Genomic DNA, 56,586 nt, shown 5'->3' with positions numbered 1-56,586 from the left:
TTTTGAATGTCCCGAGCGGTCGTGCACGCCCGGCGCGGTCTGCCCGTCCAGCCTAATCCCCTCGGGCCTGGCTGCGGGCATCCCCGCGGGGCGCTAGCGTTATTTCCATGCAGTTCTATGGAGCGGTACCCAGCCACGACCTCACGTATTCCGACGTCTTCCTTGTGCCGAGTCAATCGGATGTGAGCAGCCGCCTCGATGTCTCCCTCGCCCCGGGCGACGGCAGCGGCGCCACCATCCCCATCGTCTCGGCGAACATGAACTCGGTCACCGGGCCGCGCCTGGCGGCCGCGCTCGCTCGCCGCGGCGGGCTCGGCGTGCTGCCGCAGGACATGCACCTGCAGGAACTCGACGCCGCGATCCGCTGGGTCAAGGCCCAATCCACCCGCTTCGACACCCCCTTCAACTTCGCCCCGGGGGACACCGTGGCGCTCGCCCTGCGGCAAGTGCCGGCTGTGGCCGGCCAGGGATTGGTCATCAACGACCAGAACGGCGACTACCTGGGTGCCATCGACGCGTCCCGGCTGGCGACGGCGCTGCCCGACGCGCTCCTCGGAGACCTCCTGCACGGCACGATGACCTCCCTCGACGCCGACGATATCGAAGGCCCGCGTCGCGCTTTCGACGTGATGACCGCGGCCGAGCTCGACTTCGCCACCGTGCAGCACCACGGCCGGGTGATCGGCACCCTCAGCCGCAAGAGCGCGCTTCGCTCCACCCTGTATCAGCCCGCGCTGGACGCGCAGGGCCGACTGCGCGTGGCCGCGGCGGTCGGCATCAACGGCGACATCGCGGCCAAGGCCCGGGCGCTCGTCGCCGCGGGGGTCGACGTTCTCGTGATCGACACCGCGCACGGCCACCAGGGCGGCATGACGCGGGCGATCGAGATCGTCGCCGACCTGGGCCTCGGCATCCCCATCGTGGCCGGCAACGTCGTGACCGCGGATGCCGTGGGTGACCTCGTCGGCGCCGGCGCCACCATCGTAAAGGTCGGCGTCGGCCCCGGCGCCATGTGCACCACGCGCATGATGACGGCGGTCGGCCGCCCCCAGTTCTCGGCCGTGCTCGAGACCGCGGCCGCCGCCCGGGAACTCGGAGCGCACGTATGGGCCGACGGCGGGGTGCGCTACCCGCGCGACGTGGCGCTCGCGCTCGCCGCCGGCGCGGCATCCGTCATGATCGGATCCTGGTTCGCCGGCACGATCGAGGCACCCGGCCTGCTCGATCGGGACGCCGCCGGCGGCATTTACAAGGAGAGCTGGGGGATGGCCTCCACCAGGGCTGTGCGCCAGCGGTTCGACCGCCTCGACGCCTACGGACTGGCCCGCAAGACGCTCTTTGCCGAGGGGATCTCCAGCTCGAAGATCTACCTGGACCCGCTGCGGCCGTCCGTCGAGGACCTGCTGGACATGATCACCTCCGGCGTGCGCAGCTCGTTCACTTATGCGGGCGCGACCTCGGTCGCGGAGTTCCACACCCGTTCGCTGGTCGGGATCCAGTCGGCGGCCGGCTACGAGGAGGGCAAGGCCCTGCCCGTCTCCTGGTAGAGGTGGGGGGCCTGACACCCGAGAACGACTCGTGGCCTCGGTGCCGGGCGGTAGACTGAGCGGAATAATGGACGACCCCCCTCCTGCGCATGCGCCCGGTTTCTCGCCCGGAAATTCTTCCCGTCACCCGAACGGCGTCTCGGTCATGAACTTCGGCGCCGCCGTCGTCGAGGTCCGCCATGTATGAGTGGATCACGCTCGCCGCGGGGCTCCTCCTCACCATCGGCACCGGCCTGTTCGTCGCCAGCGAGTTCGCCCTGGTCAACCTGGACCGGTCGGAGCTCGAGGCCCGCCGCGATCGAGGAGAGACCCGACTCGGCCTGACCATCGCCGCACTCAGGATCACCTCGACGCACCTCTCCAGCGCCCAACTGGGCATCACCCTCACCACCCTGCTCACCGGTTACACCATGGAGCCGGCTCTGACCATGCTGCTGTCGCCGTCGCTGATCGGCCTGGGGCTGTCCACGGCGGTGGTGCCGGTCGTCGCGGTCACGACCGCGGTCATCGTCGCCACACTCGCCTCGATGATCATCGGCGAGCTGGTGCCGAAGAATTTCGCCCTCGCCCTGCCCGTGCAGACCGCGAAGCTGGTCATCCCGTTCCAGACACTGTTCACGACCGTGTTCAAACCAGCCGTCGTCGTGCTCAACGGCAGCGCCAACGGTGTGCTGCGGTCGATCGGGATCGAGCCGAAGGAAGAGCTGTCCGGGGCGCGCACCGCGGAGGAGCTGTCCTCCCTCGTGCGGCGCTCGGCCAGTGCCGGGCTGCTGGAGAAAGACACCGCCACACTCCTGCACCGCACGCTGCTCTTCTCCGGGCATACCGCCTCGGACGTGATGACGCCCCGCCCGCGGGTGGCCAGCATCGAGCGCACCGCCTCCGCCCAGGCCGTCATCGACCTCACCCGCCAAACCGGGTATTCCCGCTTCCCCGTCGTCGACGAGGGCGTCGACGACATCGTCGGGATCGTGCACGTGAAGCAGGCCGTGGCCGTTCCCCGACGTCGCCGGGCGGATGTCCCGGTATCGGCCCTGCAGTCCGAGGCCATCCGGGTGCCCGAGACCATGAAACTCGACGGACTGCTGGTCGAGCTGCGCGGCCGCGGTTACCAGATGGCCATCGTCGTCGACGAATACGGCGGCACGGCCGGAGTGGCCACGCTCGAGGACCTGGTCGAGGAACTCGTCGGAGAGGTTGCCGACGAGCACGACCGCACCCGCGCCGGTGTGGTGTTGTCTACCGACTCTCTGACATTCCCTGGCATGCTCCGCCCGGACGAGCTGCTCGACCGCACGGGCATCGTGATCTCGGAGGACGGCCCCTACGAAACCGTGGGTGGGTTCGTGATGAGCGAATTAGGTCGCCTGCCCGTGGTCGGCGACGTCGTGCAGCTGGCCGGCGGCGTGCTGTCCGTGGAACGCCTCGACGGCCGACGGATCGACCGGCTCCGCTTCACACCCTGCGGCGAGCCCGTCGAGCCCGAGGAGGGCGGCGAGCCTGCCCGGGGCGACCGCGGTGCCAGGACCGACAAGAAATCCGAAAAAAAGTTGGACAAAAAGGGTGACCGCAAGAAGAACGGCACGGAGCGCACGGTGAGTGACCATGAGTGACCATGAGTGACTGGGCGGGGCTGGTCTGGCTGGTCGTGCTGCTCGCGGCCAACGCCTTTTTCGTCGCCGCGGAATTCGCGGTTATCTCCGCGCGCCGGTCCCAGATCGAACCTCTCGCCGAGGCCGGCAAGAAGCGCGCAATCACAGCGCTGTGGGCGATGGAACACGCCACCCTCATGTTGGCGACCACCCAGCTGGGCATCACGGTCTGCTCGCTGCTCATCCTGAACGTCTCGGAGCCGGCGATCCACCACCTGCTCGAGATCCCGCTGGGCCTGACCCCGCTACCGGAGGAGGCCATCGGCGTGATCGCCTTCGTGATCACGCTGCTGCTGGTCTCCTACCTGCACGTCGTGTTCGGTGAGATGGTGCCGAAGAACCTGTCGTTCTCCATCCCCGACCGGGCCGTGCTCGTGCTCGCCCCGCCGCTCGTCTTCTTCGGCCGCCTGGTCAAGCCCGTGATCGTGACGCTCAACGCCACCGCCAACCTGGTGGTGCGAATGTTCGGGGTCCAGCCCAAGGAGGAGGCCACCAGCACCTACACGTTGGACGAGGTGGCGACCATCGTCTCCCAGTCGACCCGGGAGGGCGTGCTGCGGGACGGCACCGGGGCACTCAGCGCCACGTTCGAGTTCACCACCCGCAAGGTGCGGGACGTCGCGGTGAACCTCGACGGCCTGATCAGCCTGCCCGAGGCGGCCACCCCCGCAGACGTGGAGAAGGCCGTCACCAGACACGGTTTCTCCCGTTATGTTCTGGTGAACGAGTCCGGTGAACCAACCGGGTACGTTCACCTGAAGGACGTCATCGACCTCGACGGCGACACGGCCACCTCGGTCGGGCAGGGCAGCTACGCGGAGCCGATCCCGGGCAAGCGCATCCGTTTGCTGGCGTCGATCTTCGAGGACACCGACCTCGAAGATGCCCTGGCCACCATGCGGCGTTCCGGCGCGCACCTGGCGCGCTCGTTCACCGCGACCGGTGAGACCGTGGGGGTGCTGTTCCTCGAGGACATCATCGAAGAGCTGGTCGGCGAAGTGCAGGACGCGACCCGCCGCCTGTAGCCGTTCTCAGGCGGCCGGCCACCGGGCGCGCAGGTACTGCGGCGGCCAGTAGTCCACGCCGGCGCCGAGCTCGTGGGCGGCCCGCAGCGGGAAGTGCGGGTCGCGCAGGAGTTCGCGGCCCAGAAGGACCGCGTCGGCCCGGCCGGATGCCACGATCTGCTCGGCCTGGTGCGCGGTGGTGATCAGCCCCACGGCGCTGACCCGCACGTCCGCCGCCGTTTTCACGTGCTCGGCGAGCGGCACCTGGTAGCCGGGACCCAGCGGGATGCGCACCCCGGTCACGTTGCCGCCGGAGGAGATGTCGAAGAAGTCGGCGCCGGCGGCCGCGGCCCAGCCGGCGACCTCGGCCGTCTCGTCTTCGGTCCAGCCGCCCGGGGTGTAATCGGTGGCGGAGAACCGCACGAACAGGGCGCGCTCCTCGCCGATGGCCGCGCGCACGGCGGCCACGACCTGAAGCAGCAGGCGGGCCCGGTTCGGCAGCCCGCCGCCGAACCCGTCGGTGCGCCGGTTGCTCAGCGGGGACAGGAACTGGTGCAGCAGGTAGCCGTGCGCCGCGTGCAGCTCCACGACGTCGAACCCGGCCTCCACCGCCCGGAGCGCGGCGGACGCGAACCCGTCAACGATTCCCTGGATGCCCGCGGCATCCAGGGCCACGGGCGGTGCGTAGCCGGGGAACGGCACGGCCGAGGCCGACACGGTCGGCCAGCCGCCGTCATCCGTCGCCATAGTGCCGTGCCGGTCTCCGCCCCAGGCCGGCCAGACGGAAGCCTTGCGCCCCGCGTGGGAAAGCTGGATGCCGGCCTTCGCGCCCTGCGCATGAAGGAAGGCCACGATCGGTGCCCAGGCGGCGGTCTGTTCCGCGTTCCAGAGGCCGGTGTCGGCGTGGGAGATGCGGCCCTCCGGGCTGATCGCGGTTGCCTCGACCAGGATCAGGCCGGCGCCGCCCGCGGCCAGCGCGCCCAGGTGAACGAGGTGCCAGTCCCGCGGGACGCCGTCTTTCTCCCGCACCGCGTATTGGCACATCGGCGCCGCCCAGATGCGGTTGCGCAGGGTGACGTCGCGCACGGTGAACGGTTCGAACAGGGCGGCAACAGCCACGGATTTCCCCCAAGGGTCGAGTGGGCGGGCGAAGCGGCCGGCCCGACGCACTCAAAACAACCTATCGTGAGTGCATGAGCGAACCACGGGGATGGCTGGAATGGGACGACGCACGGGCGCGCGAGCGGATCGCGGTTCCCCGGGCGGACGACGACAAGTACCGCCGCGGCGTGCTGGGCGTGCGCACGGGCTCCGACGAGTACCCCGGGGCCGCGGTGCTCGGAGTCGAGGCGGCCCTCCGCACCGGGGTCGGGATGGTGCGCTACCTCGGCCCGAGACGGGCGTGCGACCTGGTGCTGCAGCGACGCCCGGAGGCCGTCACCGCCCCCGGGCAGGTGCAGGCCTGGCTGCTCGGCTCAGGCCAGGACGCCGCCGCGCGCGACCGGGTGACCGAGGCCGCGCTGCTCGGCGCCCTGGCCGAGGGGCTGCCCACGGTGTGCGATGCCGGGGCCCTCGACCTGGTCGGCCGGGCGACCGGGCCCGTCGTGATCACCCCGCACTACCGCGAACTCGCCCGGCTGCTTACCCGCCTGCTCTCCCCGCAGGGCGAGTCGGTGGCCGGCTCCGAGGTGGCCGCTGCGCCGGGAGAGTGGGCCGTGCGCGCCGCGTCCGGCCTCGGCGTCACGGTGCTGCTCAAGGGAAGCGTCACCTGGATCGCGGCGCCCGACGGCACCCGGCTGACGGTGTCGAAGGCGCCCTCCTGGCTGGCGACGGCCGGATCCGGGGACGTGCTCGGCGGCATCCTCGGCGCCCTCCTGGCCACGCATTCACGGGCGATCCAGACGGATGCCGCCGCGCCGGCCCATCTCGCGGCGACGGCCGCCCTGGTGCACGCCCGGGCAGCGGCCCGGGCGTCCAACGGAGGTCCGATCACCGCGCTCGACATCGCCGGCGCGGTGCCGGCCACGATCGCGGACCTGCTCGGCTCGCGTTGACCGCCGCGCTGGGCCCCGCGCTGACTGTCCCGGTGCGGCGGCGGAGCCGTGGGGGTGTGCGAAGGTGGAGCGTGCCCCAATCCGTCGCAGAACACCTGGCCGCCGGAGCCGGCGTGCCGACATCGCGAACGCTGCTCTGGGCCGGCTTCGCACTGGTGCACGGCGTGCTCTGGTGGCTCTGTTTCGCGTCCCCCGGCTGGCCGCTGGGCGATGTGGAGGTCGTCTACCTCGGCTGGGCGACCGACGCGGCATCCGGTGCCGACGTCGTGGGCATCACCACCGGCTTCGTCTACCCGCTGCTGGCCCTCCTGCCCATCCTGGCGCCGCTCGCGTTCGGCCCCGACCTCTACGCCGCCGGCTGGCTCGGGCTCGTGACCCTGCTGAACGCCGGGACCTTCGCGCTGCTGCTCGGGCGGGGCCGTAACCGGCGTGCCCTGGCCGCGGCGGCCTGGTGGCTGGGTTTCCTGCTGCTGCTCGGGCCCGTCGCCCTCGCCCGGATCGATGCGGTCACCGTGCCGTTGGCGATCGCCGCGCTGCTGTTCGTCGGCGCCCGGCCGGTCTGGGGCACCGTGCTGCTGACTCTGGTCACCTGGGTGAAGATCTGGCCGGTGGCCCTGGTGATCGCGCTATTCGTCGTCTCGAAGGAACGCTGGCGGGTGCTCGTCGCCGCGGCCGGCACGAGCCTGGGCATCGTGCTGGTGGCGCTCGGGCTCGGCAGCGGGCCGAACGTGCTCAGCTTCGTCGGCGAGCAGACGAACCGCGGCATCCAGATCGAGTCCCCGGTCGCCGGCCTCTGGATGTGGCCGGCCGCGCTGGGTCTGCCGGGCAGTTACCTCTACTACGACCGGCAGATCCTCACCTTCCAGATCATCGGCACCGGCACGAACGTCGCCATCGTGGCGATGACCCCCCTGCTCGCCCTCTGCGGGCTGGCCGTGGTGCTCCTGGCCTGCCAGCGGATGCGTGCAGGCGCCGAACCGGCCGGCCTGTTCCCGCCGCTGGCGCTGGCCCTGGTGCTGACCCTGATCGTCGTCAACAAGGTCGGCTCGCCGCAGTTCACGACCTGGCTGGCCGCGCCCATCATTTTCGGGCTGCTGGTGCGGGGGCGTGCCTGGCGGCTCCCGGCCGTGCTCGGGCTTGTCATCGCGGCCCTGACCCAACTCGTCTACCCGCACTTCTACGACCTCTTGCTCGTGGCAGACCCGGCTCTGGTGCTGGTGCTGACCGTGCGCAACGTGCTGGAGGTCGTGCTGCTCGGCTGGGCCGTGTGGCAGATCCTGTTCCCACCCACCCCCTATCAGAAGGAGTAACCCCATGCTGGTTGCATTTTCCGTCGCCCCGTCCGGCTCCCACGATGACGAAGGGTCGGTGCACGACGCGGTCGCCGCGGCCGTGCGCATCGTGCGCGCATCCGGGCTGCCCAACCACACCGATTCGATGTTCACCACCATCGAGGGCGACTGGGACGAGGTCTTCGCGGTGGTCAAGGCCGCCACTGAAGCCGTCGGAGCCTGGGGGCCGCGGGTGTCCCTGGTGCTCAAGGCCGACATCCGGGGCCGCCGCACCGGGGAGCTGACCGGGAAGGTCGAGCGCCTCGAGGCGGCGCTGGCCGAGGCCGCAGCATCGACGGCCGCCACACCGGCCGCGTAGCCAGGTGAATCCCATCTGGTTGCGTCGCTCTCCGGGAGTCAGAGCCGACCATACCGCGGGGCGCTGTTTGACCCCGGCGGAACGCCGTACCGGGCGTCTAATCAATTCAATGGAGATTCTGGGTCAAACCCTCGCTTTTGAGCCCAAACGCACTGTTTAGAGCAATATCTCCGTCGAATTCGTTCGGGCCACCGGCCCCGTACTCTGGAGGCAGACCTGCTCACGGCCTCGCCATCGCGGGCAACTTCGGCTACGTCGCCCCGGTCTGGATCGGTCTGGGCCAAAGCTTCTTCGCCCTGTTGCTCACCGTGGGGACGTTCCTCCTGGACCGCACCCGGCGCGGGAACGGTGTGGAGCTCCCGGACGGCACCCAGGCGATCCGCGTGGCCGGCGTGGTCGGCGCGAGGCAGCCGGGCCGTTCGGCAGCCGGGCCGTTCGGCAGCGCCGAAGTCAGTCGCCCTGGAGCAGGATGCCGTCGTGGATGGCGCGCTTGCGCAGGGCGACCTTGGTTCCCACGTCGAAGCCCGCGAGGCGGTACTTCTCCCGGATGCGCTTGAGGTAACTCTTGGCGGTCTCCTCGGAGATGCCGAGCTGGTGCGCGACGGCCTTGACCGGCTCGCCCGCGCCGTAGAGGGCCATCACCCGGCGCTCCTGCGCGCTGAGGCGGGGAGAACCGCCGTTCGCGCCGTTGTTGAGGGCCTCGTCCAGTTCGGCCGAGATGAAGGAGTCGCCGTCATAGGCGGAGCGGATCGCCTCGACGATCATCGTTGCCTCTTCGCTCTTCACCAGGTAGCCGAGCGCACCGGCAGCCAGCGCCTCGCGCACGAGCCCGGCCTCGGAATAGGTGCTCATCAACACCGTCTTCACGCCGGCCGTCTTGAGCGTCGAGATCTTCAGTGAGACCGGGATGTTGTCTTTGAGGTCGAGGTCGAGGAGCACGACGTCGACGGGAAATTCGGGGTGGGTGAGCAGCTCGGGCCAGGTGGTGACGGCGGCGACCATGTTGATGTCGTCCGCGGCCCCCCGGATCCACTCGGTGAGGGCCCCCAACAGCATGCGGTGGTCGTCGACGAGGGCCAACCGGATGGGGTTGTCCTTGCTCGGCGCCTCAGTGCTCAACGTGGTCGTGTTCGTCACTTCTGTCTCCTTGTGCTTCTGGCCCCGAATGAGAAGCTCAACAGCGTAGTTCCACGGACCCTAAGCATCCGCGGGATTGTCGATACTGCATTCGATTTCCAGATGCAGACTTCCGTCCCGGCTGGAATCGACGTGAGGGCCGACTATTCGGATAGCTTGCCACGTCTCGGGGTCCACTCGACGTCGTGGCACACCCGTCGTGGTCAATTCGATCGGAAATCGTAACTTCTGGCGAGCGGAGACGCCGTGCGTGGGTCGGATCGGACCGAGAGAGAGCGAAACGGATGCCTCGTCGCGGGTTGTGTCGCTGATCAGCAGCCAGATCGTGCGCAGAAGAGCATCGCGCTGGTCGGGGTTGAGCATGCCGGCCAGCCCCGCCGGGTCGTGCAGGCCGACGGACGGTCCCAGGAACTCGGACTCGGTGATCGCGTGGTGCAGCCAGGTCTCCCGGCGGCCCCGGATCAGGTGCAGCCGCAGTTGCGTGGCGAGGTCTGCCGCCGTCGTCGACTTCTCGGAACTCAGCGGCAGCGCCGTGCGACCCTTCGCGACGTCGTCGAGCAGAGTCTCCGCGTCGAGGTCGATTCGGGCGAGTTCCTCGGAGGCGAACATCCCCACCGCGAACTGCGGCTGGGAGATGGTGCTCTGCACCAGCACCAGGTCGAGCTCACGCTGGGCCATCCGGCGGAATCCCCGCACCGTGGCGACGCCGAGCAGCGGAGGCAGGATGGCGAGGCTGATCGCAAGGAGGTCGGGGGCGAAGGTGAGCGGATCGGCGCGCTCCTCGGTGAGCGCCCCGAGGAAGAGAAGCAGGCCGAGCGCCATCGCGGCCGAGACGAGGTCGTGCCCGCGGCGTACGGTGGCCAGGGAGATGAGCAGGGTGCCGACGGCGGCGGCGGCGGTCGGGTAGACGCCGGAGTCGGTTTCGCCCCACGACCCGATCAGGTCGAGCGCCACCACGGCGGCGCCGGCGGCGATGGCCGCGGCGAACAGCCAGTCCGGCATCCGAGCCGAATGGCGCTGCACCGTGATCAGTGCCAGGACCGTGGTCGCCATCAGGAGACCCCACGCGATGAGGCTGGGCGTCGGGTCGGGATATTCGGACCACTGCACGGCGAACTGCCCGAACAGGAACAGGGTGATGAAGCCGCCGCTGAACGTCAGGCCGATGCCGAGGTGGCGGCCACCCAGGCCGCTCTGGTTGGCGCGCGTGGTCTGCTCGGTGCGTTCGGGGCGTCGGAAACTGCGCCGGTAAGCCCGGCGTTCCTGGCGGTCCTGATTGCTCGGCTGGTCGGACCCGCCCGCCGCCGCAGCGCGGCGCGCGTCACGGCGGCGGGCGTCGACGATGCCGGGGACGGTCACTTGGGCACCTCGAGCACGACCGTGGTGCCGGAGCCGGGGGAGGAGAAGAGGCGGGCGTTGCCGCCCACGTCGCGCAGGCGGGCCACGACCGATTCGGCGAAACCGAGGCGTTCGGCGCTAACGCCGCTGAGGTCGAAGCCGACCCCTGCGTCGGTGACCATGGCGCGCACGGTTGTGTCGTCATCAGTGATCGTCACGTCGGCGCGGGCGACGCCGGCGTGACGTCGCACGTTCTCGAGGCACTCGCCGAGGGCGAGGAGGAAGGAGTCGAGCACGTCGCTGGGCAGAAGAACCTGTCCGCTGCCGTGCCAGTCCACATCGAGTCCCATCCGCCCGAACCGCTGCTTGACCGATTCGAGGGTGCTTCCGAGCATTGACTCGGTGGCAGGCTCGAGCGTGTAGACCCCGGAGCGGCGCGGGGTGGGGAGGCCGCCGAGCCGTAGCTGCCGCAGCAACCGGGCGTCGTCGCCGGCCTGTTGGCGCAGTGCGGCCGGGCTGACGCCGACGCCGGAGTGCGCGAGGAGGGTGAGGGTGGCTAGCACGGTGTCGTGCAGCAGCCGGGCATCCTGCCGGCGTTGGGCTTCGAGCTCGCTGGCATGGCGCTCGGCGAGGTGGGCGCGGCCGATGAAGGCGATGCGCGCCATGACGCGCGGCACGCTCTGGGCCAGCCACCAGGCCACCAGGGCGATGGCAAGCCAGACGCTGAAGGTGAGCAGGAGAGGCACGGTGGCGTCGGACGAGGCGCGGGTGGCGGCGAGCACGCTGGCAACGGTCGCACCGAATGCCAGGGACAGCACCAGCAGGCGGGCGGCGCTGACAACGAGCACGAGGGCGACGCAGCTCAGGGCTCCGGCGGCGATGCCGCCGATGATGGCCTGCTCGACGAGGTTCAGGCCGGTGGCACGCTGGCCCGACCAGCCCACGAGCAGGATCACGGCGATGCCGGAGACCAGGATCAAGGCGACCCAGCGCATCCGGCCGGACCGGCCGAGCAGGTACTGGCCGGCCACCAGCAGCAGCAGCAGTGGCAGGCTCCGGGCCAGGGTGCTCACGGTCAAGCCGCCCGGGACAAGCATCGCGAGGAGCGCGGCGGCCGAGCCGGCCAATCCGCACAGGCGAGCCGCTCTGCGGAGCAGACGGTCACGTTCCTTGTAGATTCGTTGCATAGCGGCGCTCTCACCCCATTTGCCCTCTATACAGAACCCTACCGGCCCGGTGTCCGTTCCCCCGCGCGCTCCGTGGCATCCGTCGGCGTCCGCGCGACCGACGGCGTTACCGACGGGCGTGACCGGCGACTCAGGGCGTGCTCGACGCCGCTCCGCCGGCAGGTGCGGCGGGTGTGATCGGTGCTCGTGTGACCGCGGCCTCCGGGGTGTCGGCGCCGCCCTGGTCGAGGCGGAACGGCGGGTACTCGTCGCGGAACAGGGCGGTGTAGACGGCTACCCGGAAGATCCAGCGGTCGATGCCGAGGATCAGATCGAACAGGCTGCGCCGGTACCGGCCGGTGAAGAGGAGGATGACCGCGGCGATCAGCACCAGGACCCCGATCAGGGACGGGACGGTGTTCGAGACCGAGTCGCCCTCGTCGTTCCGCCAGATCGTCGCACTTCCGGTCAAGGCCGCCACGATCAGCAGGTGCGGAATCGCCAATAGCCACCATTTGACCAGAACGAGCCCGTGCGAGAGGCGCTCCGGGTAATCGACCTGCAGATCGGCGGGATAGTCGGCCGACGACGCCAGGCTGAAGGGGGGGTACCGGTCGGTGCCGAGCGCCGAGTAGGCGTAGAAGGACACCCGCCAGCTCCAGCGCAGCACCCCGACGTTGAACTGGAAGAGGGCCGTCGGGTATCGACCGGTGAACAGGATGGCGAACCCGGCGACGATGGTGGTGACGACAAACCCGAACCAGAGGAACAGCAGCACCACCACGTGCGGGAAGATCAGGATCCACTTCACCAACCACAACCAGCGGGACAGCCCCTCGTCGAGGGTTCCGGTCAACCGGGCGGGAAACGTCCGCCCACCGGGATGGGCAGGGACCGCGGTCGCCCCGGGTGGGCCTGCTCCGACGAAAGTTGCTGCTCCGAGCGGTGTGTCGGGCGTGGCGCCGGGCCTGGTTGCGGGCAGTGTGCCGCGGCCCAGGCCGATTGCCCCGAACACGGTCAGCACCAGGCCGATGAGAAGGATGAACAGGCCGACCAGAAGCAGCCCCACCGCCAGCGGGGCGAGGAACCCGAGGCGAATGCCGGCCTGCAGGGCGACTGAGACGCCGGAACTGGCATCCTCGTTCATGACGACGACCGCCCAGCTGCCGCTCGTCAGATCCCAGTCGATCTCCTGAGTGCCGGGACCCTCGGCGGAGGACACCCAGAAGTCCTGGGCGCCGGGGGCTTCGGGAGCGCGGCTGCCCGGAATGTCGCGGTACACCGCACGGAAGGGATTGATGTTCAGGTCACGCAGCTCGGTGCTATTCACTCCGGCCAGGTAGCGGTCGACGTCGGCCTGAGACGCGACGCCGATGAAGACGTCCGCTGTGGAGGTGGAGAGCGCGCGGAGTCGGAGAGTGCCGATGTCCGCCGGGACGTCCTTGAGCTCGATCGAGCCGATCCGGGGCGAGGTGAGCGCGAACGACTGTATTGAGAACGAGCGGGCGGGGCTGGTGATGTAGCCGTCCTCGCCCTGCGCGTTGACCACGGCGGTCATCGCCCCGGCCAGGGCCAGCGAGAAGCCGAGCAGGGAGAGGATCGCGCCAAAGATCAACATGATAACGGAACCGGGTTTCATGGCGCGTGTCCTCTCATCGGGTACGTCTCGAGTCAGGGTACGTCTCATTCACGGGCACGACTCGGTTCACGAGGGTGTCGCGTTCCGTGGCCTGCCGGTCGACGTCGTCTTGATCCGGGACCGTGTCAAGCTCGATGCGAGGGAGCGGGACGGCTCAGAACGCGCAGAAGTTGCGCGCCGACGGCCTCGTTCTCGATCAAAAAACCGTCGTGGCCGAAGCCGGAGTGGAGCGTGACGGCATCCGTGTCGTCGATGTTGCCCTGCAGATGGGCGGCGATGACCTGTTGGCCCTCGAGGGGGAAGAGGCGGTCACTGTCGATGCCGACGACGACGCTGAGCGCATCGATGCGGGAGAGGGCGGATGCGACACCGCCGCGGCCGCGGCCGATGTCGTGCGAGTTCATGGCCTCGACCAGCACGATGTAGCTGTTCGCGTCGAACCGCCGGGTGAACTTGTTGCCGTGGAAATCGAGGTAGGACTCGACGGCGAACCGGCCGCCCGCGCCGAGCGGACTGATCTCGCTTTGCCAGCCGCGCTCGAAGCGCAGGTTGAGCTCCTCGGAGCTGCGGTAGTTCAGCAGCGCCATCCGCCGGGCCAGGGCGAGGCCGCGGGTCGGGCCGTCGCCGTCCGCGGCGTCGTAGTAGTCGCCGGAGCGGAAGAGCGGGTCGCTGCGGATGGCTTCGATCTGCACCGAATTCAGCGCGATCTGGTCGGCGGTCGTCACCGGCGGTGCCGCGAGGATTGCCAGGCGGGCGACCCGGGACGGATGCTCGATGGCCCACTCGAGCGCGTGCATCCCGCCCATCGAGCCGCCGACGACGGCGGCCCAACGGTCGATGCCGAGATGGTCTGAGAAGGCGACCTGCGCGGCGACCTGATCGCGAATGGTGAGGTAGGGAAAGCGGGTGCCCCATTCGGAGCCGTCCGGGGCGAGGGAGGCCGGACCGGTGCTGCCCTGGCAGCCACCGATCATGTTCGGGGCAACCACGAACCAGCGGTCGGTGTCGATGGCCAGGCCGGGGCCGACGATCCTGCTCCACCAGCCCGCGGTCGGGTGGCCGTGGCCGGCCGGGCCGACCAGGTGGCTGTCGCCGGTGAGGGCGTGCAGCACGAGCACGGCGTTGTCGCCGCTCGGGGACAGTTCGCCCCACGTCTCGTAGGCGATCCGCACGGCGCCGAGGCTGCTGCCCCCCTCAAAGTGCAGCGCACCGACGTCGAGGAAACGACGGTTCCCCACGGGGTCGCCGTCGCGCCACGCACCCGTCGCCGGGGGTTTGCCGAGCAGCGACCGCGCCTGGGCTTCGGTCACGAAGCTCGACGGGACGGTGTCTGCCGAATATTGCCAGTCCATAGGCTCCCTATTCTGCCGGGTGAACAGCCCTTCCGGCTTATTGTCACCGCACCGTCTGGTGAGCGCACCGCGCGCCCGGCCGCCGCCGCGGAGTACCCGGCCGGCACTCGGGCCGCACCCGGTTTTCACTCGGGTTGCACTGGGTTTCCACTCGGTTCGCACTCGGCGGAGCCGAATCAGCTCGCCACCCGAACGAATTCGACGGAGATTTTGCCGATTTTGGCCTGAAACGGGCCGAAACCGGGTGTAGAGGGCAAAATCTCCGTCGAATTGGTTACCCACCCGCCTGGGGGGATACCCATCCGGATTGGCAGCGGCTGGGGGCGTGTCAGGCGTTGGCGCGGGATGCCTGCACAACCGCGCGGGCGGCCGCCAGGCCGGTCTCGAGGTCGGCCTTCAGATCGGCGATGTTCTCGATGCCGACGGAGAGGCGTACCAGGCCCGGCGTCACACCGGCCGTGAGCTGCTGCTCCGGGGTGAGCTGCGCGTGCGTGGTCGAGGCCGGGTGGATGACGAGCGACCGCACGTCGCCGATGTTGGCCAGGTGGCTGAACAGGGAAAGGTTGTCGACGAGGGCGCGACCGGCATCCACTCCGCCCTTCAACTCGAAGGACAGCACGGCGCCGACACCGCGGGGCGCGTAGGTGTTGGCGGCGGCGTACCAGGGGCTCGACGGCAGGCCGGCGTAGTTGACCGAGGCGATGTCGGGGTGGTTCTCGAGCCATTCCGCGATGTCCTGGGCGTTCTGCACGTGGCGTTCGATGCGCAGGCTGAGAGTCTCGATGCCCTGGATGAGCTGCCAGGCGCTCGCCGGGGCGATCGCGGATCCGAGGTCGCGCAGCAGCTGCACGCGCGCCTTGATGATGTAGGCGATGCCGTCGCCGACCGCGCCCGTGTAACTGACGCCGTGGTAGGACGGGTCCGGCTCGGTGAGGCCGGGGAACTTCTCCACGTTCTTGGACCATTCGAACGTGCCGCCGTCGACGATGACGCCGCCGATGACGGCACCGTGGCCACCGAGGAACTTGGTCGCCGAGTGGACGACGATGTCCGCGCCGTGCTCGAACGGGCGGATCAGGTAGGGGGTGGCGATGGTGCTGTCGACGATGAGCGGCACCCCGCCGGCGTGCGCCACATCGGCCACGAGACGGATGTCGAGCACATTGATTTTGGGGTTGCCGATGGTCTCGGCGAAGAAGAGCTTGGTGTTGGGGCGCAGCGCCCGGCGCCACTCCTCGGGGTCGTCCTGGTTCTCGACGAAGGTCGTCTCGATGCCCAGCTTGGCCAGCGTGTACTTGAACAGGTTGTAGGTTCCGCCGTAGATTGAACTCGACGAGACGATGTGGTCGCCGGCCTGGGCGATGTTCAGCACCGCGAACGTGGAGGCGGCCTGGCCCGAGGCCAGGAGCAGGGCTGCGGTGCCCCCTTCGAGGGCGGCGACGCGCTCTTCGACGACGGCCTGGGTCGGGTTCATGATACGGGTGTAGATGTTGCCGAATTCGGCCAGTGCGAACAGGTTCTGCGCGTGCTGGGCGCTGTCGAACACGTAGGACGTGGTCTGGTAGATCGGGGTGGCCCTGGCATTGGTGGTCGGGTCGGGCTGGGCACCGGAGTGCACCTGCTTGGTTTCAAACTTCCAGTCTGCAGCGTTGTCGCTCATGAGGTGATCTCCCGGGTGATCCTCGACGAGCGTGGACCTTCCAGCGCTCTGCCAGCGATTCTAGGCAGGGGGTTGTCGAGCTGGCAACGGACACCGCAACACAGCGTCACGAAGCGGTCAGCGCGGCGTGTCGCGCGGTGTGCCGACGGCAGGGTCTGCGGGCGGTGCGTCTGCGGGAGGCTCTGCGGGAGGCTCGGCGGCGAGCGTGCCGGCAGGCGCGTCGAGGTGCGGAAGCACGATAGTGCCGGTGTCGGTGCGCGCCTTCTTGCGGAACAGCCAGCGGGCGCGCGGCTCGATCAGCGGGTGGAACACCCTGCGCACGATCCGCTGCGAGAGGGCGATGGAGATCAGCACGCTGAACCCGATCATCGCGGGCAGCACCCAGCCCGGCTGGGGTCCGCCGAGCACCCCGCTCTCGCGCAGGAGGAACAGCACGAAACTGTGCAGCAGGTAGATGTACATCGTGGCCGCGCCGTAGGGCGTGAACCAGAGCCGTCGCCGGGGCATGAGCACCAGGAATGCCACGATGAGGGCGAACGCGAGCAGCAGCAGACCCAGACGGATGACGCCGGCCCAGAGCTGGTCGTAGCCGAACGCCGGGTAGGCCTCGTCGTAGAGCAGGAACTGGCGCACCTGCGCCTCACGAAGGGCGTCGATGTTCGCCACGATCACGCCCAGCAGTGCCGTGAACAGGGTGAACGCGCCGATCCGCCAGCGCCATACCGCGGTGGCGTGCAGCCCCAGCCAGCGGTCGGTGAGCTTCCACTGGCGTAGCTGCCAGCCGAAGACGAAGAACGGCAGCAGCCCGAGCGTGCGCGACAGCGCGAAGGTGCTGTCGATCGACGCGAAGTACCCGGCGCCGACGGAGATGATCACACTGATCAGCAGCGGATGGCGCAGCAGCACGAGGAAGGGCAGGGCGAGGCGCCAGGCCAGGAGCGCGATCAGGAACCACAGGGTCCAGGAGGGGGACGAGTAGTCCAGGCGGAATTCGCCGCCGAGTAGCCAGTGCACGACTGTCCAGATCGTCTCGAAGATCACGTAGGGGAGCACGATGTCGGTGACCAGACGATGCAGCTGGCGGGTGCCGAGCGGGCCCGACCGGGCGAAGTACCCGCTGACGGCGACGAACAGCGGAACGTGGAAGGCGTAGACGAACAGATAGAACTCGTAGGCGACATCCGACTCGGCGATGAGTTTCAGGATGGCGTGCCCGAGCACAACCAGGGCGATCGCGATCCAGCGCGCATTGTCCCAGAGCGGCACGCGTCGTTTCTGCACGTGCGGTATTCCGGCGGCGCGTGGGCTCATCATGCTGCTTCTCCGACCAGAATGGAACCATGGGTACAAAAAGAGTCGTTGTGACCGGTGCGAGTTCGGGGATCGGTGCCGCCACCGTGCGCCTGTTCCGCCAGCGGGGCTGGGATGTGGTGGGGGTGGCTCGCCGCACCGACCGCCTCGCGACGCTGCAGGCGGAGACCGGGGCGCAGGTCTTCACGGCCGACCTCACCCGGCAGGCCGACGTGGACGCGCTGCGCGACTATCTCGCGGCGTCCGGGCCGGTGCACGCGCTGGTCAACAACGCGGGCGGCGCAGTGGGGCTGGACACCGTCGAGGAATCGAAGATCGAGGACTGGGCCTGGATGTTCGAGATCAACGTGCTCGCGGTCAAGCGGGTCACGAGCGCCGTGCTGCCCTTGCTGCGGGCCGGGATCCGGGCGGAGGGCGGCGCCGCCGACATCGTCACGGTCACGTCCATTGCGGGTCATGTCGCCTACCTCGGAGGTGGAGGGTATAACGCGGCGAAGTTCGCCGCGCACGCCCTGATGGAAGTCTTGCGCCTGGAATTGAATGGCGAGCCGATCCGGGTGATCGAGGTTGCCCCCGGGATGGTGCAGACCGAGGAATTCGGGCTGGTGCGCTTCAACGGTGATGCGGAGAAGGCTGCCGCGGCCTACGCCGGGGTGCCGAATCCGCTCACCGCCGAAGATATTGCCGAGACGATCGTGTCGAGCGTCGAACGCCCGGCCCACGTCAATCTGGACCTGATCGTGATCAAGCCGGTTGCGCAGGCGGCCCCCACGCGAGTCGCGCGGGGGCCGCTGGCACCCAAAGACTGACGCACTCAAGCGTTCTGCCTAGGGGTGGACCAGGATCTTCACAGCAGTGTCGTTGTGGTTGATCAGGGTGTCGAAGCCCTCGCTGGTGAGGTCGAACTCGTGGCCCATGGTGACCGGGAGGGATTCATGCGAAAGCGGATGCGGGTGGCCGGGCGCCGAGATGAAGATCGGGCCGTCGAGATACTCGTGAAGGTCGGTGCCGCTGATGGCGCACCAGGCGACTGCGATCTTCACTGTGCCGCTGCGGGTCTCCGGCTCTTCGATGCCTTCAATGTGGACGTTTTTCTGGCCGTGGAAACGTGCAGCTTTCATTGAGAATCTTCTCCAGTCATGCGTCAAAGGCTCGGCGTAGGCGGATGGTCTGGCCCTCCGGCCCGCGAAACGACACTACTCCCCCCGGCTGGGGTGCAGCCGAGGGGAGTAGTGGTCATGCGGGTCGTACGGTTTCGATCAGTGCTCGGAGGCCTTCTCGGCGCCGAAGCCGGTCATGGACCGCACGGACATTTCCGCGGCCAGCAGCGGGTCTTCCTTGCGAGTGCTGGTGACCGAGCCGAGCCAGCCCAGGAAGAACCCGATTGGGATGGAGATGATGCCGGGGTTGCTCAGAGGGAACCAGGCGAAGTCGACGTCTGCACCGAACATCGACGTCTCCGTGCCGGAGAAGACCGGCGAGAAGATGATCAGACCGACGGTGACCGCAAGGCCGCCGTACATGCTCCACACGGCGCCGCGGGTGGTGAAGCCGCGCCAGAAGAGCGAGTACAGGATGGTCGGCAGGTTGGCGCTCGCCGCGACGGCGAAGGCCAGGGCCACCAGGAAGGCGATGTTCTGCCCCTGCACGCCGATGCCGCCGGCGATCGAGAGGATGCCGATGATGACGACGGTACGACGTGCGACCTTGACCTCGGCGTCGGGGTCACCCTTGCCCTTCTTGATCACGCTCATGTAGATGTCGTGAGCGAAGGAGGTCGCGGCGGTGATCGTGATCCCGGCCACCACGGCCAGGATCGTGGCGAACGCAATGGCCGAGATGAAGCCGAGCAGCAGCGGTCCGCCGAGCGCGAGGGAGAGCAGCGGCGCGGCCGAGTTCACTCCGCCGGGAGCGGCGAGGATGACATCTGCTCCGACGAGCGCGGCGGCACCGAAGCCGAGCACCAGCGTGAACAGATAGAACGCACCGATCAGCCAGATCGCCCAGACGACCGAGCGACGGGCTTCCTTGGCGCTGGGCACCGTGTAGAAGCGCATCAACACGTGCGGCAGGCCCGCGGTGCCGAGCACCAGGGCGATGGCGAGCGAGACGAAGTCGAGCGGGTTCTCGCCGTATTTCAGGCCGGGCACCAGGATGGCGTCGGCCGGCACACTCGTCGAGGCGGCGATGGCCGAGTCGAGAAGCGCCGAGAAGTTGAAGCCGTTGATGGCCAGCACCCAGACGGTCATCGCGAATGCGCCGATGATGAGCAGGAACGCCTTGATGATCTGCACCCAGGTGGTGCCCTTCATACCACCGATGAGCACGTACATGATCATCAGGCCGCCGACCACGGTGACCACGACGGACTGTCCGACCTTGTCGTTGATGCCGAGGAGCAGCGACACGAGGCCGCCGGCTCCGGCCATCTGGGCGAGGAGGTAGAAGAAGCAGACGGCAAGGGTGGTCGTCGCCGCGGCCACGCGCACGGGACCCTGACGCAGGCGGAAGGAGAGCACATCCGCCATGGTGTACTTGCCGGTGTTGCGCATGAGCTCGGCCACCAGCAGCAGGGCGACGAGCCAGGCCACGAGGAAGCCGATCGAGTACAGGAAGCCGTCGTAACCGCTGACCGCGATCGCCCCGACGATGCCGAGGAACGACGCCGCGGAGAGGTAGTCGCCGGCGATGGCGAACCCGTTCTGCGGGCCGGTGAAGGACCGGCCGCCGGTGTAGTAGTCGGCCGCGGTCTTGTTGTTGCGCCCGGCGCGAATGACGACGATCAGGGTGACCGCCACGAAAGCGAGGAAGATCGAGATGTTCAGCACGGGGTTGTTTTCCGCGGGTTCGACGGCTTGGGCCAGGCGGCCCGGCAGGAACTGCAGAATGCTGGTTGCGATCATTTCTTGTCCATCTCCTCAAGCTCGGCACGCAGCTCGGCCCCGAGGGGGTCGAGACGGCGGTTCGAGTACGACACGTACCACATGGTGATGGCGAAGGTGGTGACGAACTGGCCGAGGCCGAGCACCAGTCCGAGGTTGAACTTGCCGAAGACCGGGATTGCCATCACGTCGGGCAGGTAGGCCGCGACGAGCACGAAGGCGAAGTACCAGATGAAGAAGAAGGCGGCCAGCGGCAGCACGAACCCGCGGCGCTGCTTCTTCAGCTGGATGAACTTCGGCGTCTTCTCATACGCGATGTAGTCGATGGTGGACGGTTTTACTCCGTCCGGGAGTTTGTCTTTCAGTGATTCCGCCATGCGGGCTCCTTTGCTCCGGTGAAGGGATGTGACTGTGTGGGATGGTGCTGGGGTGATCTGTGGGGGTCGACTGGTGCTTCAGGCGTTCGGGCCGACTCCATGCACGGCCTGCTTGAGGGCGTCGAGAACCGTGGGATCCTCGATCGTCGGCGGTACGGTGTAGGCCTCGCCATCGACGATCTGCCGGATGGTCTTGCGGAGGATCTTCCCCGACCGGGTCTTCGGCAGCCTGTCCAGAATGGTCACGTCTCGGAACGCGGCCACCGGCCCGACATGCTCCCGCACCAGCGCGATGAGCTCTGCGCCGAGAGTGTCGTGGTCGATCGTGGCCCCGGACTTGAGCGTGACGAAGCCGGCCGCGCGCTGCCCCTTGAGAGGGTCGCGCACGCCGAGCACCGCGCACTCGGCGACCGCGGGGTGCAGGGTGAGCACCTCCTCGAGCGAGCCGGTGGACAGTCGGTGCCCGGCAACGTTGATCACGTCGTCGGTGCGGCCCATCACATAGAGGTAGCCGTCCTCGTCGAAGTGGCCGGAATCTCCGGTGGCGTAGAAGCCGGGGAAAGCCGACAGGTAGGAGCTTTCGAAGCGGTCTTCGCTGCCCCAGATCCCGAGCAGGGCGCCGGGCGGCAGCGGGAGGCGGATGGCGATGTTGCCGTCCTTGCCGGCCTTCGTGACCGGCTTGCCCTGGGAATCGAGGATGGCGATGTCGTAGCCGGGCACCGGGAACGTGGCCGAGCCCGGTTTCGTCGGGATGTCGGCGATGCCCCGCGGGTTCGCGCAGATCGCCCAGCCGGTCTCGGTCTGCCACCAGTGATCGACCACCGGGCAGTGCAGCCCGTCATTGGCCCAGTGGTATGTCTCCGGGTCGAGGCGTTCGCCGGCCAGGAACAGCCCGTGCAGGCTCTGGATGTCGTGCCCCGCCAGTTCGACCAGGTCAGGGTCGACGCGGCGGATGGCACGGATGGCCGTGGGCGCCGTGAACAGGACTGACACCTGGTAGTCCTCCACCACGCGCCAGAACGCCCCGGCATCCGGGGTGCCGACCGGTTTGCCCTCGTAGATGACCGTGGTGGCGCCGACCAGCAGCGGGGCATAGACGATGTAGGAGTGGCCGACCACCCAGCCGACGTCAGAGGCCGCCCAGAAGACGTCGCCGGGCTTGACGTTGTAGATGTTGGCCATCGACCAGGCCAGCGCCACGGCGTGGCCGCCGTTGTCGCGGACGATCCCCTTCGGATTGCCGGTCGTTCCGGAGGTGTACAGGATGTAGAGCGGGTCGTCGGAGCGAAGGCTGATCGGCGCGGCCGGAGAGGCCTCGTTCTCCTCGTGGGCCCAGTCCAGCCAGGCCACGTCGCTGGTGCCGGCGTAGTCGGCGGCGCAGCCGGGGACCATCTCCCGGTCGCGCACGATGACGGTGTGCACCGAGCCCTTGCTGCGAGCGAGGGCGCGTTCGACCAGAGGCAGGTATTCGACCGCCCGGCCCGGTTCGAGGCCGCCGGAGGCGGTCACGATCACGGTCGGTCGCGCATCGTCGATCCGCACGGCGAGCTCGCTGGCTGCGAAGCCGCCGAAGACGACGGAGTGGATGGCGCCGATGCGGGCACACGCCAGCATGGCGACGATGGCTTCCGGGATCATCGGCAGGTAGACGATCACCCGGTCGCCCTGGCCGACGCCGCTGGCGCGGAGCACCCCGGCGAAGCGCTCGACGCGTCCCAGAAGTTCACGGTAGCTCAGGCGCACCCGGGTGCCGGACATCGCCGAGTCGTAGATGACGGCCGTCTGTTCGCCGCGGCCGGCAAGCACGTGGCGGTCGAGCGCGTTGTAGCTGGTGTTGAGTTCGCCGTCCGGGAACCAGCGCCAGGCGCCGGGGAAGCGTTCCTCCAGCGCCACCGTCGGCGGAACGGTCCAGTCGATTGCCCGGGCTGCCTGCAGCCAGAACGCCGAACGCGTGCCGTCATCGATGCTTCTCTGCCACAGGTCGTGATACCCCGCCGAAGCTTTCCCTGACATTCGAACCTCTCCGTTGAAGTTCCTATGTATACATAGAATTCGTGAAGTCTGGCACATAACCCGCAATAAGGGAATAACATGTGATTTGTGTATACAGAAACCCCAACGACGGGGACCACGGCTCCGGTTCGCGCAAGTGAACGCGCCTACCGGCAGCTGCGCGGCGAGATTCTCGACGGCCTCCTGGCGCCCGGCACGGGGCTGCTCGAGGTGGAGCAAGCCGCCCGGATCGGGGTGTCGCGCACCCCTCTGCGCGCGGCGATCGCCCGGCTGATCGCCGACGGTCTGGTGGCCGGCCGCACCGGCCGTGGGTTCATGGTCACCGAGATGAGCGTGGACAGAATCGGGGAACTCTACGAGGTGCGACGGGCGTTGGAGGAACACGCCGCCCGGATCGCCGCCGAGCGCCGCGACCCGGCGGTCTTCGAGGATCTCCGCACGCAGTTCCTTGCGGCCCCGGAGCTGCTCCGGCACGGCAAGGCGGGACTACGGCGCTACTACGAGCTGATCGACGAGTTCGACCTGGCCCTCGACGTGGCCGTGGCGAACCCCTTCCTCGTGGGTGCGCTCGCCGGGGTGCGCACGCACCTCGCCCGCATCCGTCGCCTGGCCCGGGACAACCCGGACCGGCTCCGAAGCGCCGCCGCCGAGCACCTGCTCATCGTGGACGCCGTTCTGGCGGGCGATTCGTCGCTGGCCGCCCACGCCACGCACGTGCACCTCCACCAGAGCCTCACCAGCGTTCTCGCGACCCTCCGGGGATCGTCGGCCGTTCCGGCCGACCCATCGCCTCCACCGCGCTGACCGCACTATTCGAACCAATCGAACCAATCGAACCAATCGAAGGGATCCACCGTGCAGCTCCACCACGTTCGTGTTCACCGCAGCGACGAGAACCTTGCCCGAACCGACCAGCTGGCCTGGAAGATCGCCGAGGTCGCTTCCGACCCGGTCGGAGTGAGCGACGAGGTGACCGAGATGATCGTCAACCGGGTGATCGACAACGCCGCCGTCGCCGCGGCGTCGCTGACCCGGCGCCCGGTGGTGTCGGCCCGCTCGCAGGCGCTGGCGCACCCGCGTTCGTTCAACGGCGTCGGGGCGACCGTGTTCGGTGAGCAGCGCTCCCGCCGGGTGTCACCTGAGTGGGCGGCCTGGGCCAACGGGGTCGCTGTGCGTGAGCTCGACTACCACGACACGTTCCTCGCCGCCGAGTACTCACACCCCGGCGACAACATCCCGCCGGTCGTCGCGGTCGCCCAGCACCTCGCCACCGCCCGCGGATTGACCGGTCGCGACCTCGTGCGCGGCATCGCCACGGGCTACGAGATCCAGATCGACCTGGTCAAGGGCATCAGCCTGCACGCGCACAAGATCGACCACGTGGCCCACCTCGGCCCGTCGGCGGCCGCCGGCATCGGCACCCTGCTCGGGCTCGACCCCGAGACCATCTTCCAGGCGGTGGGGCAGGCGCTGCACACCACGACGGCCACCCGGCAGTCCAGGAAGGGCGAGATCTCCAGCTGGAAGGCACACGCCCCGGCCTTCGCCGGCAAGATGGCGGTGGAGGCGGTCGACCGCGCGATGCGCGGCGAAACCAGCCCCACCCCGATCTACGAGGGTGAAGACGGCGTGATCGCCTGGCTGCTCGACGGGCCGGATGCCGCCTACGAGGTGTCGCTGCCGTCGAATGGTGAAGCCAAGCGCGCCATCCTGGACAGCTACACGAAGGAACACTCGGCGGAGTATCAGGCGCAGGCGTGGATCGACCTGGCCCGGAAGCTGCACCGGGAGCACCCGGCCCTGTCCGATCCGGCCAACGTCGTATCCGTCGTCATCCACACCAGCCACCACACCCACTACGTGATCGGCTCGGGCGCGAACGACCCGCAGAAGTACGACCCCACGGCCAGCCGGGAGACCCTCGACCACTCCATCCCGTACATCTTCACGGTCGCCCTGCAAGACGGCAGCTGGCACCACGTGGATTCCTACCGGCCCGAACGCGCCGGCCGGGCCGACACGATCGCCCTCTGGAACAAGGTGACCACCACGGAAGACAGCGAGTGGACCCGCCGGTACCATTCGCTCGACCCGGCCGAGAAGGCCTTCGGCGGTCGAGTCGAGATCGAGCTCACCGACGGCAGCCGGGTCGTTGACGAGATCGCCGTCGCCGACGCCCATCCGCTCGGCGCGAAGCCGTTCGGGCGGGCCGAATACGTGCACAAGTTCCGCACCCTCGCGGCCGACGTGGTCGAGGAGGGCGAGATCGTGCGCTTCCTCGCCGCGGCCGAACGCCTGCCGCGGCTTGGCGCCGGGGAGCTCGGCCAGCTCACCATCGTGGCCCGTAACGGGTTGCTCGCCTCACTTCCCACCCCGAACGGAATCTTCTGATGTTGTACTCGAAAGTCAGCCCGGCCGCCAAGCGGGCCGCGTTCCGCGAGGACCTGGCGAGCGGCCGGCTGCTGCGCTTCCCCGGTGCGTTCAACCCGCTCTCGGCCCGACTGATCGCGGCCAAGGGCTTCGAAGGGGTGTACATCTCCGGCGCGGTGCTCTCGGCCGACCTGGGTCTGCCCGACATCGGCCTGACCACTCTCACCGAGGTGGCCGGACGGAGCCAGCAGATCGCCCGGATGAGCGACCTGCCCACGATCGTGGACGCCGACACCGGCTTCGGCGAGCCGATGAACGTGGCACGCACGATCCAGACGCTCGAGGATGCCGGCCTGGCCGGCATGCACATCGAGGACCAGGTCAATCCGAAACGCTGCGGTCACCTCGACGGCAAGCAGGTCGTCGACGACGACACGGCGGCCAAGCGCATCCGGGCGGCCGTCGACGCCCGGCGCGACCCGAACTTCCTGATCATGGCGCGCACGGACATCCGTGCCGTCGACGGCCTGGCTGCCGCGGTCGACCGGGCGAAGAAGCTCGTCGACGCCGGGGCCGACGCGATCTTTCCGGAGGCGATGGCATCCCTGGCCGAGTTCGCGGCCATCCGCGCCACCGTGGACGTGCCGGTGCTGGCGAACATGACCGAGTTCGGCAAGGGCGAGCTCTACACGACCCAGCAGCTGGCGGATGTCGGCATGAACATCGTCATCTTCCCGGTGTCCCTGCTGCGCCTCGCGATGGGGGCGGCCGAACGCGGCCTCGACACCATCGAGGCGCAGGGCTCACTGACCGGCTTGCTGCCGGAGATGCAGCACCGGGCGAGGCTCTACGAGCTGCTCGACTACGAGTCGTACAGCCACTTCGATTCCGGCGTCTTCAACTTCACCCTCAACCCGGATGTTGCCTCGTAGCAGCCCGGCCCCGCACGCAGATCCAGTCACAACGCAAGGGAGCGACATGAGTCAGAACGAACCGACCATTTACAAGGGCCTCGCCGGCGTCGTGGTCGACCATACGCAGGTGTCCAAGGTCAACCCCGAATCGAACTCGCTGCTGTACCGGGGCTACCCGGTGCAGGAACTCGCGGCACAGAAGAGCTTCGAGGAGGTGGCCTACCTGCTCTGGCACGGCGAGTTGCCGACCGACGTCGAGCTGGGCGAATTCGAGGAGCAGGAACGCTCCCTCCGGCACCTGACTCCTGCCGTGAAGCGCGTCATCGACGAGCTGCCGATGACGGCGCACCCGATGGACGTCGTGCGCACGGCGGTCAGCCTGATCGGCGCGAACGACCCCGATGCGGCCGACGCGTCGCCGGCGGCCAACCGTGCCAAGGGCCTGCGGCTCTGGGCCCAGATGCCGGCGATCGTGGCCTACGACCAGCGCCGCCGCCACGGCCTCGAGCTGATCGAACCGCGCAGCGACCTCGGCTACTCGGCCAACTTCCTGTTCATGACGTTCGGCGAGGTGCCCGAACTCGTGGTCGTGAACGCGTTCGATGTGTCCATGATCATGTATGCGGAGCACTCCTTCAACGCGTCGACGTTCACCGCCCGCGTGATCACCTCGACCCTGTCCGACCTGCACTCCGCGGTCACCGGAGCGATCGGGGCTCTCAAGGGCGCGCTGCACGGCGGGGCGAACGAGGCCGTGATGCACATTTTCGACGAAATCGGGCTCGGCCTGGGCGCCGGGAAGCGCGCCGAGGCGTGGCTGAATGAGACCCTCGCCGCAAAGCGGAAGGTGATGGGCTTCGGCCACCGGGTGTACAAGCACGGGGACTCGCGGGTGCCGACCATGCGCACCGCGCTGGTCACCCTGGTCGAGCATTATGACCGGCCGGACCTGCTGGAGCTCTACGAATCCCTCGAGGCGGGGATGACGACGCGCACCGGCATCCTGCCCAACCTGGACTACCCGTCGGGACCGGCGTACAACCTGATGGGATTCGACACCCTCACTTTCACGCCGATCTTCGTCGCGGCGCGACTGACCGGGTGGACCGCGCACATCATCGAGCAGACCGCATCGAATGCCCTGATCCGGCCGCTCTCGCTCTATAACGGCCACGAGGAGCGGCACCTGGCCTGAGCTCATCGTGACCGCGCCGTGACCTACCATTGGGAAATGGGATTCGACGCGGACGACGCTGCACGTGATGTGACCGGAATTGAGCGGGAAGTGCTGGGCTGGGACGTGTTCGCGGACGCGTCCCGCCAGCTGTCGAAGGCGGTGCTGTCGAGCGGCTTCCAGCCGGATGTCGTGATCGCCATCGCCCGCGGCGGGCTGCTGCTCGCCGGCGCCATGTCGTATGCGCTGGGCACCAAGAACTGCGGCAGCATCAACGTGCAGTTCTACACCGGCGTCGACGAGCGCCTCCCCGTGCCGGTCCTGTCGGGACCGATGCTCGACGCGCCGTCGCTGACCGGCCTGCGGGTGCTGCTCGTCGACGACGTCTCCGACTCCGGGCACACCCTCGCGATGGTCGTCGCGCTGCTGCGGGAAACCGCCTGCGAGGTGCGCACCGCCACCCTGTACACGAAGCCTCGCACCGTGCTGGTGCCCGATTTCACCTGGTGTGAAACGGACCGCTGGATTGTGTTCCCCTGGTCCTCGCTGCCTCCCGTAGCGGAGAGCCTCACCGGTGCGAGCCTGCCGGGCGGCGCACAGCTCGATGACGACCTGCCTGTCGCGAGCCTGCTCGCCGCCAGCCTGCCCCTCGTGGCCCGGGGCGCCCTGCTGTGAGCGTGCACCTGGTCGGCGGCGGTTGGAACCCCCGGACAGACGCGGCCGTCTTCGGACCCTTCCTGGCCGAGGCCACGGCGCGCGGAGTCGTGGCAGGCCGCGCGGAGCCTGGCATCGCGATCCTCGTCGTGCGTGCCGAAGACGCCGCCGACCACGCCGCGAACCTGGTCGCCGCCGTTTCCGCGGCCGGCGAGTTCGAGCCGAAGGTCACCGTCGTCGCCCCGGGCGACGTCTTCGCCCTGACCGCTGTGTCCGAGGCCGACGGAATCCTGGTCGGCGGCGGAGTCACCCCCGCCTACCTGGTCGCCGTGGCCCCGATATTCGGTGAGATCCGTCGTCAGGTGGCCGCCGGCATCCCCTATCTCGGATTCTCTGCCGGCGCGATGATCGCGGCCGAGCGTGCCCTGATCGGCGGCTGGCGCATGGGCGGCGTCGAGGTCAGCGGCGAACACGCCGCCGAGGGGCTCGACGAGATCACCGTTGAACCCGGCATCGGGTTGCTCGACGTCACCGTGGAGGTGCACGCCGCCCAGTGGGGCACGCTGTCCCGGTTGGTCGCGGCCACCGAGGCCGGCCTGATCGACGGCGGCCTGGCCGTCGACGAGAACACCGCGCTGGTCGTCGGCGAGGGCGCGCTCAGCGTCGTCGGAGCCGGCAGTGTCTGGCGGGTCAGCGAGGCCGACGGCGGGGTGCTCGTGAGCACCTTCGGGGCCTGAGCCGAGCATCATGCCCGTCACCCTCGCGGCGCTGACCGAGAGCCGGGCCATCGATCTTGGCTGGGCCCAGGCGCTGGCGCCGGTGGGGCCGGAGATCGACCGGATGGCGGAGCTCCTGCGCGCCGAGACTCTGGCCGGCCGTATCTGGCTACCGGCCCCGGAGAACGTCTTCCGCGCCTTCGCCGAGCCATTCGATGCCGTGCGGGTGCTCATCGTCGGCCAGGACCCGTACCCGACCCGGGGACATCCGATCGGGCTCGCCTTCGCGACCGAGGCACACGTGCGGCCGCTGCCGCGCAGCCTGGCGAACATCTGCCGGGAGCTGCACGACGACGTGGGCGTCACCGCCGCCACCGGAGACCTCTCGCCGTGGTCGCGGCGGGGGGTGCTGCTGCTCAACCGCGTACTCACCGTGCAGGCCGGCCTGGCCGGGTCGCACCGGCGCCGCGGCTGGGAAAGCGTGACCGAGCAGGCCATCCGCGCCCTTGTCGCCCGGGACCGGCCGCTCGTGGCGATCCTGTGGGGGAAGGATGCCGGCACGCTGCGGCCGCTCCTCGGGGACACGCCGGTGATCGAGTCCGCGCACCCGAGCCCGCTGTCGGCCAGGCGCGGATTTTTCGGTTCAAAGCCGTTCAGCCGGGCCAACGAGTACCTCGGCCGCACCGGGGCGGCCCCGGTGGACTGGTCCCTCGGGTAATCTGGAGCTCTCTGGAGGAGTTAGCTGTGCTTGAAGAGGAATACCAGCCGCGTCGGCAATTGCCCCGGCACCTTCGACCGACGCCCGCGGAAGAGGCGCCGTTCGGATTCACCATGCGTGAGGCCCAAATCACCGATCTGCCGTATATCCGGGAGGTCTACAACTACTACGTCGCCAACAGCACGGTCACCTTCGACGTCGACCCGATGACCCTCGCCGAGTGGCGCAGCAAGTTCTACTATCTGGGCAAGCTCGGGATGCCGTTCATCGTGGCCGTCTCCCCGGCCGGCCAGCTGCTCGGCTACGCCCTGGTCAGCCCGTGGAAGCAGAAACGCGCCTACCGGTTCACGGTCGAGAACTCGATCTACCTCGGAGCGGCCTCCACCGGCAAGGGACTGGGCCGGATGCTGCTCGGCGAACTCATCGAGCGCTCCCAGGCGGCCGGGCTCAAGGAGATCATCTCGGTCGTCGCCGACCAGGGCGCCGACGCGTCGATCAAGCTGCACCTCGACTTCGGATTCGCGGAGATCGGCCGGATGGGCAAGGTCGGCTTCAAGTTCGACCGCTGGCTCGGCACCGTGCTCCTGCAGAAGAGCCTCAAATAGGCTCAGCGGAGAGGTTGCGGCCGGCGGACGCCTAAAATCGAGGGATGACCGATGCCCTGCCCACCCTGCCCGAGCGTCACACTGTGTTGCGCTCGTTCGCAGGACACCTCGAGGCCGGCCCCGACGCCGTGTTCAACCGGCTCGTGACGGCGATGGCCTCGGGGGCGGCCGGCGGGGGCAACGTGCACACCGACCGGGACCGACGCCGACTCGTGCTGCGGCGCGGCTGGTGGTACCGCGGCGAGTACCAGGTGCTGCCCGAGGAGGAGGCCGGGTCGCTCGTGCAGTACGAGATCATCAACGTCGCGCAGCTGCTGCCGTGGGCCGGGTCGTGGGCGGCGGCATCCGTTCTCCGGGCCGCGCCGCGGGCGTTCCAGGCGTTGCTGACCGGGCTGTCCCACTCTTGAGCGTCGCGCCGCTGAGCGTCTTGCCGCTCCGTCGCGCCGATGCCCGGCATCCCGGCTGGCTAGGCTCGGGGGATGGCCGCTCCGCATGAACTGACCGCTCTCGAACAATGGCAGGCGCTGCAGCGCGGTGAGATCAGCCCCACCGAGCTGACCGAGCACTACCTGGGCCGGATCGAGGCTCAGGACTCCGGCCTCGGCGCGTTCGTGAGCGTGACAGCGGATGCCGCGCGGAAGCGGGCCCGCTTCGTCGAGCAGCTGATGCCGCGCAGCATGCCGCTCTGGGGTCTGCCCTTCGCCGACAAGGACCTGCAGAGCCGCGCCGGCGTGCCGGCCCGGTTCGGATCGCGTCTGATGCAGGATTACGTGCCGGCCGAGTCCGACGATCTCGTGCTCGCCCTGGACGCGGCCGGCGGTGTGAGCCTCGGCAAGACCAGCACGCCCGAGTTCGGGCTGCCGTCGTACACCGAGACGCTGGCCGGGCCGCCCGCGCGCAACCCGTGGGACCGCTCCCGGGGCGCGGGCGGCTCCAGCGGCGGGGCGGCGGTGGCCGTCGCCGCCCGGCTGCTTCCCTTCGCTCCGGGCTCCGACGGCGGCGGCTCGGTGCGGATCCCCGCGGCAGCCTGCGGTCTCGTCGGCCTGAAACCGTCGCGTGGCCGGGTGCCCTCGTCTTCCGGGATCAACGCGCTCGGCGGTCTCAGCGTGGCCGGACCGCTGGCACGGACGGTGGCGGATGCCGCCCTGCTGCTGGACGCCATGATCGCGCCGCGAGGCGGGCATCCGCAGCACCTGTACTCGCTCCGGCCCCCCGGCGACGATGCACCTCTGCTGGCCGCCGCCGTGCGCGGCGAGGGCCGGTTCCAGCTCGGCGTGATGACAACCTCCGCCTGGGATGACGCCTACCCGATCGAGATCGCTCCCGAGGCGCTGGCCGCCCTGATGGTGGCCGTCGACGGGTTCGCGGGTATGGGCCATGGCCTGGAGGAGACGGCGCTCGAGCCCGACGACAGCTATGTGCCGGCGTTCCGCGCGATCTGGCAGGCCGGCGCTGCGAGCATCCCCGCCGACACCCCGGAGCAGGAGAAGCTGCTCGAGCCGCTCACCCGCTGGCTGATGAACCGCGGCCGGGAGCTGTCCGCTCGGGATCTGGCTCAGGCGCTCACGGCCCTGTCGGCTTACGAGCGGTCGCTCATCCGCCAGTTGTCCCGGTTCGACGCGGTGCTGACCCCGGCGCTCGCGCTCACGCCGCGCCCGCTGGGCTGGTACGACGCGGTCGACGGGGAGCGCAACTTCGCCCAGCAGGTGCAGTACACCCCGTTCACGTCCATGGTCAACGTGAGCGGACTGCCCGCGATCGTGCTGCCCGTTGCCGAAACCGGGGCTGGACTGCCGATGGGAGTGCAGCTGATCGGCCGGCCGGGCGGGGAGGCCACGCTACTGGCGCTCGGTGCGCAGCTCGAACGGAGGCTGCAGTGGCAGCACCGCACGCCGCCCGAGGCCGGCGGCCTCGGACTCCCGTGCGCCCGCTGAGCGATTCCGAGCGCGCGGTCAAACCAATTCGACGGAGATTTTGGGTCAAGCACCGGTTTTTGAGCCTGAACACGCGGTCTAGAGCAAAATCTCCGTCGAATTCGTTCGGGGTTCGACACGGATCCTCGCCCGCGGTGCGCTAGACCAGCGGGGCCTTTGCGGCCGGACGGGAGGGCCACCAGAACCTGTCGCCGGTGAGGAACACCAGCGCCGGCACCACGAGGGTGCGCACCACGAGCGTGTCGAGCAGCACGCCGATGCAGACGATGACGCCGATCTGGGTGAGAGCCACGACTGGCAGCACGCCCAGCACGGCGAAGACCGCCGCGATCAGGATGCCGGCGCTCGTGATGACCGCGCCCGTCGACGACAGGGCGCGCACCATGCCCTCCTTCGTGCCGAACCGGATGCTCTCTTCCCGGGCTCGGGTGGTGAGGAAGATGTTGTAGTCCACCCCGAGGGCCACCAGGAAGAGGAACGCGAACAGCACCACGTTGGTGTTGAAGGCGGGGAAGCCCATCAGGTTCTGGAAGATCCAGTTGGAGGCACCGAGGCTGGCGAAGTACGTCGCCAGCACGCTGAGGATCAGCAGAACGGGTGCCACCAGGGAGCGCAGGAGCAGGGCGAGGATGGAGAACACGATCGCCAGGATCATCGGGATGATCAGGGCCTGGTCGGCCTGGGCGCTCGTCTTGTTGTCGAACGCCGTGGCGTCACTGCCGCCGACCAGCGCCTCGGACACGTCGCCCGAGGTGTCGGCATAGGTGCCGCGCAGTGTGTCGATGACGGAGAAGGTTTCGTCGCTGCCCGGCTCGCTGGACAGGGAGAGGTTCAGCCGGGTCAGGCCGTTCGCGCTCTCGCCGGGCAGCACGGACTCGACGCCGGGCGTGTCGGTGGCAAGCGTCGTGGCCTCGGCGGCCGCGGCATCCGGTACCAGCACGATGGTCTGGCTGGTCAAGCCGGCCGAGAAGGATTCCTTCACGATGGCCTGCGCCTGCACCGATTCGGGCTTGCCGAGGAGTTGGTCGGCCTGCGACAGCCCCACGGAGGCGCCGATCAGGCCCAGGCTGAGGGCGCCGATCGCGGCGACGGATGCCGCGGTGACCACGATCGGACGGCGCTGCACGCCCCGACCGAGGCGGGTCCAGAAGCCGGGACGCAGCTCGGCACCGGCGCCCGGCACGAAGCGGGGGATGAACGGCCAGAACAGGCCGCGGCCGCAGACCACAAGGGCAGCCGGCAGCACGACCAGCGCGAAGATGATGGCGATGACGACACCGATAGCGCAGGCGAAACCGAGCGCGCGGTTGCCGGACAGCTCGGCGAACAGCAGGGTGAGCAGGCTGAGCGCGACCGTGCCGCCACTGGCGGCGATGGCCGGGCCGGCACCGCGCACCGCGGCCAGCATGGCGCCGTTGCGGTTCTCGGTGCGGAGTAACTCCTCGCGATAGCGGGCCACGAGCAGCAGGGCGTAATTGGTGCCAGCGCCGAAGACCAGCACGGACTGGATGCCGGCGACGGAGGGGTCGAGGGTGATGCCGAACGGCTCGGCCAGGGCGCCGACGACGACCCCGGACAGGCCGTCCGCGATGCCGACGACGACGAGCGGAACGATCCAGAGCACGGGACTGCGGTAGGTGACGATCAGAAGCACGGCGACGACGATCACGGTGACGAGCAGCAGCCGGAAGTCGGCACCGGCGAAGGCGTTGGTGATGTCGGACTGAAAGCCGACGGCGCCGGTGACAAAGGCGTTCAGACCGCTCGGCAGTGCGTCGGACGCGGCGTCACGGATGCCGGTGGCCGCCCCGCCGATGTCGGCATCGGCCTCGTCCGCGTCCAGCGGAACGATGCTGATCGCGGCCTGCCCGTCATCGCTGAACCGCGGCATGGTCGCCTGCGGCACGATCGACTGCTCGGCGAGGGCGGTGCCGCGTTCGGCGATGGCTGCGATGTCGGCCCGGGTCAGGTCGGCACCCTCCCGGGTCCAGACCACGATCGCGGAGGTCTGCTCGGCGGAGGGGAACTCGGCGAGGAGAGCGCCGACCTGTGCGGCCTGGCTGGATGTGGGCAGCCCGGAGGTGGGGAACTCCTCGGAATGGTCGGAGGGGAGGAGGGAGAAGAGCAGACCGACGGCGACAATCGTCGCGATCAGTACGATCCAGGCCGTGCGTCGACCGGTGATGATCCGCTGAATCGCGAGCAAAATTCCTCCAAGAAGCCTGATTGCTAGGCGTCCTAGCAATCTTCGTAATAGTATGGCTCCTATGGAAGAGCGCCGCAAGTTTGCTCCCGGCTCCGCGGCCGGGGTAGTCGGCGCGCCGGGGGGCGGCGAAAGTCGGGATCCCAGTCTTCCGGTTTCGGACCGGATCGGCTTCCAGCTGCACGACATCGTGCACCTGTCCCGCGCCTTCGAGCGCCAGGTCGGGCAGGCGCTCGAGGTGAACGCCACCGACCTGTCCGCGATGGAGCACCTGATCCGGGAGGGGTCGCTGACCCCGGGCGAGCTGGCCCGCTGCCTGGACATCTCCACGGCGGCAACCACTCTCGTGGTCGACCGGCTCGTGGCCCTCGGTCACGCCCAGCGCCATCCGCACTCGTCGGATCGGCGCAAGGTGGTCGTGGTGCCGGCTCAGGAGTCGGTTTCGCGGGCGTTCCAGCAACTGCTTCCGGTGATCGGGGGAGTGGCGGCGCTCACTCAGGATCTCTCTGATGAGGAACGAGAGGTCATCGAGGCCTTCCTGGCCCGGGTCGTCGACGTTTACCAATCGGCACTCGGCTCGCCGTCCTGAGCCGGTGATCCGCGCCCAGCAGCCCGCGTGCGCCACGCCCGGTGGTCGCCAATTGTTTTGAGTAATTCAAAACAACTGTTAGCGTGGGGCGCATGACGGAAACAGGGCGGGTGCGGGCGGTTGAGGCTTCCGGTCTGCTCGCCGACAGCATCCGTGCGTCTGGGCTCAAGGTCACCGGGCCCCGCTTGGCGGTGCTGCGTGTTCTCGACCAGGCCCCGCACTCGACCGCGGAGCGGCTCTACGCCACGGTTCGAGCCGAGCTGCCGGGCACCTCACTGCAGGCGGTATATGGTGTGCTCGCGGCCTTCACCGGCGCGGGGATCGCCCGCAAGATCGAGCCGGCCGGCTCCCCGGCTCTCTTCGAACGCCGGGTCGGCGACAACCACCACCACATCGTCTGCACCCGGTGCAGCGCGGTGCACGACGTCGACTGCGCCGTGGGTGAGTCCCCCTGCCTAACGCCCTCGAACACCTCCGGATTTACCGTGCAAACCGCCGAGGTCACCTATTGGGGCCTCTGCCCCGATTGCCAGACCTCCACACTCACCGCACTTTCCACACCTGCACCGCTGTCGAACGAAGGAGCACAATGACAATCAAGTCCACCACCACGCAGACGGGAACGCCCGTCGCCAGCGACGAGCACTCCCTGACCGTTGGAACCGAGGGAGCCACTGCCCTGCACGACGTCTACCTGGTCGAGAAGCTCGCCCAGTTCAACCGCGAGCGCATCCCGGAGCGCATCGTGCACGCCAAGGGCGGCGGAGCGCACGGCGTCTTCGAGGTGACCGGAGACGTCTCCGCGTACACCCGCGCCGCCGTCTTCGCGCCCGGAACGACCACCGAGACGCTGCAGCGCTTCTCCAGCGTTGCCGGTGAGCAGGGCAGCCCCGACACCTGGCGCGACGTGCGCGGCTTCTCGGTGAAGTTCTACACCTCCGAGGGCAACTACGACATCGTCGGCAACAACACACCGGTGTTCTTCATCCGCGACGGCATCAAGTTCCCCGACTTCATCCACTCGCAGAAGCGTCTGCCGGGCTCCGGCCTGCGCGACGCGACCATGCAGTGGGACTTCTGGACCCTCTCCCCGGAGTCCGCGCACCAGGTGACCTACCTGATGGGCGACCGCGGCCTGCCGCGCTCCTGGCGCGAGATGCCCGGCTTCGGCTCGCACACCTACCAGTGGATCAACGCCGCCGGTGAGCGCTTCTGGGTCAAGTACCACTTCACCTCCAACCAGGGCAACATCGAGATGGAGGGCTCGGAGGCTGAGCTCATCGCGGGGGCCGACGCCGACTACTACCGTCGCGACCTCTTCGACGCCATCGATGCCGGAAACTTTCCGTCTTGGGACGTCTCGGTGCAGATCATGCCGTACGACGACGCCAAGGCCTACCGGTTCAACCCGTTCGACATCACCAAGGTGTGGCCGCACGCAGACTACCCGCTGGTCAAGGTCGGCACGCACACCCTGAACCGCAACCCGGAGAACTTCTTCGCTGAGATCGAGCAGGCCGCGTTCTCCCCGGCGAACTTCGTGCCCGGCATCGCGGCGAGCCCTGACAAGATGCTGATGGCGCGCATCTTCTCCTACCCGGACGCCCAGCGATACCGAGTCGGCACGAACTTCAACCAGCTGCCGGTGAACGCCGCGAAGGCTCCCGTGAACAACTACTCGCAGGATGGCGCCGCTCGCTATCACTTCAACGCGACGGATGTCCCGAACTACGCTCCGAACTCGCTGGGCGGCCCGGTGGCCGACCCGCAGGCGGCAACCGACGGAAGCTGGGAGAACGACGGCGAACTCGTGCGCGCCGCCGCGCAGCTGCGCAGCGAGGACAGCGACTTCGGCCAGGCCGGGACGCTGTACCGCGAGGTCTACGACGATGCCGCCAAGGCGCGCTTCCTCGACACCATCACCGGTGCCATCAGCGGGGTGGAACGTCCCGAAGTGACCGAGCGAGCTATCGCGTACTGGACCAGCGTCGACGCCGACCTCGGCGTGAAGCTGCGCGCGAACCTCGCGACCTGGGCCGAGGCCGACCTGCTGGCCGAGGCCGCAGCCGGGTACGCCGCCCCGTAGCAGCAGCGCTGCACCCGCAGAATCCGTTCACGACAACGCCCGGCCTTTTCGAGGTCGGGCGTTGTCGTGTCGATGCGCTCGCGAGCTGAGTCAGCGGCAAGCGGAGCGCGGAGCGCGGCGCCCGGTGGACCTGCGCATCCAGCGCTGCGCGTTGGCTACTGCGTTGCGCCGGCGAGCACGGCGGCGAGGGCTGCGCGCAGCCGGGCATCCGCTTCGATGGAGACCTGCTCGATCTCCGGTTTCGTGCTGAGCTGCGCCATGATGGCCGGGTCGAGGGCTTCCACGGTGGTTTCACCGGCCCCCGCGTGGCGGCGCACGACCACGTTGCAGGGGAGCAGGGCGCCGATGCCCGGGTCGGCGGTCACGGCCCGCTGGGCCAGGGCGGGATTGCAGGCACCGAGAATCAGGTAGTCGCCGACGGCGTCGGCGGCCTCCTGGCCGAGCTTGGCGGCGAAGGTGGACTGTATGTCGATTTCGGTCAGTATGCCGAATCCCTGGTCGGCCAGTGCTTCCCGGGCCATCCGGACCGCTTCGTCGAACGAGACATTGACCGTGACGGTGTGTGCGTAGCTCATGCTGTTCCTCCACTTGGGTGACATTCACTCGGTTCATTCACTCGGTGACATTCACTGGGGACCGCGACGCCCCCAGACCATCATGCGCGCCACCGGCCCGATCTGCCACCGTGAACGGGTGGATTCTCGTTAGGTCAGGCATTTCATACGTGAGACATGCTGACCTCGACGGATGCGCCCGGCGCCAGCCGCCCCCGCGCGAGCTGCCGGCCATTCGCGGTCAAGGTTGCTCACGTGCTCTGGCTATCGTCCCCATTCACCCGGTCCACTTTCACCGGCCCCGAGCTGCACCGGTTCGGCCACAAGGGAGCTCAGGGTGGGCGCCCGAATCTACAGGTGCCGCGGCACGTCCGGCTCGTCGTGTGGCCAACTCAGGAGATCCGTCCGGGCCCTCCGGACATTCGTGCTGATCCTGCACTGCTCCGCACCGGCTGGTAACTATGGGTGACGGATGTCCTGAGTTGGCCACACGCGCGCGCTTGGCCGCCCTGACCCGCGGAGGCAGGACGCAGGGCGGCAAGGCCCATCGACCGGAGCCGTGGCGAGCTCGGTGGGCAGCCGGAGTTTCTCCCGTTTGGAGTTCCGCACCGCGACCCGAACCCCGAACGAATTCGACGGAGAATTTTGGCCGAATCGGCCCAAAACCGCGCGAGAAAGCCGTTTCGAAGCAAAATCTCCGTCGAATTCGTTCGACACCGGAAGCTTCACCCAAAAAGCCTCGCCCCGGAAGCCTCGTGCAGAAGCCTCGTCCAGGAGGCTCCGTCCAGGAGGCTCCGGCCAGGAGGATCCGGCTAGGAGGCCAGAGGCGCCGAGTGCGCGGCGACCAGCGCGGAACTCTGCTCCCAGAGGGCGGCGGCCAGCTGAGAGTCGTAGGCCTGCTTGTTCGCCTTCTGGATGCGGCGTTTCTCGTAGTACTCGCCCGATGCCCAGTCGGTGCCCGGCGTCGCGGTGGCCAGCCAGACCAGGGTGTCGGCTCCCTGTTCAGCGCCGAGCAGCAGGCGTTTGAGCGGAGTCTGGTAAATGAGGCGCATGAGGGTCGTCGACCCGGTGGAGAAGCTCGTTGCCACCACGCCGGGGTGGAAGGATGCAGTGGTGAGTCCCTCGTCGCTGTAGCGGCGGTGGAGTTCCCTGGTGAAGAGGATGTTCGCGAGCTTGCCGTCGCCGTACGCCTTGTTCGCGGAATACTTCGTCTCGCCCTGCAGATCGTCGAGGTCGATCTTGCCGAAGAGCTGGTTGGCGGCGCTGGACGTGTTGATCACCCGGGCCCGACTGGCGACGAGTCGGTCCATCAACAGCGTGGTGAGCAGAAAGGGAGCCAGGTGGTTGACCTGGAAGGTCTTCTCATAGCCGTCAACGGTGGTTACGCGGTCGCCCATAATGCCGCCGGCGTTGTTGGCGAGCACGTCGATGCGCGGATAGTGCTCCTGCAGCTCGGCGGCAAGGGTGCGCACCTCGTCGAGGCAGGCGAAGTCGGCCACGAGGAAGTCGGCACCCAGCGCCTCGGCGACAGCGGCGGTCTTGGCTGGCGAGCGGCCCACGATCACGACTCGGTCGCCGGACTGGCTGAGGGCGCGGGCGGCGGCGGCGCCGATCCCGTCGCTGGCGCCGGTGATCACGATGGTGCGTGCGGTCATTCTGGGTCCTCCGGGTTATTTGACATAGCCGCCCTTTTTGAGGCCGGCCTCGATCTCGAAGCGGTTCTGCAGCGGATTGCGGCCGGCCGCCAGGTAGAGCAGCGGGAAAACCATCCCGAAGCGCTGCCACTGATGTTTGTGCACGGCCTCGTGTTCGAGGATGGCCATCGACACGTTCTGGTTGGTCAGGTAGCAGCCGCCGACACAGGCTCCGCCGCGTCCGAATGCCCAGGAGGGCATGCCGCGAAAAACGATGAGGCCGCCTCGGCGCTCGACCTTGCCCGTGCTCCAGATGGAACCCCAGATCACGCCGACCGTGGTGGCGTACAGGTAGCCGGCCCGGCTGATGGGGGAGTCGAAGAAGATGCGGCGCACTCCTCCAGCGTAGGTGGCCCCCACGATAGAAGCCTGGGTTTCCCATGATCGACTCACGGCGGAGGTGGCGCGGGGCAGGTGGTGGAAGGTGGCGCGGGTTGGAAAGTGCGCCAGCCTCCACCGGGTGCGCCGCGAGGGCGAAAGCGCGGCTACGGGCGACCGTACTCCTCGAGCAGCCGCAGCCAGACCTCGCTCAGGGTGGGGTAGCTCGGCACCGCGTGCCACAGCCTGCGGATCGGCACCTCGCCGACCACGGCGATGGTCGCCGCGTGCAGCAGCTCCGCGACATCCGGCCCCACGAAGGTGACCCCGATCAGAACCTCACGGTCGAGGTCCACGATCGCGCGCGCCGACCCGGTGTAGCCGTCGGCGTGCACGGATGCCCCGGCCACCTGGCCCAAGTTGTAGTCCAGTACCCGGGTGCGGAACCCGGCCTTCTCGGCAGCAGCCTGGGTCAGTCCCACAGATGCCACTTCGGGGTCGGTGAAGGTGACCTGCGGCACGGCGGCATGGTCGGCTGTGGCGACGTGCGATCCCCACGGGGCGTCGTCGACGGGCCTGCCGGCGGCCCGGGCCGCGATCACGTCACCGGCCGCGCGGGCCTGGTACTTGCCCTGGTGGGTGAGGAGGGCCCGGTGGTTGATGTCGCCGACGGCATACAGCCAGTCCCCGGTCAGGTCCGGCGCGGTGCCCCGCACCAGCAGGGTGTCGTCGACCTCGAGCCAGTCGCCCGGTGTGAGGCCCACGGTCTCGAGCCCGACATCCGCGCTGCGGGGAACCCGGCCGGTGGCCACGAGTACCTCGGTCGCGGTGACCCCGCTGCCGTTGGAGAGGGTGAGGGTCACATCGCCGTCGGCGGTGCGGGCCGCCTCGGTGGTCGACACCCCGGTCAGCACGGTGACGCCCGCCCCGCGGAGGGCCGCGAGCACGAGTTCACCGGCGAAGGGCTCCTGACCGCCGAGCAAATCGCTCCGAACGATCATCGTGACCTCGGCGCCGAGCCCGGCGTAGGCGGTGGCCATCTCGGCGGCGACCACGCCGCCGCCGATAATCGCCAGACTGTCCGGGATTCCGGGGGCGCTGGTGGCCTCGCGGCTGGTCCACGGCGACACGGCTGCCAAACCGGGAATATCGGGCAGCAGCGCCGCCGACCCGGTGCTGACGACCACGGCGTGCGCCGCGACCAGTACGGTCGTGGTGCCGTCGTCAGCGGTCACGGTCACCTCCCGCACGCCGGTGAGGCGGGCGTGGCCGCGCACCAGGGTGATCCCGGTCTTCTCCAGCCAGCGCACCTGGCCCTCGTCGGACCAATTGCTCGTGAAGGAGTCGCGGCGGCGCAGAACGGCCGCGATGTCCAGGTCGCCGGTCACGGCCTCGGCCGCACCGCCGACGCGCCGGGCTGCGGCGAGGGCCGCTCCGCTGCGCAGGAGCGCCTTCGACGGCATGCAGGCCCAGTAGGAGCACTCGCCGCCGACCAGCTCGGCCTCGACGATCACGGTGCGGAGGCCTGCCTGCGTCGTGCGGTCGGCGACATTCTCACCCGCCGCGCCGGCGCCGATCACGATGACGTCGTAGCTCTTGGCGGAAGGGTCAGGTGGGGTGGTGCTGGCGGCGGCAGACATCCGTCTCTCCTTTGGTCAGTGGTGCAGATGAGTGGTGCTGTAGTTCCAATGAGGTGGTGATGCCAGCCTAACGACCCACGAAAGTAGCCGGCCGGCGGCTGACGAATGCCTCCATGCCGATGCGGGAATCTTCGGTCGCGGCCAGGCGGGCCAGGGCCGGCTGCAGCCCCGCCTCGGCGGCCGCGGCACCCTCCCGCGCGGCCGTGCGGGCGTTGGCCAGCGTGGCCTGCACGGCCAGCGGGGCCTGGGCGGCGATCCGCTCGGCCAATTCCAGCGCGCGCTCGAACTGGGTGCCGTCCGGCACGACCTCCTGCACGAGCCCGATGCGGTGGGCCTCGCGGGCGTCGAACATGTCGCCGGTGAGCATCCAGCGCATGGCGTTGCCCCAGCCGGCCGCGCGCGGGAAGCGGATGGTCGCGCCGCCGAACGGCAGGATGCCGCGCGCCACCTCGATCTGGCCGAATCGGGTGGACTCTGACGCCACGGAGATGTCGCTCGCGAGCATCAGCTCGATGCCGAGAGTGAGGCAGGTGCCCTGCACGGCCATCACCACGGGCTTGGACACGCTTGGCCCGTCGACCTGCCACGGATGGATGCCGCCGGGCGGCACCATGTCGAGGCCGTCGGGGCCAAGTCGGGGGCCGATGTCGGCCAGGTCGAGGCCGGCAGTGAAGTGGTCGCCGACCGCGTAGACGAGGCCGACCCGCAGCTCAGGGTCGCGGTCGAGTTCACCGTAGGCGAGGGCCAACTGCGTCAGCAGCGCCAGATCGGCGGCGTTGCGCTTCTCCGGACGGTTGAACCCGATCAGCAGCACGTGCCCGCGCCTCTCGGTGATGATCCTCGACGGATCGGAAACGGAGTGCTGCTCGTTCACGGATGCCTCCCTTGGCCTCGTGACGCTGGCGCGTCGGTCCCATGCTATGGCTGAGCAGGTCGGGTCAGCGCGCCGATGATGCGCAGGATGCTCGGCAGGTCGTCGGTGGCGGCCTCCGGCGAGGCCGGGGCGAAGCCGGCGATGGTGGCGCCGGCCAGTTCGAATTCGGCGCGCAGGGCGGTGATCAGCCGGTTCAGGGTGTCGACGCTCAGCCCGAACGGGTAGAGGTCGGCCAGGCCGGCCAGCGCCGACGGGTCGAGCACGTCCAGGTCGAGGTGTAGGTAGAAGGTGCCCACGCCCGTGGCGCGCAGGGCCGCGACGAGCGCGTCGGGAGGGTCGAGGTCCTCGACCGGAAGACTCACTATTCCGCGGTCCTGGATCAGGGCGTCCTCGGCCGGGTCGATGGCGCGCGCGCCGCCGATCACGACGCGTTCCAGAGGAACGCGCTCACCCGGGTCGAGGGTCAGGCCGTCGGCACCCTCGCCGGTGATGGCGCGCAGCACCATCCCCGTGAAACCTCCGGACGGTGAGGTGTCGGGGGTGTGCAGGTCGGGGTGGGCGTCGAGCCAGACCACGGCCAGGTCATCAGGATGCTGCCGCGACGCATGCTCGACGGCCGCCAGGGACACCCCGTTGTCGCCGCCGATCGTGACCACCGGGCCAGCGCCGCCGTGCAGTGCAGCCGTGAGGCGTTCGCGCACCATCATCAGGGTGGAGAAGCGGTCGATGCCGGTGTCGAGAGAATCGCCGGCCTCGACCGGCACCGGCACTTCACGGGTGACGGAGTAGGGAAGATCACCTCGGATCGCCTCCGCCCCGTCACTCAGGCGCATCGCGCGCGGAGAAACCGAACCCTGCCACTGTGGCACGACAACGAAGGAGGGAGCCATACTTCAGTATGCTCCCAGAGCTTCCCCGCGCGCGGAATTTTCGTGCTGGATCGGGCCGATCTACGCGCAGCGCCTATTGGTCGCGGTAGCGCGCAGCGGCGTCCGTCGCGTCCCGCAACTCGGCCGCGTTCAAGCGCGGGCCGTAGCCGGGGGTGTCCCGCTGGATGCGCCAGCCCTCGCTGAGCGCGCCGACGTTGACGGTGTCGTAGCCGAAGCGGTCCAGCAGTGCGGTCACGGTAGCGGCGGCGGGGGCGTCGTCGCTGGCGATGACCAGGGCGCGCCGGTTGACGGACCCGGCCGGCTGACCGTGCTCGGTGAGATCGGCGGCATAGATGTGGTTGAAAGCCTTCACGATCGTGGACTCCGGCAGGCGATCACGGAGCAGCTCGGCCGTGGTGGTGCTCTCGTCGTCGAGTGCGGCGATGTCGCCGTCGCGCTGCGGGTAGTAGTTGTTCGTATCGATCACGAGCTTGCCGGCCAGCTCCGTCGTGGGCAGGGTGTGGATCTGGTTCAGCGGGATGGTCACGACCACGAGGTCGCCGGCCGCGGCGGCCTCGGCGGGGGTCGCGGCGCGGGAGTGCGGGCCGAGCTCGCCGATCAGATCAGTGAGGGTTTCGGGGCCACGCGAATTGCTCACGACCACGTCGTATCCGTTGGCCACGCCGAGTCGTGCGAGCTGACTGCCGATGTTGCCGGCGCCGATGATTCCGAGAGTTGTCATGCTAGGGACAACGCCGGGCGCCGACGGGATGTTCCCGTCGGCGCCCGGCTGCGCTGGAGGCTGAGGGCTACTGCGTGATGGAGTCGGCGCCGCCGGATTTGAGCGCGGCGAGGCGGGCGTCGACCTCGGTGAGCTCGCCGAGGTCCTCGAGGCTCTCGAACTGGGCGTCCAGGCTCGACGCGGCCAGCTCGCTGGCGCCCCGAACGCGGGCCTCCTCGCGGCGGATCTTGTCCTCGAAGCGGCTGACCTCGCTGGTGGGGTCCATCAGGTCGATGCTCTTGACGGCATCCATCACCTTGGTCTGCGCCTCGGCGGTCTTCGACCGGGCGATCAGTTCGCTGCGCTTGGCGGAGAGCTGGTTCAGCTTCTCCTTCATCTTGTTGAGGCCGTCCTTGAGCTGGGCCACGACGGCCGTCTGCGAGGCAATCTGAGGCTCGGCCAGCTTCGCCTCTTTCTCCGACTGCATCTGACGGCCGAGGGCGACCTTGGCGAGGTTGTCGAAACGGTCGGCGTCGGCCGCGTTTCCGGCGGTGCGCAGCTGGTCGGCCTTGCGGCTCGCGGCCAGGGCCTTGCCACCCCACTCGGTCGCGGCCTCGACGTCTTCCCGGTAGTCGTCCTCGAGCAGGCGCAGATTGCCGATCGTCTCGGCGATCGCGCTCTCCGCGTCGGCGATGCTGTTGGTGTAGTCGCGAACCATCTGGTCGAGCATCTTCTGCGGGTCCTCGGCGGAGTCCAGAAGCGCGTTGATGTTCGCTTTCGCCAACTGGGAGATACGGCCAAAGATGGACTGTTTCGTCATTGTGCGGTGTCCTTTCGAGTTCCGGAGCATCGGCTGACCTCCAGTGTGTCGGTTTGTGCTGGTCAAGACGTGTGGACCGCCGTGCAGGCTGCGACGGCTGCGACGGCTGAAACGGCTGAAACGGCTGCGACGGCTGCGACGGCGCCGGTTTCTAGAACCGCCCGCCCCCGCCCCGGCGTGAGCGGGAACCGGCACCGCCGAAGCCGCCGGGCATGCCGAAGCCGCCGCCGCGCCGGCCGCCGCCACCGCCACTGAACATGCCACCCCCGCCGCCGGAGAGGATTGTGTTGATCAGGATGCCGCCGAGCACGGCCCCCATGACCCCGTTCCCGCCGCTACCGCCGGCTCGGTAGCCGGGACCGTGGCCGCCCGGAACCTGGCCGGCGAACCCGTCGACGTCGTTCCGGGCGCCGGCGATGGAGGCCGCGGCCAGGGAGTTGGCCCGTTGCGAGGCGGCGAGAGCGGCACCCGGGTCGGTGGCGGCCAGCGATTCGGCCTCCACGAGAACCCTGCCGGCCTCGGCGACCCGGGTGCGCGCCTCCGCGCCCACCGCCCCGCGCCGGGTGCTGATGAAGTCTTCCGCGGCCGACACCTGCCCGCGCGCGGCGAGCAGGTTCTGGTTGAGGGTGGCCCGGGCGCGCTGGACGTGCGCCTCGGCGTCCCGCACGCCCTGCAGCGCGGCATCCATCGCGGTGTTGGCGGCGTCGAGCATCGCCATCACCTCGAGCGGGTTGATCCGGCCGGCCGCGGAGCGAGCGCGCACCTCGGCGAGGGTCTGTTCGGTCTGGCTGATCACTCCCGGCAACGCGGCGGCGGCCTCGGTCGACGTGGGCAGGCCGCGCGCGGTCACCAGATCGGTCTGCAGCTCGGCGACCGTGGCCGCCATCTGCCGGGTCGCGCCGGCGAGGTCGGTGCCCAGGCGGTCCACGGCGTCCAGGAGCAACCGCGCCTGGTTGACCGATACCTCGGCCGCACGGATGTTCACGGCCGCGGCCGCCGTATCGCCGGCACCCAGCCGGGTGGTGGCCCGGGCCAGAGCGGTCTCCGTGAAGGCGAGACGCTCGCGGGCCTCGGCCGGGTTGTCGGCAACCGTGCCGAGCGCCACGTCGGTGTACCGGGCGGCCAGGGCCGCCAGGCTCTCCTCGCTGCCGGCGAGCCGGGCCCGCACGGCCTCGGCGCCCTGGGACACGGCAGCGGCGACCTCAGGCGCGTTCTTCTCCAGCTGGCGCAGTTCGTCGAAGTCGTCGGCCTGCGCATCGAGGGTGAGGTTGGCCTGGCTGCAGAGGTCGATGATCGCGGCGTGCCAGGCGCGCGCCTGCTCTTCGGAGTCGGGTTCGGCGTCGTCGAGCTTCTGCTGCAGGGTGAACGCCTGGCTGAGCTGCTTCTGCGCCGTTTCGAGCGCGGCCCGGAAGGCGGTGGTGACCTCCGTGCCGTACTGGGCGATCGCGAAGCCGAGCTCCTGCTCACTGGAACGGATCGCGTCGTCGGTCTGCACGAGGGTACTCGAGGCGCGCCGCTTGAGCTCGGGCGTCGGCAGGGACTGTAGCCCGGTCGGCGCTCCGGCTCCGGCTGGCAGGGCACGCCCCCGCCCGCGTCGGGCGAGCAGGATGACCGCTCCGGCGACCAGAAGCACCAGCACGGCGATGATCACGAACACGACGATGAGAAACCCGCCGGCACCGCCGCCGGGGCTTTCGTCCCCGGGGGTGATCTCGCCGGCCGAGACCGGCTCGCCCCGCAGAGCCGCGGAGAAACCCTCGGCTGCGGCGATCGCGGCGCCGGCCCAGTCGTTCTGGCGCAGAGCCGGCTCGATGGCGACGGTCTCGATCTCCTGGAGCTGGGCATCCGTCAGGGCGGAGTCGGGGGCCACGGAAAGTTGGTACTGGCGGTCATCCGTCGCTACGGCCAGCAGCACGTCGTTGGTGCCGAGGCCGTTGTTGTCAGCCGTCTGGTCGGCCCACTGCTCGCGGTCCTCGACCCCTGTGAAACTGTCGACATAGGCCACGAAGAGGTCGGCTCCGGTCTCGGAATAGAGCTCGTCGAACGCGGCCGTGACCTCGTCGGCGCGGGCGGTGACGGCGTCGACCGTGTCGACGATGTGGCTGGCGCCGAAGTCGACCGGGTTTTGCGCCCAAGCCGCCGTGGGCGCCGACGCGCTGGACATCGCAAAGCTCAGAACCGCCGCAACCGCGACCGGAATCAACCACCGTGACCGCATGGACCCCATCCTCACACCACCATCGACACTCGGGCGTTCCCAGGTCGAGCATAGGACGGCGACACAGGCCCGTCCACCGCCCAGGCAGGAGTATCACTGTTGCCCACTGTCACGGCGGCTGGCTGGCTGGGCATCTGCCGCGGGCTGCAGATCATCGACGACACCCCTGATGGTCAGGTCGAGGTCGTCCAGCACCTCGCCGGCGCCCGCCGGGTCTCGAGCCTGTCGATCGGCCCTGAACGGGAATTCGCTTCACCGTGCGCCGTTTAGGTCAGGGTGGGGCGCGCAGTCTTCTCCGTGCGCCTCGTCGACAAAAGGAGCTCTACGACATGACCGCAGCACCGACGACATCCATTCCCCGCATCACCCTCAACAACGGAGAGACGATCCCGCAGCTCGGGTTCGGCGTGTACCAGATTGAGCTGGCCGACACCAGGCGGTCGACGCTCGCCGCCCTCGAGGTGGGCTACCGCCACATCGACACCGCCGAGATGTACGGCAACGAGCAGGGCGTCGGCGAGGCCGTGCGCGAATCCGGCCTGGATCGGACTGACGTCTTCGTCACGAGCAAGCTCAACAACGGCTTCCACTCCCGAACTGATGCCCTGGCCGCCTTCGAGCAGACGCTCGAGACCCTCGGCTTCGACTACCTCGACCTCTTCCTGATCCACTGGCCGCTGCCGGCCGTCGGAGACTTCGTCGAGACCTGGAAGGCGTTGGAGGAGATGCACGCCTCCGGGCGGGTGAAGACCATCGGCGTCTCCAACTTCCAGCCGCAGCACCTGCGGCGTCTCCTCGACGAGACCGGCACAGTGCCGGCCGTCAACCAGATCGAGGTGCACCCGTACCTGACCCAGGACAACGTGCGCGCGTTCAACACGCAGCACGGCATCGTGACCGAAGCGTGGTCGCCCATCGCACAGGGCAGGGTGCTCGGCGACCCCGTGATCACGGCCATCGCCGGCCGCCTGGGCCGCTCTGCCGCTCAGGTCACCCTGCGCTGGCACCTGCAGCGTGGCGACATCGTGTTCCCGAAGTCCGTCACCCGCAGCCGGGTCGAGGAGAACTTCGCGCTCTTCGACTTCGAATTGACTGCCGACGACCTGGCTGCGATCACAGCGTTGAACCGCGACGAGCGCACCGGCCCCGACCCGGACCAGTTCAACTGGATTCCCTGACCACCCGCAGGGGTCCGGGTCACTAGTCTGGACGGATGCCGCTCGAGACCCGCACCGCCCGCCTCCTGCTGCGCCGTTGGCGTGAGTCAGACCTGGCGCCGTTCGCCGCGATGGGGGAGGACCCGGAGGTGATGCGGTACTTCCCGTCTCGGCTGACCCGGACCCAGAGCGACGAGCTCGCCGGCCGGGCCGACCGGCTCTTCGAGACGCACGGCTACGGACTCTGGGCGCTCGAGAAACAGTCGACGGGCGACTTCATCGGCTTCACCGGGCTCGCTCCCGTGCCCGCGTTCATCCCCGGACCCGGCGGGCTCGAGGTCGGCTGGCGGTTGGCCCGCTCCTTCTGGGGCCAGGGCTACGCCACCGAAGCCGCCCGGGCGGCCCTCGATGTCGCTTTTGGGCGGCTCGATCTCGAACAGGTGCAGGCGATCACGGCGGTCATCAACGAACCGTCGCGGGCCGTGATGGAACGACTCGGGATGACCGCGACCGCCGAGTTCCAGCATCCGAAAATTCCCGTCGGCTCACCGCTCCGGGTTCACATCCGGTACGCGGTTTCCCGGGCGGCCGCCGCCCAGGCGTGCGCCGCGGCCGATCTCACCCGGTAGAGTTCAGGCACTTTACAATAGGACTGGCCGCCACCATGGAATCGACTGTCGCGCACCATCTCCGTCCAGCGTGCGCATGAGCGACCATGAAGCCCTGACCCGCCAGACGGTGGACCTGCTGCGCGACCTCATCCGCAACGCCTGCGTCAACGACGGCACTCCCGATTCGGGCGGCGAGATTCGCAGCGTGCGTTCGCTCGAGGGGTTCTTCGCCGGGTCGGGACTCGACCTCGAGGTGGTCGAACCGCATCCGGGCCGCGCCTCCCTGATCGCTCGAATCCGGGGCACCGATCCCACGGCGCCCACGCTCGCCCTGGTCGGCCACCTCGACGTGGTGCCGGTCGACGACGGCGGCTGGAGCCGCGACCCCTTCGGCGCCGAGATCATCGACGGCGAGATCTGGGGACGCGGCGCCCTCGACATGCTCTACCTGACCGCCAGTTACGCGGTCGTCACCCGGGCCATTGCGACCGGACCGTTCCGGCCGCGCGGCGACCTCATCTTCGCCGCGGTTGCCGACGAGGAAGACGGCAGCCACTTCGGCGTGGAATGGCTCACCGAGCACCGGCTCGATCTGATCGACGCGGACGCCGTGCTCACCGAGTCCGGCGGGGCCATGGTCGGGCCGCGGCCGCTGATCTCGACGGCCGTCGGCGAAAAAGGTATCGCCGGGCGGCGCCTTTCCGTGCGCGGCACCCCCGGCCATGGGTCGGCCCCGTGGGGCGCGCGCAACGCCGCGGTGATCGCGGCGGATGCCGTGGGGCGCTTGGCCCGCTACCGCGCCCCGGTGCAGATCACCGCCGACTGGCGCCGATATGTGCAGGCCCTCGACCTGGAACCCGACCTTGCCGCGCGCCTGCTCGACCCGCACCGGATCGACGGCGCCCTGAACGAGCTCGGCAGCCTGGCCGGGTTCGCGCACGCATCCACCCACACCACCATCTCGCCCAACATCGTGCGGGCCGGGGTGAAGGACAACGTCATCCCCGCGCTCGCCACGATCACCCTCGATATCCGGGTGCTGCCCGACCTGTCAGCCGCCGACGTCGACGCCTACCTGCGGGAGGCGCTCGGCGACCTGGCCGACGAGGTCACGATCGAGGGCGACGAATTCGCCGCGGCCACCCGGTCCGCGGTCGACACGCCGCTGTTCCACTCGCTCGGCAAGGCCGTGCGCCGGGCCTACCCCGACGCCGACCTGCTCCCGGTGCTCAGCGTCGGCGGCTCCGATGCGCGGTTCTACCGCCGCCGCGGCGTCCCTGCCTACGGTTTCGCGCTGCTCGGCCGGCACTGGGACTACGGCACCTTCCGGCAGCTGTTCCACGGCAACGACGAGCGCATCGACATCGGCTCGATCGCGTTGACGGTCGCGGCCCTCGACACCGTCGTTCGCGACTTCCTCGACTGAGCTGCTGCCGCGAGAAGACACAGATGAGACAGACCAAGCCCAGGCGGCAGTCCCCACGCACGAGGCAGACCGGCACGCGGCGACGGATGCCCGCCCGCACCGGTTCGGGAGCCGTCGCCTACCTCGCCATCGTCGCCTTCACGTCGATCTACCTCGTCGTCGACGCCTACCGACCGGTCTCGATCTGGGTGGCCGCGTTCTACCTGGCCGTCAGCCTCGCCTGCTTCGTCGCCTACGCCATGGACAAGACCGCAGCGGTCGCTGCGCGCTGGCGGGTGCCGGAGAACACCCTGCTGCTGCTCGGATTCGCCGGCGGCTGGCCGGGCGCGATCGTGGCGCAGCAGGTGCTGCGGCACAAAACCAAGAAGGCCGGTTTTCGGCAGGCGTTCTGGGGCACGGTGGCCCTGAATGTGCTGGCTTTCGTCGTGATCTTCTCGCCGCTGCTGCCGGATATGCTGGCCCGCTGAACCGAGCCGAGCCGAGCCGGGGGCGCGTGCCCGGCCGCAGGTTACTCGTTCGATGTCGAGGACGGCGACGTATTTCGTGCACAATTCCGTGGTGGGCGAACTCCATACCGTCTCCTGCCCTGACATCCTGCCGAACGGACCGCCCGACCTGAAGGCGGGCAAGGGAACGCCGACCCGGACTCCCCGGTGACGCCGGCATACCCGAGACCGGACTGGTTCACCGGCACGATCCGCGAGGTGACCGTGGACGTAGGTCGAGATCCGAGCTCATATGGCGCGGCGATAGAACGGCAGCACGCCGGGAACCCTGTTGTGTATTCATGCTTGTATTGATAAGATGATACAAAACTAAGAACACAAAAAGGGGATCTGATGCTCGGTGACGTCTGGTCCAACATGATCTTCCACGTCGCCGTGTCCACGTGGACGGTAGCCGGTCTGCTCGTGGGGTCGTGCGTGCTGCTGTGGGTCTTGACCCATGTTCCCGCCGTGCAGCGTCGGCTCGTCGCCCACGCGTCAACGGTCGCCGGGCTCGGCCTGCCGCACGCCTCGCATCCGATGGTCTTGGCGGCCCAGGTGCGGAGAGTACGGGGCTTCTCCGGCGGCGGATTCCTCGGCGTGATCGTCTCGATTTTCCTCGTGTACTTCATCGGGGCGGACCGCAGTGGTCCGGCCACCGTGTTCCTGCTTGGCGGTTTCGTGATCGTCGGGGTGCTGGGTGGCGCGATCGCAGCCGTGGCCGGCGAGGTGGCGAGGACCGGCGAGGGTGAGCGGGTTGCCCATGGGCGGCGCACCCGCTTGGCCGATTACGTTCCGCGGTGGGAACGCGTCGGCGTTCGTGGCACCGTATTCCTCAACCTGGCGGTCGTCGGTGTGCTGGTACTGCTGCCTGTTTTTTGGAAGCTGCAGCTCTCCGTCTTCCCGCAGTCCTTCAGCGTGGCGGTCGTCGTGGCCGGGCTGGCCGTGGCGGTGCTCGCGGCCTTCGAAATCGGCGGTCGCATCGTCGTCGCGCGTCCCCAGACCATGGCGTCGGAGCAGGAGCTGGCCTGGGACGATGCGATGCGCTCGGCCGCGATCCTGGATCTGGTCGCCGCCGCGTTCCTCCTCGGTGCTTTTGGTGTCTTCTTCGGCCTTCAGGAGATCGCGATGGCGGTGCGACCGGGAATCGGTGGCGGCGTAGCCTCCGTGGAGGCGTTCAACCTGTTCGGGCTGGTCGTGCTGGGCGCGGGTGCCGCCGCATCCGTTCTCACCTCGTCACGGCGTCACTTTCGGCGAACCCTCCACGCGGATGCCGGTTCGCGCCCGGTCGGCCCGCAGTGATTCTCCGCATCGACCCGCGCTCGGCGACACCGCCATTCGACCAGCTGCGCGTGCAGGTCATTGCGCACATCCGGAGCGGGGCCATGGTCGCGGGAACACGCCTGCCCACGGTGCGCAGGCTCGCCGCTGACCTAGTGCTCGCGCCGAACACCGTGGCGCGTGCCTACAAGGAACTCGAGGCGGGGGGGTTCATCGAGACCCGCGGCAGGGCCGGTTCCTTCGTCAAGGCCGCACCGGACTCGGTCGAACAGCAGGCGCTCGGCGCGGCAAAGACCTATGTCGAACGGCTGCGGGAGCTGGGGGTCAGCCCGGCCGACACGGTGGCGTACGTCACCACAATCCTGCAGAACTGAGGCCCGGCCGTTGGTGAGATCGGGTGCCGGTCGCGGCCGGTGGCCATCGGTTGCCCCGGGTCAGAACAGGTGCCGCAGGTAGCGCTCCGGGGCCTCCAGGAAGGAGCGCCAGTCGCGCACCAGGTCAAGGTCTCCCCAGGCGCACGGGCGGTAACCCCAGGGCCCGACCTCGTAGATGGCGGCGCCCGGGAGCGACGCCAGGATCGGGGAGTGCGTCAAGAGGATGACCTGGGATCCGCCCGCGTCCAGGATGTCCTGCTGGTGGCGGATCAGGGCGAGAGAACCGGTGGAGGAGAGGGCCGACTCCGGCTCGTCGATGATCCACAAGCTCGGGTAGCGGGACCGTGCCGCGACGAGGTGGAGGAAGGATTCGCCGTGCGAGCGCTCGTGGAACGAGGGCTCGCTGACAGGCATCCGTCGTCACGTAATCGCGGAGATTTTCGGGAAACGCCGGTTCGGGGGCCATGAGCGGCGTGTCGCGAAAATCTCCGAGGTTGGTGCTGCGGGCGCACCGGATGACCCGCGGCAGCCCATGCCTCCGCACCGCTCCTGCGAGATCCCGTCCGCGCTGCTCACCGAGTGGATCGCCGCCGGGTATTCGTTCGTGGCGGAGCTGGCCCGCCTGCACGACGTCGAGTACGTGGACCTGCCCACCAGGCACTGGCTCCAGTTCACCAGGCCGGCCGAGCTCGGCACCGCGATTCTGGCGGGCGTAGAGCGCACCGCTTGATCGCGCGGAGCGGGCGGCCAAGACGGAAAATCCAGGTCATCGAACCGAAGGTCCATGCATCCGAGAAATCGCGCTCCCGACCGGGCCGGTGCCGTCAGCTGCCAATCCAGGCGTCCACGCTGATGTCGAACCCGGCAGCACTGCAGGCCGCGCTGACACGGGCCAGAGCCTGCCCCCACTCTGTCGACAGCGGATCGATCTGCTCGCTGGCCGACGACGGCAGCAGGCCCTTCAGGGCCTCCACGTGGTCCGCCACCGCGGAGCCGGGCACGGTGTCCACGCGGGCGCTCAGTCGCGCAACGAACCGTGCGGCTCCCTCGAACTCCCGCTGGGTTGAGGGCTCTGCGAGCAGCGAGCCGTACGCATTGTGCATCAGCGTCACAACGTCACTCACTTGGCCGCAGGTGTCCTCCGCGTTCACGGGATCCGCAGAAGGCGATGCGGTGACGAGCGAGGCATTCGTTTGAGTGCCGACGACGAAACCGACACCCAGTGCGACAAGGATGCTGAGAACCAGGAGGGCGTTGCGGTCGCGTCCCCCGGCGGGCAGCGCAGTCTCGTCGAGTACCTCCTCGAAAAACGGTTGAAGCGAACCCTCGGACGTCCCCTCGTGCATCGTCCGGGGACCAGTATTCCTCGGTGCCGTCGACTCACCGGGGGAGCGGGGCGGCTGGGTGTTGACCTCGAATTCGGCCGCACGGATCGCGGCGGCGATCGCGGCACGGTCGGCGGCCACCGTGGCCTGCAGCTCCCGCAGCGCGGCGGTGGCCTTCGGATCGCCGACGAAGTCGCCGTTCGCCGAGAAGACGCGCTTCTGGAGGTCGCGCAGCTGGTTTGCCGGGGACGGTGAGCCATCCGGTGCCGCCTCGGCGGGGTGAGTCGCCCACCACAGGGCGTTGAGCACGTTCTTCTCTCCCGAGTAAGCGACCCGAACCGCTGCGAGGTAGGCCGGATCGCGCTGGGCCAGCGAGTACGCGTCTTCGGAGCCGTGGTCACGCACCACTGAGAGCCCCCGATCGTCGATTCGGTCAGCATGGCACAGTGCCCGGTCGTTCCCCGCACTGCTTCCCTTTCCGCGTCGCGTGCCGATTCCCCGTCCGCGTCGCCGCCAATCGGCGTCGCGCCGGAACTGCGCCGCTGCGCCCGTCGCGTGCCACGCGCGCAACGGCGCACGATGCGCGCGAGACGGTTGCCGCGGCACCGGCCCGCACGGACGCCGCAGACTGGAGTAATGGAAGAGTTCGCTTTCGACGGTGACGGCCCGGTGTGTCCGGCGTGCGGGGCCGAAATGACCCCCGACGGTGTGGACACCGCTCAGGGGCTCGAGTCCTGTCACCGATGTCCGCGCTGCAGACTGGTCGTCGTCGTTCCGGGCAACTGGCTGGAGTAGGTTTCAGCCGATGGCCATCCGGCTCGGGGCGTCACCGCATCCGAGTGCCCATGGATGCGCCGCTAGAGCGGGAGAACGCCGCCGCAGACCTACTGGCCGGGAGCCCGATACGCCGGCGTTTTCTTGGCGGCGTCGGACTGCTCCGGAACCTCGATGACCCCCAGAACGTCGGTCTCCCCGAAGGCGTAGTAGAAACTCTCGACCGACCGACCGACCGACCGACCGACCCACCCACCGATTTGAGGGCTGCGACCAGCGCCTTCCGACGGCCGGTTCCGCCTTCGCGCATGAAGCCCCTGATGCCCTCGTCCACCTAGTTCGCTCCAAATAGATACTGGCTCATGGTCAGTCCCGTCCTGTGGTGTGCTGGACGCGGACATCCGGAGCAATGCCCGAGACCTGTGTGCGGCAACCCGCCGAGGCACGGCAACGACGCTCGGTCCCCGAAGTGGGGCTGCGACACATGGTAGGCCCGGCTGTTCCCGGGGACAACGGGGCGGCCGCCCAGCCTCAGAGGGCTCCCGACCCGGTGGTCGAGCTGGGCGAGACCCGAAGCGATGCCTCCAAGGTCGATGAACAGAACTTCGAATCTCAACCTCCAAAAATCCGCAACCATCTGACGAACACTCGACTATGTGTACGCAATGAGGTATCCTCGTAACATGACCNCTCGTAACATGACCAACCTCGCGGAAGACCTCAGGCAGGCGGCCGATGCCGTGGCCCTGCTGGGCTCGTCATGCGCTGACTTCTCGGCCCTTCCTGATGCCGAGGTGTTGGCCGGTCAGAAGCGAATCGCTTCGATCCGCCGTCTCGTCGATACCTATGCTGCCTGGATGGCGGCGACCATCGCCGAGCGTTCCCGACCGGAGCTCGGGCACTCGGGTTTGGCGGCGCAGCAGGGGTATCTCTCCCCGGAGGCCCTGATTCAGAACTCGACCGGCTCGTCCAAGGGCGACGCCTACAAGCTGGTCGCAGTCGGCACCATGATGGCCGATGCCGAGGCGGCCGACAGGCTCGTCGAGGCGGCGCTGTCCTCGCCCGACGCGGATGCCGCCGAGGTCGCCGAGGTCGAGGCGAAGGTGCCCTGGCAGGCGCCGATCGCCCGGGCCGTCACCGCCGGCACGCTCTCGGTTGACGCGGCCGAGTCGATCCGCGCGGGGCTCGGCCAAATCGATGCCTCGGTCACCGCCGAGAAGCTCGCGGTGGCGCTGGAAGCGCTCCTGGCGGAGGTGTCGTCGCTGAATGCCGATCAGGTGTTCAAGCAGGCGAGACGGATGCGCGACCGGCTCGATGAGGCCGGCATTGCCGCCCGCGAGAAGCAGGCCTACGACGACCGCTACCTGCGGGTCTACCGGCTGGGCAACGGCACCGTGCGCCTGAACGGGCTGTTCGCGCCCGAAGACGGCGAGTTCGTGCTCTCCACCTTCGACTCGATCACGGGCCCGCGCCGCGGCGGGGTGCGATTCGTGGACGCAGAGCGGGCAGCCTGGGCAAAGAAGATGCAAGACGACCTCCGCACGACCGAACAGATCGCCGCGGACTCCCTCGTGCAGCTGCTCAAAATCGCCGGCGAGGCCGACCCGGGCCGGGTCTTCGGCGGCCGCCGCCCCTCGGTGCGCGTGATCGTGACCGAGAAGGCGCTGAAAGGTGGCCAGGCCGGTCAGACCGGGCAGCAGGGCCAGACCGGGCAGCAGGGCCAGACCGGGCCGGCGCCGACGACCGTCCAGACTGAAACGGGCGAATCTGGGCCCGTCGAACCCGTCGAACCCGTCGAACCCGTCGAACCCGTCGAACCCGCCGAAGGGGCCGCTCATGGGCAGCTCGAGGGCAACCCGGTCCCCATCTCGCAGGAAACCATCGACCGACTCCTCTGCGACACCGGGACCCGCGGCATCAAATTCGACGACAACGGCCAGATCATCAACGTCGGCCGCGACGAACGACTCTTCACCGAGAAACAGCGCGCCGCAATGGCAGTATGCGACGGCGGATGCCTCTGGATCGACTGTGAGAAACCGCCAGCGTGGGCAGAAGCGCATCACATCAACGAGTGGCTCAAAAACAACGGATGTACGGACCTTGCCGACGGGGTACTCCTCTGCCATCCCCACCATCTGCTGCTGCACAACCAGCACTGGACGATCAGCCGCACCGGAACGCAGTACTGGCTTAGGCCACCGATCGAGGTAGACCCCAAGCAGACGCTGGTGGCGTTGCCGAGCAAGAGGGCAGCGCTGTAGCGCTTGGTCTCGACGGGCTCGATCCGCGTCGCGGGAACCTCGAGTGGGTTCCTAACCGGGTCTCGACGGGCTCGACCCGCGTCGCGGGCAGGGGCGGGTCAAGGGGCGGGGCAGTTGCTCCCAAACCGGCACAGGCGATCGACCGCGACGCGGGATGAGCGTGGGTTCCGCGACTTCTCAGGGAGCGGTCCGTGGTTCCCGAGCGAGCGTTCCGGGACTCCCGTGTCTTCTCGTCACTGGCTGAGCAGCAACTCTCTCCCGAACGAATTCGACGGAGATTCTGCCCGAAACTGCCCCAGGAAACCCAAAAATGTGGTTTCAGACCAGAATCTCGGCTCTCCTGCTGCTTCTGTGGGTTAATCCCGGCCGGGGAGTGCGGGTTTGTGGCCGCCGAGGCTGAGCATGGCGAGGGCGATGAGGGCGTCGGGTGATTTGA

General features: G+C 68.9%; 52 protein-coding genes and 2 pseudogenes. 30 read left to right on the top strand and 24 right to left on the bottom strand.

Annotated elements, in window-relative coordinates:
* Positions 1–107: 107 nt before the first annotated feature.
* The 3 genes from E3O47_RS05595 to E3O47_RS05585 all read left to right on the top strand — a co-directional run bounded on the left by E3O47_RS05595 (position 108) and on the right by E3O47_RS05585 (position 4,224).
* Positions 108–1,547: a GuaB1 family IMP dehydrogenase-related protein gene (locus tag E3O47_RS05595; protein WP_104099860.1), complete on the top strand. Its 1,440-nt coding sequence runs from the start codon at positions 108–110 to the stop codon at positions 1,545–1,547.
* A gap of 179 nt (positions 1,548–1,726) precedes the next feature.
* Positions 1,727–3,160 carry a hemolysin family protein gene (locus E3O47_RS05590; RefSeq protein WP_134419786.1) on the top strand — a complete coding sequence of 478 codons (1,434 nt, stop codon included), beginning with the start codon at positions 1,727–1,729 and terminating at the stop codon, positions 3,158–3,160.
* A 2-nt stretch (positions 3,161–3,162) separates the two neighbouring features.
* A complete protein-coding gene (locus E3O47_RS05585; protein WP_104170217.1) occupies positions 3,163–4,224 on the top strand; it encodes a hemolysin family protein in 1,062 nt (353 codons plus the stop codon).
* 6 nt (positions 4,225–4,230) lie between these two features.
* Here E3O47_RS05585 and E3O47_RS05580 read toward each other — a convergent pair whose 3' ends face one another.
* On the bottom strand, positions 4,231–5,322 hold the full coding sequence (locus tag E3O47_RS05580; protein WP_104099890.1) for an NADH:flavin oxidoreductase/NADH oxidase: 1,092 nt from the start codon (positions 5,320–5,322) through the stop codon (positions 4,231–4,233).
* Positions 5,323–5,396: 74 nt separating this feature from the next.
* Here E3O47_RS05580 and E3O47_RS05575 point away from each other — a divergent pair, with 74 nt between their 5' ends.
* The 3 genes from E3O47_RS05575 (at position 5,397) to E3O47_RS05565 (ending at position 7,907) form a co-directional block, all read left to right on the top strand.
* The gene (locus E3O47_RS05575) at positions 5,397–6,257 is read left to right on the top strand and encodes an ADP/ATP-dependent (S)-NAD(P)H-hydrate dehydratase (RefSeq protein WP_134343272.1); all 861 of its coding nucleotides are present in this window, start codon (positions 5,397–5,399) and stop codon (positions 6,255–6,257) included.
* Positions 6,258–6,328: 71 nt separating this feature from the next.
* A complete protein-coding gene (locus E3O47_RS05570) occupies positions 6,329–7,567 on the top strand; it encodes a glycosyltransferase 87 family protein (protein WP_166785331.1) in 1,239 nt (412 codons plus the stop codon).
* A gap of 4 nt (positions 7,568–7,571) precedes the next feature.
* Positions 7,572–7,907 carry a thiamine-binding protein gene (locus E3O47_RS05565; RefSeq protein WP_104099865.1) on the top strand — a complete coding sequence of 112 codons (336 nt, stop codon included), beginning with the start codon at positions 7,572–7,574 and terminating at the stop codon, positions 7,905–7,907.
* A 450-nt stretch (positions 7,908–8,357) separates the two neighbouring features.
* On the opposite strand, the gene E3O47_RS05560 is transcribed toward E3O47_RS05565, so the two are convergent.
* The 7 genes from E3O47_RS05560 to E3O47_RS05530 all read right to left on the bottom strand — a co-directional run bounded on the left by E3O47_RS05560 (position 8,358) and on the right by E3O47_RS05530 (position 17,513).
* Positions 8,358–9,044: a response regulator transcription factor gene (locus E3O47_RS05560; protein ID WP_255408575.1), complete on the bottom strand. Its 687-nt coding sequence runs from the start codon at positions 9,042–9,044 to the stop codon at positions 8,358–8,360.
* A gap of 60 nt (positions 9,045–9,104) precedes the next feature.
* Positions 9,105–10,403 (bottom strand): hypothetical protein, encoded by a 1,299-nt coding sequence (locus E3O47_RS05555; protein WP_134419782.1) that lies wholly within the window; start codon positions 10,401–10,403, stop codon positions 9,105–9,107.
* Positions 10,400–11,569 carry an ATP-binding protein gene (locus E3O47_RS05550; protein WP_134343269.1) on the bottom strand — a complete coding sequence of 390 codons (1,170 nt, stop codon included), beginning with the start codon at positions 11,567–11,569 and terminating at the stop codon, positions 10,400–10,402. The genes E3O47_RS05555 and E3O47_RS05550 overlap by 4 nt, the downstream gene beginning before the upstream one ends.
* Before the next feature lie 130 nt (positions 11,570–11,699).
* On the bottom strand, positions 11,700–13,187 hold the full coding sequence (locus E3O47_RS05545) for a DUF4389 domain-containing protein (protein WP_134419780.1): 1,488 nt from the start codon (positions 13,185–13,187) through the stop codon (positions 11,700–11,702).
* A gap of 125 nt (positions 13,188–13,312) precedes the next feature.
* A complete protein-coding gene (locus E3O47_RS05540; protein WP_134419778.1) occupies positions 13,313–14,539 on the bottom strand; it encodes a homoserine O-acetyltransferase in 1,227 nt (408 codons plus the stop codon).
* A 328-nt stretch (positions 14,540–14,867) separates the two neighbouring features.
* Positions 14,868–16,199, bottom strand: coding sequence for a bifunctional o-acetylhomoserine/o-acetylserine sulfhydrylase (locus E3O47_RS05535; protein WP_104099870.1), 1,332 nt, complete (start codon positions 16,197–16,199; stop codon positions 14,868–14,870).
* 117 nt (positions 16,200–16,316) lie between these two features.
* Positions 16,317–17,513: an acyltransferase family protein gene (locus tag E3O47_RS05530; protein WP_134373602.1), complete on the bottom strand. Its 1,197-nt coding sequence runs from the start codon at positions 17,511–17,513 to the stop codon at positions 16,317–16,319.
* A 26-nt stretch (positions 17,514–17,539) separates the two neighbouring features.
* Between E3O47_RS05530 and E3O47_RS05525 the strand changes: the two genes are divergently transcribed.
* Positions 17,540–18,319, top strand: a complete 780-nt coding sequence (locus tag E3O47_RS05525; RefSeq protein WP_134419776.1) for an SDR family oxidoreductase — start codon at positions 17,540–17,542, stop codon at positions 18,317–18,319.
* 93 nt (positions 18,320–18,412) lie between these two features.
* Here E3O47_RS05525 and E3O47_RS05520 read toward each other — a convergent pair.
* The 4 genes and pseudogenes from E3O47_RS05520 to E3O47_RS05505 all read right to left on the bottom strand — a co-directional run.
* Positions 18,413–18,631, bottom strand: a pseudogene (locus E3O47_RS05520) (2,3-butanediol dehydrogenase); the annotation flags it as partial.
* A gap of 138 nt (positions 18,632–18,769) precedes the next feature.
* Positions 18,770–20,413, bottom strand: a complete 1,644-nt coding sequence (locus E3O47_RS05515) for a cation acetate symporter (protein WP_134419774.1) — start codon at positions 20,411–20,413, stop codon at positions 18,770–18,772.
* On the bottom strand, positions 20,410–20,769 hold the full coding sequence (locus tag E3O47_RS05510; protein ID WP_104099874.1) for a DUF485 domain-containing protein: 360 nt from the start codon (positions 20,767–20,769) through the stop codon (positions 20,410–20,412). Before E3O47_RS05510 ends, E3O47_RS05515 begins: the two co-directional genes overlap by 4 nt.
* A gap of 78 nt (positions 20,770–20,847) precedes the next feature.
* On the bottom strand, positions 20,848–22,782 hold the full coding sequence (locus E3O47_RS05505; RefSeq protein WP_134343264.1) for an AMP-binding protein: 1,935 nt from the start codon (positions 22,780–22,782) through the stop codon (positions 20,848–20,850).
* A gap of 87 nt (positions 22,783–22,869) precedes the next feature.
* Here E3O47_RS05505 and E3O47_RS05500 point away from each other — a divergent pair, with 87 nt between their 5' ends.
* The 10 genes from E3O47_RS05500 (at position 22,870) to E3O47_RS05455 (ending at position 31,867) form a co-directional block, all read left to right on the top strand.
* Positions 22,870–23,586: a GntR family transcriptional regulator gene (locus E3O47_RS05500; protein ID WP_134415360.1), complete on the top strand. Its 717-nt coding sequence runs from the start codon at positions 22,870–22,872 to the stop codon at positions 23,584–23,586.
* 51 nt (positions 23,587–23,637) lie between these two features.
* Positions 23,638–25,173, top strand: coding sequence for an MmgE/PrpD family protein (locus E3O47_RS05495; RefSeq protein ID WP_134373600.1), 1,536 nt, complete (start codon positions 23,638–23,640; stop codon positions 25,171–25,173).
* The gene (gene prpB / locus E3O47_RS05490; protein WP_134415362.1) at positions 25,173–26,084 is read left to right on the top strand and encodes a methylisocitrate lyase; all 912 of its coding nucleotides are present in this window, start codon (positions 25,173–25,175) and stop codon (positions 26,082–26,084) included. The genes E3O47_RS05495 and prpB overlap by 1 nt, the downstream gene beginning before the upstream one ends.
* Positions 26,085–26,130: 46 nt before the next feature.
* Positions 26,131–27,261, top strand: coding sequence for a bifunctional 2-methylcitrate synthase/citrate synthase (locus E3O47_RS05485; protein WP_104099879.1), 1,131 nt, complete (start codon positions 26,131–26,133; stop codon positions 27,259–27,261).
* 36 nt (positions 27,262–27,297) lie between these two features.
* The gene (locus tag E3O47_RS05480) at positions 27,298–27,915 is read left to right on the top strand and encodes a phosphoribosyltransferase (protein ID WP_104099892.1); all 618 of its coding nucleotides are present in this window, start codon (positions 27,298–27,300) and stop codon (positions 27,913–27,915) included.
* Complete coding sequence (locus E3O47_RS05475) at positions 27,912–28,631, top strand: Type 1 glutamine amidotransferase-like domain-containing protein (protein WP_134373598.1); 720 nt, start codon at positions 27,912–27,914, stop codon at positions 28,629–28,631. The genes E3O47_RS05480 and E3O47_RS05475 overlap by 4 nt, the downstream gene beginning before the upstream one ends.
* 10 nt (positions 28,632–28,641) lie before the next feature.
* Positions 28,642–29,328 carry a uracil-DNA glycosylase gene (locus tag E3O47_RS05470; RefSeq protein WP_134343259.1) on the top strand — a complete coding sequence of 229 codons (687 nt, stop codon included), beginning with the start codon at positions 28,642–28,644 and terminating at the stop codon, positions 29,326–29,328.
* A gap of 26 nt (positions 29,329–29,354) precedes the next feature.
* Positions 29,355–29,933 carry a GNAT family N-acetyltransferase gene (locus tag E3O47_RS05465; RefSeq protein WP_174720224.1) on the top strand — a complete coding sequence of 193 codons (579 nt, stop codon included), beginning with the start codon at positions 29,355–29,357 and terminating at the stop codon, positions 29,931–29,933.
* 44 nt (positions 29,934–29,977) lie between these two features.
* On the top strand, positions 29,978–30,340 hold the full coding sequence (locus E3O47_RS05460; protein WP_134343258.1) for a hypothetical protein: 363 nt from the start codon (positions 29,978–29,980) through the stop codon (positions 30,338–30,340).
* Between the two features lie 72 nt (positions 30,341–30,412).
* Entirely contained in the window at positions 30,413–31,867 is a 1,455-nt protein-coding gene (locus E3O47_RS05455; RefSeq protein WP_134419772.1) for an amidase, read from the top strand.
* 139 nt (positions 31,868–32,006) lie between these two features.
* Here the strand turns inward: E3O47_RS05455 and E3O47_RS05450 are convergent, their stop codons facing one another.
* On the bottom strand, positions 32,007–34,073 hold the full coding sequence (locus E3O47_RS05450; RefSeq protein WP_134419770.1) for an MMPL family transporter: 2,067 nt from the start codon (positions 34,071–34,073) through the stop codon (positions 32,007–32,009).
* Between the two features lie 61 nt (positions 34,074–34,134).
* Here E3O47_RS05450 and E3O47_RS05445 point away from each other — a divergent pair, with 61 nt between their 5' ends.
* From E3O47_RS05445 to E3O47_RS05435, 3 genes are all read left to right on the top strand, one after another.
* Complete coding sequence (locus E3O47_RS05445; RefSeq protein ID WP_166785330.1) at positions 34,135–34,659, top strand: MarR family transcriptional regulator; 525 nt, start codon at positions 34,135–34,137, stop codon at positions 34,657–34,659.
* A 92-nt stretch (positions 34,660–34,751) separates the two neighbouring features.
* Positions 34,752–35,252 (top strand): Fur family transcriptional regulator, encoded by a 501-nt coding sequence (locus E3O47_RS05440; RefSeq protein ID WP_104099152.1) that lies wholly within the window; start codon positions 34,752–34,754, stop codon positions 35,250–35,252.
* Positions 35,249–36,745 (top strand): catalase, encoded by a 1,497-nt coding sequence (locus E3O47_RS05435; protein ID WP_134343255.1) that lies wholly within the window; start codon positions 35,249–35,251, stop codon positions 36,743–36,745. The genes E3O47_RS05440 and E3O47_RS05435 overlap by 4 nt, the downstream gene beginning before the upstream one ends.
* A 155-nt stretch (positions 36,746–36,900) precedes the next feature.
* Here E3O47_RS05435 and E3O47_RS05430 read toward each other — a convergent pair whose 3' ends face one another.
* The 9 genes from E3O47_RS05430 to E3O47_RS05390 all read right to left on the bottom strand — a co-directional run bounded on the left by E3O47_RS05430 (position 36,901) and on the right by E3O47_RS05390 (position 46,453).
* Positions 36,901–37,320 carry a DUF302 domain-containing protein gene (locus E3O47_RS05430; RefSeq protein WP_104099150.1) on the bottom strand — a complete coding sequence of 140 codons (420 nt, stop codon included), beginning with the start codon at positions 37,318–37,320 and terminating at the stop codon, positions 36,901–36,903.
* A 791-nt stretch (positions 37,321–38,111) separates the two neighbouring features.
* Positions 38,112–38,954, bottom strand: a complete 843-nt coding sequence (locus E3O47_RS05425) for an SDR family NAD(P)-dependent oxidoreductase (RefSeq protein ID WP_134419768.1) — start codon at positions 38,952–38,954, stop codon at positions 38,112–38,114.
* 15 nt (positions 38,955–38,969) lie between these two features.
* Positions 38,970–39,353, bottom strand: a complete 384-nt coding sequence (locus E3O47_RS05420) for a Fe-S oxidoreductase (RefSeq protein ID WP_134343251.1) — start codon at positions 39,351–39,353, stop codon at positions 38,970–38,972.
* 125 nt (positions 39,354–39,478) lie between these two features.
* A complete protein-coding gene (locus E3O47_RS05415) occupies positions 39,479–40,951 on the bottom strand; it encodes an NAD(P)/FAD-dependent oxidoreductase (RefSeq protein ID WP_134373584.1) in 1,473 nt (490 codons plus the stop codon).
* A gap of 67 nt (positions 40,952–41,018) precedes the next feature.
* Positions 41,019–41,825: a crotonase/enoyl-CoA hydratase family protein gene (locus tag E3O47_RS05410; RefSeq protein ID WP_233191189.1), complete on the bottom strand. Its 807-nt coding sequence runs from the start codon at positions 41,823–41,825 to the stop codon at positions 41,019–41,021.
* Positions 41,826–41,869: 44 nt separating this feature from the next.
* On the bottom strand, positions 41,870–42,715 hold the full coding sequence (locus E3O47_RS05405) for an arginase family protein (RefSeq protein ID WP_104099674.1): 846 nt from the start codon (positions 42,713–42,715) through the stop codon (positions 41,870–41,872).
* A 73-nt stretch (positions 42,716–42,788) separates the two neighbouring features.
* Positions 42,789–43,436, bottom strand: a complete 648-nt coding sequence (locus tag E3O47_RS05400; RefSeq protein ID WP_134415366.1) for an NAD(P)-binding domain-containing protein — start codon at positions 43,434–43,436, stop codon at positions 42,789–42,791.
* Positions 43,437–43,503: 67 nt separating this feature from the next.
* Positions 43,504–44,235, bottom strand: a complete 732-nt coding sequence (locus E3O47_RS05395; RefSeq protein ID WP_134415367.1) for a PspA/IM30 family protein — start codon at positions 44,233–44,235, stop codon at positions 43,504–43,506.
* A 151-nt stretch (positions 44,236–44,386) separates the two neighbouring features.
* A complete protein-coding gene (locus E3O47_RS05390) occupies positions 44,387–46,453 on the bottom strand; it encodes a TPM domain-containing protein (RefSeq protein WP_134419766.1) in 2,067 nt (688 codons plus the stop codon).
* Between the two features lie 99 nt (positions 46,454–46,552).
* Between E3O47_RS05390 and E3O47_RS15910 the strand changes: the two genes are divergently transcribed.
* The 7 genes from E3O47_RS15910 (at position 46,553) to E3O47_RS05360 (ending at position 51,787) form a co-directional block, all read left to right on the top strand.
* Positions 46,553–46,723 carry a hypothetical protein gene (locus tag E3O47_RS15910; protein WP_166784753.1) on the top strand — a complete coding sequence of 57 codons (171 nt, stop codon included), beginning with the start codon at positions 46,553–46,555 and terminating at the stop codon, positions 46,721–46,723.
* Between the two features lie 59 nt (positions 46,724–46,782).
* Positions 46,783–47,631, top strand: a complete 849-nt coding sequence (locus tag E3O47_RS05385) for an aldo/keto reductase (RefSeq protein ID WP_134419764.1) — start codon at positions 46,783–46,785, stop codon at positions 47,629–47,631.
* 35 nt (positions 47,632–47,666) lie between these two features.
* Positions 47,667–48,239 (top strand): GNAT family N-acetyltransferase, encoded by a 573-nt coding sequence (locus E3O47_RS05380; RefSeq protein WP_104099679.1) that lies wholly within the window; start codon positions 47,667–47,669, stop codon positions 48,237–48,239.
* 76 nt (positions 48,240–48,315) lie between these two features.
* The gene (locus tag E3O47_RS05375; RefSeq protein ID WP_134419762.1) at positions 48,316–49,647 is read left to right on the top strand and encodes a M20/M25/M40 family metallo-hydrolase; all 1,332 of its coding nucleotides are present in this window, start codon (positions 48,316–48,318) and stop codon (positions 49,645–49,647) included.
* Between the two features lie 23 nt (positions 49,648–49,670).
* A complete protein-coding gene (locus E3O47_RS05370; protein WP_104099680.1) occupies positions 49,671–50,114 on the top strand; it encodes a DUF1294 domain-containing protein in 444 nt (147 codons plus the stop codon).
* A gap of 372 nt (positions 50,115–50,486) precedes the next feature.
* Complete coding sequence (locus E3O47_RS05365) at positions 50,487–51,434, top strand: hypothetical protein (RefSeq protein ID WP_134401741.1); 948 nt, start codon at positions 50,487–50,489, stop codon at positions 51,432–51,434.
* Positions 51,431–51,787 (top strand): GntR family transcriptional regulator, encoded by a 357-nt coding sequence (locus E3O47_RS05360; protein ID WP_134373574.1) that lies wholly within the window; start codon positions 51,431–51,433, stop codon positions 51,785–51,787. Before E3O47_RS05365 ends, E3O47_RS05360 begins: the two co-directional genes overlap by 4 nt.
* A 60-nt stretch (positions 51,788–51,847) precedes the next feature.
* Here the strand turns inward: E3O47_RS05360 and E3O47_RS05355 are convergent, their stop codons facing one another.
* Entirely contained in the window at positions 51,848–52,201 is a 354-nt protein-coding gene (locus E3O47_RS05355; protein ID WP_134419760.1) for a hypothetical protein, read from the bottom strand.
* A gap of 133 nt (positions 52,202–52,334) precedes the next feature.
* Here E3O47_RS05355 and E3O47_RS05350 point away from each other — a divergent pair.
* Positions 52,335–52,517 (top strand): annotated as a pseudogene (locus tag E3O47_RS05350) (alpha/beta hydrolase); the annotation flags it as partial.
* Positions 52,518–52,611: 94 nt separating this feature from the next.
* Here E3O47_RS05350 and E3O47_RS05345 read toward each other — a convergent pair.
* Complete coding sequence (locus E3O47_RS05345) at positions 52,612–53,520, bottom strand: hypothetical protein (RefSeq protein ID WP_134419758.1); 909 nt, start codon at positions 53,518–53,520, stop codon at positions 52,612–52,614.
* A 228-nt stretch (positions 53,521–53,748) separates the two neighbouring features.
* Between E3O47_RS05345 and E3O47_RS15905 the strand changes: the two genes are divergently transcribed.
* Complete coding sequence (locus E3O47_RS15905) at positions 53,749–53,907, top strand: hypothetical protein (RefSeq protein ID WP_166785329.1); 159 nt, start codon at positions 53,749–53,751, stop codon at positions 53,905–53,907.
* A 662-nt stretch (positions 53,908–54,569) separates the two neighbouring features.
* On the top strand, positions 54,570–56,150 hold the full coding sequence (locus E3O47_RS05335; protein ID WP_166785328.1) for a DUF222 domain-containing protein: 1,581 nt from the start codon (positions 54,570–54,572) through the stop codon (positions 56,148–56,150).
* The last annotated feature ends 436 nt before the right edge of the window (positions 56,151–56,586 follow it).

Source organism: Cryobacterium sp. TMT2-17-1 (assembly GCF_004402765.1).
Classification (GTDB): Bacteria; Actinomycetota; Actinomycetes; order Actinomycetales; family Microbacteriaceae; genus Cryobacterium; species Cryobacterium sandaracinum.
The sequence above is the reverse complement of the archived record's forward strand: the minus strand, read 5'-3'. Positions and strand labels throughout refer to the sequence as shown.

Excerpts from the sequence above, each read along its gene's own strand:
- E3O47_RS05385 (WP_134419764.1), top strand. The coding sequence starts at position 46,783 with ATGACCGCAGCACCGACGACATCCATTCCCCGCATCACCCTCAACAAC.
- E3O47_RS05590 (WP_134419786.1), top strand. The coding sequence starts at position 1,727 with ATGTATGAGTGGATCACGCTCGCCGCGGGGCTCCTCCTCACCATCGGC.
- E3O47_RS05400 (WP_134415366.1), bottom strand. The coding sequence starts at position 43,436 with ATGACAACTCTCGGAATCATCGGCGCCGGCAACATCGGCAGTCAGCTC.
- E3O47_RS05550 (WP_134343269.1), bottom strand. The coding sequence starts at position 11,569 with ATGCAACGAATCTACAAGGAACGTGACCGTCTGCTCCGCAGAGCGGCT.
- E3O47_RS05355 (WP_134419760.1), bottom strand. The coding sequence starts at position 52,201 with ATGCCTGTCAGCGAGCCCTCGTTCCACGAGCGCTCGCACGGCGAATCC.
- E3O47_RS05525 (WP_134419776.1), top strand. The coding sequence starts at position 17,540 with ATGGGTACAAAAAGAGTCGTTGTGACCGGTGCGAGTTCGGGGATCGGT.
- E3O47_RS05390 (WP_134419766.1), bottom strand. The coding sequence starts at position 46,453 with ATGCGGTCACGGTGGTTGATTCCGGTCGCGGTTGCGGCGGTTCTGAGC.
- E3O47_RS05470 (WP_134343259.1), top strand. The coding sequence starts at position 28,642 with ATGCCCGTCACCCTCGCGGCGCTGACCGAGAGCCGGGCCATCGATCTT.
- E3O47_RS05535 (WP_104099870.1), bottom strand. The coding sequence starts at position 16,199 with ATGAGCGACAACGCTGCAGACTGGAAGTTTGAAACCAAGCAGGTGCAC.
- E3O47_RS05415 (WP_134373584.1), bottom strand. The coding sequence starts at position 40,951 with ATGTCTGCCGCCGCCAGCACCACCCCACCTGACCCTTCCGCCAAGAGC.
- E3O47_RS05585 (WP_104170217.1), top strand. The coding sequence starts at position 3,163 with ATGAGTGACTGGGCGGGGCTGGTCTGGCTGGTCGTGCTGCTCGCGGCC.
- E3O47_RS05395 (WP_134415367.1), bottom strand. The coding sequence starts at position 44,235 with ATGACGAAACAGTCCATCTTTGGCCGTATCTCCCAGTTGGCGAAAGCG.
- E3O47_RS05485 (WP_104099879.1), top strand. The coding sequence starts at position 26,131 with ATGAGTCAGAACGAACCGACCATTTACAAGGGCCTCGCCGGCGTCGTG.
- E3O47_RS05435 (WP_134343255.1), top strand. The coding sequence starts at position 35,249 with ATGACAATCAAGTCCACCACCACGCAGACGGGAACGCCCGTCGCCAGC.
- E3O47_RS05505 (WP_134343264.1), bottom strand. The coding sequence starts at position 22,782 with ATGTCAGGGAAAGCTTCGGCGGGGTATCACGACCTGTGGCAGAGAAGC.
- E3O47_RS05425 (WP_134419768.1), bottom strand. The coding sequence starts at position 38,954 with ATGACCGCACGCACCATCGTGATCACCGGCGCCAGCGACGGGATCGGC.
- E3O47_RS05405 (WP_104099674.1), bottom strand. The coding sequence starts at position 42,715 with ATGGCTCCCTCCTTCGTTGTCGTGCCACAGTGGCAGGGTTCGGTTTCT.
- E3O47_RS05575 (WP_134343272.1), top strand. The coding sequence starts at position 5,397 with ATGAGCGAACCACGGGGATGGCTGGAATGGGACGACGCACGGGCGCGC.
- E3O47_RS05440 (WP_104099152.1), top strand. The coding sequence starts at position 34,752 with ATGACGGAAACAGGGCGGGTGCGGGCGGTTGAGGCTTCCGGTCTGCTC.
- E3O47_RS05565 (WP_104099865.1), top strand. The coding sequence starts at position 7,572 with ATGCTGGTTGCATTTTCCGTCGCCCCGTCCGGCTCCCACGATGACGAA.
- E3O47_RS05595 (WP_104099860.1), top strand. The coding sequence starts at position 108 with ATGCAGTTCTATGGAGCGGTACCCAGCCACGACCTCACGTATTCCGAC.
- E3O47_RS05370 (WP_104099680.1), top strand. The coding sequence starts at position 49,671 with ATGAGACAGACCAAGCCCAGGCGGCAGTCCCCACGCACGAGGCAGACC.
- E3O47_RS05545 (WP_134419780.1), bottom strand. The coding sequence starts at position 13,187 with ATGAAACCCGGTTCCGTTATCATGTTGATCTTTGGCGCGATCCTCTCC.
- E3O47_RS05375 (WP_134419762.1), top strand. The coding sequence starts at position 48,316 with ATGAGCGACCATGAAGCCCTGACCCGCCAGACGGTGGACCTGCTGCGC.
- E3O47_RS05380 (WP_104099679.1), top strand. The coding sequence starts at position 47,667 with ATGCCGCTCGAGACCCGCACCGCCCGCCTCCTGCTGCGCCGTTGGCGT.
- E3O47_RS05480 (WP_104099892.1), top strand. The coding sequence starts at position 27,298 with ATGGGATTCGACGCGGACGACGCTGCACGTGATGTGACCGGAATTGAG.
- prpB (WP_134415362.1), top strand. The coding sequence starts at position 25,173 with ATGTTGTACTCGAAAGTCAGCCCGGCCGCCAAGCGGGCCGCGTTCCGC.
- E3O47_RS05430 (WP_104099150.1), bottom strand. The coding sequence starts at position 37,320 with ATGAGCTACGCACACACCGTCACGGTCAATGTCTCGTTCGACGAAGCG.
- E3O47_RS05515 (WP_134419774.1), bottom strand. The coding sequence starts at position 20,413 with ATGATCGCAACCAGCATTCTGCAGTTCCTGCCGGGCCGCCTGGCCCAA.
- E3O47_RS15905 (WP_166785329.1), top strand. The coding sequence starts at position 53,749 with ATGGAAGAGTTCGCTTTCGACGGTGACGGCCCGGTGTGTCCGGCGTGC.
- E3O47_RS05460 (WP_134343258.1), top strand. The coding sequence starts at position 29,978 with ATGACCGATGCCCTGCCCACCCTGCCCGAGCGTCACACTGTGTTGCGC.
- E3O47_RS05365 (WP_134401741.1), top strand. The coding sequence starts at position 50,487 with ATGCTCGGTGACGTCTGGTCCAACATGATCTTCCACGTCGCCGTGTCC.
- E3O47_RS05540 (WP_134419778.1), bottom strand. The coding sequence starts at position 14,539 with ATGGACTGGCAATATTCGGCAGACACCGTCCCGTCGAGCTTCGTGACC.
- E3O47_RS05455 (WP_134419772.1), top strand. The coding sequence starts at position 30,413 with ATGGCCGCTCCGCATGAACTGACCGCTCTCGAACAATGGCAGGCGCTG.
- E3O47_RS05445 (WP_166785330.1), top strand. The coding sequence starts at position 34,135 with ATGGAAGAGCGCCGCAAGTTTGCTCCCGGCTCCGCGGCCGGGGTAGTC.
- E3O47_RS05530 (WP_134373602.1), bottom strand. The coding sequence starts at position 17,513 with ATGATGAGCCCACGCGCCGCCGGAATACCGCACGTGCAGAAACGACGC.
- E3O47_RS05510 (WP_104099874.1), bottom strand. The coding sequence starts at position 20,769 with ATGGCGGAATCACTGAAAGACAAACTCCCGGACGGAGTAAAACCGTCC.